Origin of the sequence: Gelidibacter algens, assembly GCF_001678675.1 — a bacterium.
GTDB classification, from domain to species: Bacteria; Bacteroidota; Bacteroidia; order Flavobacteriales; family Flavobacteriaceae; genus Gelidibacter; species Gelidibacter algens.
Genome location: NZ_LZRN01000009.1, coordinates 1 through 57,671 on the forward strand (window position 1 = coordinate 1; position 57,671 = coordinate 57,671).

At 38.0% G+C, this 57,671-nt stretch carries 53 protein-coding genes and 1 pseudogene (1 of these 54 running past the window's edge); 33 read left to right on the forward strand and 21 right to left on the reverse strand.

Features of this window, described 5'->3' with window-relative positions; translation table 11 throughout:
* Positions 1 to 8: 8 nt before the first annotated feature.
* Positions 9 to 1,796: a M61 family metallopeptidase gene (locus A9996_RS05950; RefSeq protein ID WP_066432457.1), complete on the reverse strand. Its 1,788-nt coding sequence runs from the start codon at positions 1,794 to 1,796 to the stop codon at positions 9 to 11.
* 34 nt (positions 1,797 to 1,830) lie between these two features.
* On the opposite strand from A9996_RS05950, the gene A9996_RS05955 reads away from it, so the two are divergent.
* The 4 genes from A9996_RS05955 (at position 1,831) to bioA (ending at position 5,514) form a co-directional block, all read left to right on the forward strand.
* Positions 1,831 to 3,039 (forward strand): aminotransferase class I/II-fold pyridoxal phosphate-dependent enzyme, encoded by a 1,209-nt coding sequence (locus A9996_RS05955; protein ID WP_346210589.1) that lies wholly within the window; start codon positions 1,831 to 1,833, stop codon positions 3,037 to 3,039.
* Entirely contained in the window at positions 3,036 to 3,452 is a 417-nt protein-coding gene (locus A9996_RS05960; RefSeq protein ID WP_066432229.1) for a putative signal transducing protein, read from the forward strand. The genes A9996_RS05955 and A9996_RS05960 overlap by 4 nt, the downstream gene beginning before the upstream one ends.
* Positions 3,449 to 4,084, forward strand: coding sequence for a dethiobiotin synthase (gene bioD, locus A9996_RS05965; RefSeq protein WP_066432231.1), 636 nt, complete (start codon positions 3,449 to 3,451; stop codon positions 4,082 to 4,084). The genes A9996_RS05960 and bioD overlap by 4 nt, the downstream gene beginning before the upstream one ends.
* A 164-nt stretch (positions 4,085 to 4,248) precedes the next feature.
* On the forward strand, positions 4,249 to 5,514 hold the full coding sequence (bioA, locus tag A9996_RS05970) for an adenosylmethionine--8-amino-7-oxononanoate transaminase (RefSeq protein WP_066432233.1): 1,266 nt from the start codon (positions 4,249 to 4,251) through the stop codon (positions 5,512 to 5,514).
* Here bioA and A9996_RS05975 read toward each other — a convergent pair.
* The gene (locus A9996_RS05975; protein WP_066432235.1) at positions 5,500 to 5,934 is read right to left on the reverse strand and encodes a cytochrome c oxidase assembly factor Coa1 family protein; all 435 of its coding nucleotides are present in this window, start codon (positions 5,932 to 5,934) and stop codon (positions 5,500 to 5,502) included. The genes bioA and A9996_RS05975 overlap by 15 nt on opposite strands.
* Before the next feature lie 118 nt (positions 5,935 to 6,052).
* On the opposite strand from A9996_RS05975, the gene A9996_RS05980 reads away from it, so the two are divergent.
* The 7 genes from A9996_RS05980 (at position 6,053) to A9996_RS06010 (ending at position 13,330) form a co-directional block, all read left to right on the forward strand.
* Entirely contained in the window at positions 6,053 to 7,240 is a 1,188-nt protein-coding gene (locus tag A9996_RS05980; protein WP_066432236.1) for a beta-ketoacyl synthase N-terminal-like domain-containing protein, read from the forward strand.
* 56 nt (positions 7,241 to 7,296) lie between these two features.
* The gene (locus A9996_RS05985; RefSeq protein WP_066432238.1) at positions 7,297 to 7,932 is read left to right on the forward strand and encodes a hypothetical protein; all 636 of its coding nucleotides are present in this window, start codon (positions 7,297 to 7,299) and stop codon (positions 7,930 to 7,932) included.
* Positions 7,901 to 9,328 carry a flotillin family protein gene (locus tag A9996_RS05990; RefSeq protein WP_066432240.1) on the forward strand — a complete coding sequence of 476 codons (1,428 nt, stop codon included), beginning with the start codon at positions 7,901 to 7,903 and terminating at the stop codon, positions 9,326 to 9,328. The genes A9996_RS05985 and A9996_RS05990 overlap by 32 nt, the downstream gene beginning before the upstream one ends.
* Before the next feature lie 96 nt (positions 9,329 to 9,424).
* Positions 9,425 to 10,540: a serine hydrolase gene (locus A9996_RS05995; protein WP_066432242.1), complete on the forward strand. Its 1,116-nt coding sequence runs from the start codon at positions 9,425 to 9,427 to the stop codon at positions 10,538 to 10,540.
* A gap of 106 nt (positions 10,541 to 10,646) precedes the next feature.
* Positions 10,647 to 11,741, forward strand: a complete 1,095-nt coding sequence (gene bioB / locus A9996_RS06000; protein WP_066432244.1) for a biotin synthase BioB — start codon at positions 10,647 to 10,649, stop codon at positions 11,739 to 11,741.
* A 175-nt stretch (positions 11,742 to 11,916) separates the two neighbouring features.
* Complete coding sequence (locus A9996_RS06005; RefSeq protein ID WP_394337364.1) at positions 11,917 to 12,774, forward strand: cupin-like domain-containing protein; 858 nt, start codon at positions 11,917 to 11,919, stop codon at positions 12,772 to 12,774.
* A 64-nt stretch (positions 12,775 to 12,838) separates the two neighbouring features.
* Positions 12,839 to 13,330 (forward strand): DUF6646 family protein, encoded by a 492-nt coding sequence (locus A9996_RS06010; protein ID WP_066432247.1) that lies wholly within the window; start codon positions 12,839 to 12,841, stop codon positions 13,328 to 13,330.
* 209 nt (positions 13,331 to 13,539) lie between these two features.
* Here A9996_RS06010 and A9996_RS06015 read toward each other — a convergent pair whose 3' ends face one another.
* Positions 13,540 to 14,010 carry a regulatory protein RecX gene (locus A9996_RS06015; RefSeq protein WP_066432249.1) on the reverse strand — a complete coding sequence of 157 codons (471 nt, stop codon included), beginning with the start codon at positions 14,008 to 14,010 and terminating at the stop codon, positions 13,540 to 13,542.
* A gap of 115 nt (positions 14,011 to 14,125) precedes the next feature.
* On the opposite strand from A9996_RS06015, the gene A9996_RS06020 reads away from it, so the two are divergent.
* The gene (locus A9996_RS06020; RefSeq protein ID WP_066432251.1) at positions 14,126 to 18,679 is read left to right on the forward strand and encodes a choice-of-anchor D domain-containing protein; all 4,554 of its coding nucleotides are present in this window, start codon (positions 14,126 to 14,128) and stop codon (positions 18,677 to 18,679) included.
* Between the two features lie 24 nt (positions 18,680 to 18,703).
* On the opposite strand, the gene A9996_RS06025 is transcribed toward A9996_RS06020, so the two are convergent.
* The 4 genes from A9996_RS06025 to gdhA form a co-directional block, all read right to left on the reverse strand.
* Positions 18,704 to 21,115: a TonB-dependent receptor plug domain-containing protein gene (locus tag A9996_RS06025; RefSeq protein WP_066432254.1), complete on the reverse strand. Its 2,412-nt coding sequence runs from the start codon at positions 21,113 to 21,115 to the stop codon at positions 18,704 to 18,706.
* Positions 21,116 to 21,130: 15 nt separating this feature from the next.
* A complete protein-coding gene (recO, locus tag A9996_RS06030; protein ID WP_066432258.1) occupies positions 21,131 to 21,850 on the reverse strand; it encodes a DNA repair protein RecO in 720 nt (239 codons plus the stop codon).
* A gap of 19 nt (positions 21,851 to 21,869) precedes the next feature.
* Positions 21,870 to 24,245: a type IX secretion system anionic LPS delivery protein PorZ gene (gene porZ, locus A9996_RS06035; protein ID WP_066432260.1), complete on the reverse strand. Its 2,376-nt coding sequence runs from the start codon at positions 24,243 to 24,245 to the stop codon at positions 21,870 to 21,872.
* A 127-nt stretch (positions 24,246 to 24,372) separates the two neighbouring features.
* Positions 24,373 to 25,713 (reverse strand): NADP-specific glutamate dehydrogenase, encoded by a 1,341-nt coding sequence (gene gdhA / locus A9996_RS06040; RefSeq protein WP_066432262.1) that lies wholly within the window; start codon positions 25,711 to 25,713, stop codon positions 24,373 to 24,375.
* 298 nt (positions 25,714 to 26,011) lie between these two features.
* On the opposite strand from gdhA, the gene A9996_RS06045 reads away from it, so the two are divergent.
* Entirely contained in the window at positions 26,012 to 26,818 is an 807-nt protein-coding gene (locus A9996_RS06045) for a THC0290_0291 family protein (RefSeq protein ID WP_066432459.1), read from the forward strand.
* A 71-nt stretch (positions 26,819 to 26,889) separates the two neighbouring features.
* Here A9996_RS06045 and A9996_RS06050 read toward each other — a convergent pair whose 3' ends face one another.
* On the reverse strand, positions 26,890 to 28,029 hold the full coding sequence (locus tag A9996_RS06050; RefSeq protein ID WP_066432264.1) for a cystathionine gamma-synthase: 1,140 nt from the start codon (positions 28,027 to 28,029) through the stop codon (positions 26,890 to 26,892).
* Positions 28,030 to 28,126: 97 nt separating this feature from the next.
* Between A9996_RS06050 and A9996_RS06055 the strand changes: the two genes are divergently transcribed.
* Positions 28,127 to 28,852: a DUF3298 and DUF4163 domain-containing protein gene (locus A9996_RS06055; RefSeq protein WP_169817240.1), complete on the forward strand. Its 726-nt coding sequence runs from the start codon at positions 28,127 to 28,129 to the stop codon at positions 28,850 to 28,852.
* Here A9996_RS06055 and A9996_RS06060 read toward each other — a convergent pair.
* Complete coding sequence (locus A9996_RS06060) at positions 28,824 to 30,092, reverse strand: cation:proton antiporter (RefSeq protein WP_066432266.1); 1,269 nt, start codon at positions 30,090 to 30,092, stop codon at positions 28,824 to 28,826. The genes A9996_RS06055 and A9996_RS06060 overlap by 29 nt on opposite strands.
* 118 nt (positions 30,093 to 30,210) lie before the next feature.
* Here A9996_RS06060 and A9996_RS06065 point away from each other — a divergent pair, with 118 nt between their 5' ends.
* Together A9996_RS06065 and A9996_RS06070 are read left to right on the forward strand one after the other, a co-directional pair.
* A complete protein-coding gene (locus A9996_RS06065) occupies positions 30,211 to 30,567 on the forward strand; it encodes an arsenate reductase family protein (protein WP_066432463.1) in 357 nt (118 codons plus the stop codon).
* A complete protein-coding gene (locus A9996_RS06070) occupies positions 30,557 to 31,450 on the forward strand; it encodes a DMT family transporter (protein ID WP_066432272.1) in 894 nt (297 codons plus the stop codon). The genes A9996_RS06065 and A9996_RS06070 overlap by 11 nt, the downstream gene beginning before the upstream one ends.
* Here A9996_RS06070 and A9996_RS06075 read toward each other — a convergent pair.
* The gene (locus A9996_RS06075; protein WP_066432273.1) at positions 31,442 to 31,918 is read right to left on the reverse strand and encodes an acyl-CoA thioesterase; all 477 of its coding nucleotides are present in this window, start codon (positions 31,916 to 31,918) and stop codon (positions 31,442 to 31,444) included. The genes A9996_RS06070 and A9996_RS06075 overlap by 9 nt on opposite strands.
* Positions 31,919 to 32,126: 208 nt before the next feature.
* Between A9996_RS06075 and A9996_RS06080 the strand changes: the two genes are divergently transcribed.
* The 3 genes from A9996_RS06080 to nadD are packed head-to-tail and all read left to right on the forward strand — an operon-like array spanning position 32,127 to position 34,213.
* A complete protein-coding gene (locus tag A9996_RS06080; protein ID WP_066432276.1) occupies positions 32,127 to 32,984 on the forward strand; it encodes a YicC/YloC family endoribonuclease in 858 nt (285 codons plus the stop codon).
* Positions 32,985 to 33,032: 48 nt separating this feature from the next.
* Positions 33,033 to 33,635: a guanylate kinase gene (gene gmk / locus A9996_RS06085; RefSeq protein ID WP_211272633.1), complete on the forward strand. Its 603-nt coding sequence runs from the start codon at positions 33,033 to 33,035 to the stop codon at positions 33,633 to 33,635.
* Positions 33,632 to 34,213 (forward strand): nicotinate (nicotinamide) nucleotide adenylyltransferase, encoded by a 582-nt coding sequence (gene nadD, locus A9996_RS06090; RefSeq protein WP_066432277.1) that lies wholly within the window; start codon positions 33,632 to 33,634, stop codon positions 34,211 to 34,213. The genes gmk and nadD overlap by 4 nt, the downstream gene beginning before the upstream one ends.
* A gap of 364 nt (positions 34,214 to 34,577) precedes the next feature.
* Here the strand turns inward: nadD and A9996_RS06095 are convergent, their stop codons facing one another.
* The 3 genes from A9996_RS06095 to A9996_RS06105 all read right to left on the reverse strand — a co-directional run bounded on the left by A9996_RS06095 (position 34,578) and on the right by A9996_RS06105 (position 38,207).
* Positions 34,578 to 36,380 (reverse strand): hypothetical protein, encoded by a 1,803-nt coding sequence (locus A9996_RS06095; protein WP_245905304.1) that lies wholly within the window; start codon positions 36,378 to 36,380, stop codon positions 34,578 to 34,580.
* 463 nt (positions 36,381 to 36,843) lie between these two features.
* Positions 36,844 to 37,203 carry a YraN family protein gene (locus tag A9996_RS06100; RefSeq protein WP_066432278.1) on the reverse strand — a complete coding sequence of 120 codons (360 nt, stop codon included), beginning with the start codon at positions 37,201 to 37,203 and terminating at the stop codon, positions 36,844 to 36,846.
* 74 nt (positions 37,204 to 37,277) lie between these two features.
* Positions 37,278 to 38,207 (reverse strand): S66 peptidase family protein, encoded by a 930-nt coding sequence (locus A9996_RS06105; protein ID WP_066432279.1) that lies wholly within the window; start codon positions 38,205 to 38,207, stop codon positions 37,278 to 37,280.
* 200 nt (positions 38,208 to 38,407) lie between these two features.
* Between A9996_RS06105 and A9996_RS06110 the strand changes: the two genes are divergently transcribed.
* The 5 genes from A9996_RS06110 (at position 38,408) to A9996_RS06130 (ending at position 44,387) form a co-directional block, all read left to right on the forward strand.
* Positions 38,408 to 38,566, forward strand: a complete 159-nt coding sequence (locus A9996_RS06110) for a hypothetical protein (protein WP_157487185.1) — start codon at positions 38,408 to 38,410, stop codon at positions 38,564 to 38,566.
* Positions 38,567 to 38,676: 110 nt separating this feature from the next.
* On the forward strand, positions 38,677 to 40,752 hold the full coding sequence (metG, locus tag A9996_RS06115) for a methionine--tRNA ligase (protein WP_066432284.1): 2,076 nt from the start codon (positions 38,677 to 38,679) through the stop codon (positions 40,750 to 40,752).
* A gap of 92 nt (positions 40,753 to 40,844) precedes the next feature.
* A complete protein-coding gene (locus tag A9996_RS06120; RefSeq protein WP_083993867.1) occupies positions 40,845 to 41,288 on the forward strand; it encodes an META domain-containing protein in 444 nt (147 codons plus the stop codon).
* Between the two features lie 96 nt (positions 41,289 to 41,384).
* Entirely contained in the window at positions 41,385 to 42,167 is a 783-nt protein-coding gene (locus tag A9996_RS06125) for a copper resistance protein NlpE N-terminal domain-containing protein (RefSeq protein WP_066432290.1), read from the forward strand.
* A 96-nt stretch (positions 42,168 to 42,263) separates the two neighbouring features.
* On the forward strand, positions 42,264 to 44,387 hold the full coding sequence (locus A9996_RS06130) for a Tex family protein (RefSeq protein ID WP_066432292.1): 2,124 nt from the start codon (positions 42,264 to 42,266) through the stop codon (positions 44,385 to 44,387).
* Positions 44,388 to 44,391: 4 nt separating this feature from the next.
* On the opposite strand, the gene A9996_RS06135 is transcribed toward A9996_RS06130, so the two are convergent.
* From A9996_RS06135 to A9996_RS06145, 3 genes are all read right to left on the reverse strand, one after another.
* Entirely contained in the window at positions 44,392 to 45,348 is a 957-nt protein-coding gene (locus tag A9996_RS06135) for a calcium/sodium antiporter (RefSeq protein ID WP_066432294.1), read from the reverse strand.
* A gap of 150 nt (positions 45,349 to 45,498) precedes the next feature.
* On the reverse strand, positions 45,499 to 46,002 hold the full coding sequence (locus A9996_RS06140) for a hypothetical protein (RefSeq protein ID WP_146608938.1): 504 nt from the start codon (positions 46,000 to 46,002) through the stop codon (positions 45,499 to 45,501).
* 82 nt (positions 46,003 to 46,084) lie between these two features.
* Positions 46,085 to 46,432, reverse strand: a complete 348-nt coding sequence (locus A9996_RS06145; protein ID WP_146608937.1) for a hypothetical protein — start codon at positions 46,430 to 46,432, stop codon at positions 46,085 to 46,087.
* Between the two features lie 146 nt (positions 46,433 to 46,578).
* Here A9996_RS06145 and A9996_RS06150 point away from each other — a divergent pair, with 146 nt between their 5' ends.
* Together A9996_RS06150 and A9996_RS06155 are read left to right on the forward strand one after the other, a co-directional pair.
* The gene (locus A9996_RS06150) at positions 46,579 to 47,529 is read left to right on the forward strand and encodes a hypothetical protein (protein WP_083993870.1); all 951 of its coding nucleotides are present in this window, start codon (positions 46,579 to 46,581) and stop codon (positions 47,527 to 47,529) included.
* 73 nt (positions 47,530 to 47,602) lie between these two features.
* On the forward strand, positions 47,603 to 48,505 hold the full coding sequence (locus A9996_RS06155) for a histone deacetylase family protein (protein ID WP_066432300.1): 903 nt from the start codon (positions 47,603 to 47,605) through the stop codon (positions 48,503 to 48,505).
* 83 nt (positions 48,506 to 48,588) lie between these two features.
* On the opposite strand, the gene A9996_RS06160 is transcribed toward A9996_RS06155, so the two are convergent.
* Positions 48,589 to 48,924 (reverse strand): single-stranded DNA-binding protein, encoded by a 336-nt coding sequence (locus tag A9996_RS06160; protein WP_066432302.1) that lies wholly within the window; start codon positions 48,922 to 48,924, stop codon positions 48,589 to 48,591.
* Between the two features lie 183 nt (positions 48,925 to 49,107).
* Between A9996_RS06160 and A9996_RS06165 the strand changes: the two genes are divergently transcribed.
* From A9996_RS06165 to A9996_RS19830, 3 genes and pseudogenes are all read left to right on the forward strand, one after another.
* The gene (locus A9996_RS06165; RefSeq protein ID WP_066432305.1) at positions 49,108 to 49,923 is read left to right on the forward strand and encodes a CPBP family intramembrane glutamic endopeptidase; all 816 of its coding nucleotides are present in this window, start codon (positions 49,108 to 49,110) and stop codon (positions 49,921 to 49,923) included.
* A 159-nt stretch (positions 49,924 to 50,082) separates the two neighbouring features.
* The gene (locus A9996_RS06170) at positions 50,083 to 50,511 is read left to right on the forward strand and encodes a hypothetical protein (RefSeq protein WP_066432307.1); all 429 of its coding nucleotides are present in this window, start codon (positions 50,083 to 50,085) and stop codon (positions 50,509 to 50,511) included.
* Positions 50,512 to 50,587: 76 nt separating this feature from the next.
* Positions 50,588 to 50,722 (forward strand): annotated as a pseudogene (locus A9996_RS19830) (histone deacetylase); the annotation flags it as partial.
* A gap of 89 nt (positions 50,723 to 50,811) precedes the next feature.
* On the opposite strand, the gene A9996_RS06175 reads toward A9996_RS19830, so the two are convergent.
* Positions 50,812 to 51,147, reverse strand: coding sequence for a single-stranded DNA-binding protein (locus tag A9996_RS06175; protein WP_066432309.1), 336 nt, complete (start codon positions 51,145 to 51,147; stop codon positions 50,812 to 50,814).
* Positions 51,148 to 51,592: 445 nt separating this feature from the next.
* Between A9996_RS06175 and A9996_RS20450 the strand changes: the two genes are divergently transcribed.
* The 3 genes from A9996_RS20450 (at position 51,593) to A9996_RS06200 (ending at position 54,643) form a co-directional block, all read left to right on the forward strand.
* The gene (locus A9996_RS20450) at positions 51,593 to 51,766 is read left to right on the forward strand and encodes a hypothetical protein (RefSeq protein ID WP_248912322.1); all 174 of its coding nucleotides are present in this window, start codon (positions 51,593 to 51,595) and stop codon (positions 51,764 to 51,766) included.
* A gap of 137 nt (positions 51,767 to 51,903) precedes the next feature.
* Complete coding sequence (locus tag A9996_RS06185) at positions 51,904 to 53,067, forward strand: ATP-grasp domain-containing protein (RefSeq protein ID WP_066432316.1); 1,164 nt, start codon at positions 51,904 to 51,906, stop codon at positions 53,065 to 53,067.
* A 1,225-nt stretch (positions 53,068 to 54,292) separates the two neighbouring features.
* On the forward strand, positions 54,293 to 54,643 hold the full coding sequence (locus A9996_RS06200) for a hypothetical protein (protein WP_066432322.1): 351 nt from the start codon (positions 54,293 to 54,295) through the stop codon (positions 54,641 to 54,643).
* A 23-nt stretch (positions 54,644 to 54,666) separates the two neighbouring features.
* Here the strand turns inward: A9996_RS06200 and A9996_RS06205 are convergent, their stop codons facing one another.
* From A9996_RS06205 to A9996_RS06215, 3 genes are read right to left on the reverse strand one after another with little or no spacing between them, the layout of a single operon-like run.
* The gene (locus A9996_RS06205) at positions 54,667 to 54,948 is read right to left on the reverse strand and encodes a hypothetical protein (RefSeq protein WP_066432324.1); all 282 of its coding nucleotides are present in this window, start codon (positions 54,946 to 54,948) and stop codon (positions 54,667 to 54,669) included.
* 5 nt (positions 54,949 to 54,953) lie between these two features.
* Entirely contained in the window at positions 54,954 to 55,226 is a 273-nt protein-coding gene (locus tag A9996_RS06210) for an addiction module protein (protein ID WP_146608935.1), read from the reverse strand.
* 9 nt (positions 55,227 to 55,235) lie between these two features.
* Positions 55,236 to 55,727 carry a CBS domain-containing protein gene (locus A9996_RS06215; RefSeq protein WP_066432331.1) on the reverse strand — a complete coding sequence of 164 codons (492 nt, stop codon included), beginning with the start codon at positions 55,725 to 55,727 and terminating at the stop codon, positions 55,236 to 55,238.
* A 112-nt stretch (positions 55,728 to 55,839) separates the two neighbouring features.
* Between A9996_RS06215 and A9996_RS06220 the strand changes: the two genes are divergently transcribed.
* Positions 55,840 to 57,671, forward strand: partial view of a M28 family peptidase gene (locus A9996_RS06220; protein WP_066432333.1) — the 5' portion only. 469 nt of this gene lie beyond the right edge of the window; the window shows 1,832 of its 2,301 coding nt (coding positions 1–1,832); it begins with the start codon at positions 55,840 to 55,842; its stop codon lies off the right edge, out of view.

The following is a 57,671-nucleotide window of genomic DNA, read 5'->3' on the forward strand; positions in this document are numbered from 1 at the left end:
TTTTTGTGTTATACTTTAGAGGCCAACCAACTCGACTGCTTCTGTTTCATCTTTTTAGACATCTCCTTAGAATTAAGATCCATTAATTTTAAGCCATAAGATACATCTGTCCCAATGTTGAGTACCAATTCTTTTTGAATTCCGAATCGCTCAATTACGACAACAATCTTTTCCCCTACTTTAAAAGTGTTTAAAACCGCATTGATCCCAACATTGCCCTCAAGCGCTATTCCTCCTACTTGAAGGATCTTATCGCCTTTTTGAAAACCTGCCTCATAAGCTGAAGTACCCTTCTTAGGATTATTGGCGATGCTCTGATTTCTGACCGTCGCTCCAAATTCAATGTCATTCTTGGTTTCCAAAATTACACCAACATTTTTAAAAAGTCGCTCATAAGCTGGCATTCCACTTTTATAAATGTAAGTGTCGAAAAAGTCATTACCAAATTCTTTTCCGGCAAAAATATTTAAGGTGTTATGCAAATCTTCAACCGTATACGGAATTTCGTTTTTTCCATAGGTATTCCAAACCAAGCTCATGTAATCATCAAGATTCATATCGCGTTCTCGCAACGATAAATCTAAGGCCAGCCCCAACATACTTCCATAAGAATAATAGGAAATAAAAGTGTTTTCCCTGTTGGTTTCATCTACAGATTTTGCAGCATCTACAAATGGCGCTTGGTAGCTCATTTCTATCGGATTGAAAAACTGTCTTCCCGGCGAGGTCCACACATAATTAAACGTTCCTATTAAGCCTTGCACATAATTTTCATGAGTTAGGATGCCTGATCTTACCAACGACAAATCGTCATAATAACTTGTAAACCCTTCGGCAAACCACAACTCACCACTCATATTTGCTCGTGAAAAATCAAAGGGCTCCAAAGCTTTTGGACGAATACGCTCCACATTCCAACAGTGGAAAAACTCATGGGCAACGGTACCAATGTTCCCTGTCATTCCCCCTTGTGCCAAACTTCTAGAACTTGGAATGGCGGTTGAGTTTCTATGCTCCATTCCGTCACCAGTAGCATTGGGCATGTAGCAGGCCAAAAATCTATACTCTCCATAATCATAATTTGGTAACTCTCCAAAGACCATCATTTGCTCCAACACAACCTTCTTTACCTTTTCAAAATAGGCCTCCAACTGTTCTTCTGAAGCGGCATCATCGTGCAGTACCAAAATAACGGTTTGGTCTTTTACTTTGAAAGAGCGCTCCCTAAAATTGGCAATCTCCACCGGACTGTCCATAAAATATTGAAGATCTTTAGCGTAATAGGTGTTATTTTGTTGGTGCTTTAATTGGGTTGCTATCTTCCAATTCAAATCCTCTCGAACATTAAACGTGACTTCCATTTCTTGATCCTTTAGTTCAGGAACATAGATAAAGGTTGCTGGTAAATTCAAATGCGCGTGGGTTTCATCTACTTGTGCATACGTTCCGTCGCCGTGGTTGGCAAACAAGGTGTAACTTACTTTTATAGTGCCGTCATGCCCCTTAACGCTCCAAGAATAAGGGTCTGGCCTTGTAGCTTCAAGCACCTTCCCTTTGCCATCAGTAACTTTAATGTTGTATACGTTTTTAGCAAACTCGTGCAAGGCATAGCGACCAGGCGACGAACGGCTCATGCTAAAGGTGGCAATATCAGATTTTAAATTGGTGAACGTAGCGTGAACTGTGGCTTCATGATGTACCGCATCCTCAAAGGAAATAACATATTTTGAAGAAATTTGAGCTTGAAATACGATTGAAGACAGAAAAAACGTCAGACAGAAGATAATACGAATCATAGTTTGAATTTTGATTCTCAAATATACAATGTTTTTGAGAGCTACAAGTCCAGAGGTTTTCAGAGCAAAAAAATGCAACTCTTCGTATCTTTACACCATGATTCCCAAAAAACTGCAAGACAAATTAGAGGCGCGCAAAGTTGAAAACACATTTCGCCAATTAAGCAAACCACATCAGCTGGTCGATTTTGCTTCCAATGATTATTTGGGATTCTCATTGTCCAAAGAAATATTCGATCTCACGCACCATTATCTTGAAGAAGCATTTATCTTTCAAAACGGCTCCAGTGGTTCACGATTATTAACAGGCAACCACCAGCTCTACACAAATGTTGAAGACTTGATCTGCGACACGCACCATTGTCAAAGCACCCTAATATTCAACTCGGGATATGATGCCAATCTCGGATTCTTTTCTTGTGTACCCCAACGTGGCGATGTGATCTTGTATGATGAATTGATTCATGCCTCCATAAGGGACGGAGTTACCATGAGTCATGCAAAAGCTTATAAGTTCAAGCATAATGATCTTGATGATTTAAAACATAAATACCACTTTCAACAGGAAAAACGCGCTGAAAATTCAGAAGTTTATATCGTTACAGAATCTGTATTTTCTATGGATGGTGATACGCCAGATCTAAAAGCTATCGCCAATTTTTGTACAGAAAATAAACTTTACTTGGTTGTCGACGAAGCTCACGCGGTTGGCGTTTTTGGAGAAAAAGGTGTTGGATTGGTGGATAGTCTGGGGATTAATGCGGCTGTTTTTGCGCGACTCATCACCTTTGGAAAAGCAATGGGCTGCCACGGCGCCGCAATTTTGGGCAATCCGCAACTTACAGAGTATCTCATCAATTTTTCGAGGCCATTCATTTACACCACAGCCCTTCCGCCCCACTCTCTAATGACCATAAAAGCGGCGTATAAAACCTTACAGCATACCCACAACATTGAAAATTTATTTGAAAATATTGATTTTTTTAAAGAGCAAGTAGAAGAACATCAGCTCAAGGACCATTTTATTGAGAGTGCGTCTGCCATTCAATGCTGTATTATTTCGGGCAATGAGCGTGTCAAAAAAATTGCAAAACGTTTAGAAGAACATGGTTTCAATGTTAAACCTATCGTGTCGCCCACAGTCCCTAAGGGACAAGAACGCTTACGGTTTTGTATCCACGCTTATAATTCAGAAGACGACATTTTAAAAGTAGTATCTCTCTTAGCTACCTTTATAGAATGAAAAATGGAAAATTTACGACGGTTGCAGTATTTCAATATTCTGCGGAAGCACAGATTATCAAAGGCAGATTGGAGTCTGACGGCATCGATGTTTTTCTATCAGATAATCTGACCATTGATACTGATCCGTTAGTGAGCAATGCCATTGGTGGCGTTAAGCTAAAAGTCCTTTCGCACCAAGTTATTGAAGCCAAACAGATTCTGAATTCCATTCAGGACTATGCTATAGATGATGATGGCAATTCCATCCAGTGTCCCAATTGCAAGAGTACACATGTGGAACTTTTCTCGACAATTAAAGACCTAAAGTCATTTTTCTGGTTTATTTTTGGTTTCTTATTTTCTACACTTCCATTTTACACCAAGCATAAGTATAGATGTGAAGTGTGTGCTACTGAATTTGATTTAAAATGAACACATATTTCGTTACCGGAATTTCAACAGATGTTGGAAAAACCATCGCTTCAGCAATCTTAGTGGAAGCGCTCAACGCCGATTATTGGAAACCCATTCAAGCGGGAGATTTAGATAATTCTGATACCCATAAAGTCCAGCGTTTAGTGTCCAATAAAAAAACAAAGTTCCATAAGAGCAGTTTTTTGCTGAATACGCCCATGAGTCCGCATGCAGCGGCTGAAATTGACGGCATATCTATATCAGCAAAAACCATTAAAGTTCCCAAAACCAAAAACAACCTCGTTATTGAAGGTGCCGGAGGTTTGTTGGTGCCTATTAATGATTCCGAAACTATTTTGGATCTTATCAAACCCGATTATAAAGTGATTGTCGTATCAAGACATTATTTGGGAAGCATCAACCATACGCTTTTAACGGTAAATCTTTTAAAGTCTAAAGGATTGGAAGTCGCACTCATTTTTAGCGGAGCAGCAAACCAATCAACGGAAACTATTATCGAAAAAATGACACAAGTTCCCGTCATTGGAAGGATAGACGAAGAACCTTATTTTGATAAAAATGTGGTATTGGACTATGCGGACCAATTCCTGCGAAGGCAGGAATCTCATAAATATTTCGATCAAATTTGAAACAGAATGCTGATGCCCGAGAATTTTCATGATCTTAAAGAAAACAAATCCGCCTACTCAGAATCAGAAGTGCTTGCATAAAGACCTAACAGGTTTTAAAAACCTGTTAGGTCTGTGAAAAAATTAGTATAATTTATAAAACTCCCCCTTCGTGGGAACCACAAATGACCCTTAAAGAAAGAGATAAAAAGCACTTGTGGCATCCACTGACGCAACATAAATTGCATCCGGATACCATCGCCATTGTAAGCGCTAAAAAGTGCACCCTTACAGATGAAGATGGCAACACCTATATAGATGCCATTGCCTCTTGGTATACCTGCATGTACGGACATTGCAATCCATACATTACGGAGCGTGTTGCCGCCCAGATGCAGCAATTGGATCAGGTTGTTTTTAGTGGCTTTACCCATGAACCTGCAGTAGAACTTTCTGAGGCATTGATCAACATCCTTCCTGAAAATCAAAACAAACTGTTTTTTAGCGATAATGGTTCTACCAGCGTTGAAATCGGGATTAAAATGGCATTACAATACCATTTCAATCGTGGCGAAAAACGCAACATCCTGCTTGCTTTTGAAGATGGTTTTCATGGGGATACTTTTGGTGCTATGAGTGTTTCTGGACTATCGGTTTATAATGGACCTTTTGAAGACTATTTCTTGGACGTGAAACGGATCCCGACCCCAAATGGAGAAAATCACGAGGCTATTCTAAACCAGTTAGAAAAATTGGTTTTGGAAAATGACATCGCGGGTTTCGTTTACGAACCTTTGGTACAGGGAGCAGCAGCAATGAAAATGCACAATGCAGAAGGTTTAAATCAGATTCTAAAATTTTGTAAAGACCATCACATCATCACGGTTGCTGATGAAGTGATGACCGGATTTGGAAAAACCGGAAAACACTTTGCCTCTGACCATCAAGACACCAAACCAGATATCATGTGTTTGAGCAAAGCGCTGACAGCAGGATTATTGCCTATGGCCATCACGTCGTGTTCTCAAGCTGTATACGATGCATTTTATAGTGATGAGATGGGCAAGGGACTTTTTCACGGCCATACGTATTCTGCCAATCCGTTAGCGTGTAGAGCTGCCTTGGCCGGAATTGAATTGTTGCAATCTGATGCTATTCAACAAAACATAAAGCAAATTATAGCATCACATCAAGCGTTTAATACGCGTATCAAAACCCATCCAAAAGTAAAATCAACGCGACAAACAGGCGTTATTTTTGCGCTAGACCTCAATATTGAAATGGAACGTTATGGTAATTTGCGGGACCGACTCTTTAAATTTTTTATGGATCACGGCGTGTTTTTGAGACCTTTGGGAGGTACGATTTATATTCTAGCCCCTTATGTTATTACAGCAGATGAATTAGAAAAAGTATATCAAACTATTGAGGACGCTTTAGAAATCCTCTAAAGTTTTATTGAGCAAATGGATTTGTTCTTGGCTTTCTTTTATCAGCACATAGAGTTCTTCATAGGTCCATTGATCGGCTTCTTTACGGGCTTTCACAACAATAGTAGCTCGGCCTTTGGAGCCTTCAATAGGTATTTGAAGATCGGCTTTTGTTAGGCCATTATTATAAGACACAGATCCACCAGTCATGCCGTCTTTCTGAATATCATCGCCAATAGCGATAACAACCTCAGTACTGTTTTGTGTCATTTCCATGGCATATTCATAAGGTTCAGAATTGGTCATGACCTTGGTAACGCCATAAAAGAGAGAACCAATGCCTAAAACTGCCAAAACAATGAGCGTGAGACACCCACTTACGGGCACCACCCAAATCCAGTTTCTTTTAAACCAACTTTTCTGCTTTATTTCTTCATTCATATTGTTGCGATGTATTTAATAAAATTTTTGACTTCGGATATTTAAGACCTTCAAAAAAACGACTCCAATTGTTATTGAAGCGTCCAAGATAGTTTTATTTTTACTGAAATTTAAAATTTTGCAACACCCTATTTCCATTACTTCCATCTGTTCCATTTCACCTTTGGGTGGATCTTTGGAAGACATTTGGCAGCGTTACCAAAACAATGCCCATTGCCTTTCTGAAAAATCATTTGATCAAGGCAAAGCTTGGGTTGGCCAATTACCTTCATCTGTCAAATTAGAGATCAAAGCCTTAAAAAACTCAGATCCACTTTTCAAAAATTTGGACCCCTCAGTGCTTTATGCCATTTATACCGCCCGAAAGGCTGTGGCACAATCAGGTTGGATAGCAACAGATAATTTTGGTATCAACATTGGATCATCTCGCGGCGCTACGGAATTGTTTGAAAAATACCACGCCGAATTCTTAAAACAAGGTCGCGCCAAAACCTTGAGCTCGCCCACCACTACTTTAGGAAATATTTCATCTTGGGTGGCGCATGATTTACAAACTCAAGGCCCAGAAATAAGCCATTCCATTACCTGTTCTACAGCATTGCATGCGTTATTGAACGGAGTGGCTTGGATCAATTCTGGGATGTGCGACAAGTTTTTGGTAGGTGGCAGTGAAGCGCCCTTAACCGCATTTACAGTAGCACAAATGCAAGCGCTAAAAATTTACGCACCGCTTTCTTCACAAATAAATGAATCAGAAAGCGGGACAGCTGATGTATATTACCCATGCCGTTCCCTTGATCTCAATAAAACAGGAAATTCCATGGTGCTTGGAGAAGCAGCAGCCATGGCATGTTTAGAAAAAGGAAACTCTCAGAAGGCATTAGCAACCATTATTGGGGTTGGTTATGCCACAGAACTATTGGAACATAATGTCTCCGTATCTTCAGATGCCAAATGCTTTCAACGTTCCATGAAAATGGCATTGGGCACTCTAAACCCTGATGCTGTTGATATTATTATCACCCATACCCCCGGAACGCTTAAGGGCGATTCTTCAGAAATTAACGCTATCAAAACTCTTTTTTGTAACAAAATACCAGCTTTAACTACCAATAAATGGAAGATTGGTCATAGCCTTGGTGCCTCTGGTCTTTTAAATGTTGAAATGGCAGTATTGATGCTGCAACATCAAACGTTTATTCCGGTGCCATTTATAGAAGAGAAAAAACCAGAACGCAATAAAACTATTATGGTGAATGCGGTCGGTTTTGGAGGGAATGCGGTATCCATTTTAATATCAAAATGAGGATCGTATAAGTTAAAGGTGTTATCTTTCATATTTTAAATTAAATATATCCAACTATGATAGAATGGTTTTCAGACTTAGAGGTATTTGCAAAATTCTACTGGGTTATTGCCCTTATTGGTTCCCTTGTTTTTTTATTTATTGTCATTATGACATTTATAGGTGTTGATGGTGGTGAAGATTTTGATGATGTTGACACAGCCATAGATGCTGATACAGGAATAGAATTTCAATTTATTAGTCTTAAAAATCTCATTGGCTTTTTCACCATTTTTGGATGGGCAGGAATTGCATGTATTGGGGAAGGCTTTTCTAAACCAATGACGGTATTGATTTCTGTCATTGCAGGATTGATCATGATGTCCATCATGGCAGCGATGTTCCATTATATGAAAAAATTAGCGGATAGTGGCACCCTTAATTTCAAGAATGCTATTGGCGCCGTTGGAGAAGTCTACCTCACCATAGGCGAAAATCGTTCAAGAATGGGCAAGGTCAGTGTCCGGGTACAAGGTACTCTTAGAGAGCTGGAAGCGCTGACGGATTCTTTTACAGAATTAAAATCTGGCACCATTATTAAAGTTGTGGACGTGACTAGCAACGGCATCCTAATTGTCGATCAAACTATAAAACCAATTGAACCCTTAAAACCAATTACCTATGAGATTCCTGCTGACACAAGAGACCTTTAATTTAGGGCTGCCCATTGCAGTCATTGTGGCGATACTTTTTGTATTCGCATTTTTAATTATTCTTATTAGACGTTACAAACGTTGCCCGTCCGATAGGATTTTAGTAGTGTACGGTAAAGTTGGCGGTGGCCAATCTGCCAAATGTATCCATGGTGGTGCAGCCTTTATTTTTCCAGTGATTCAAGATTATCAGTTTTTGAACTTGACGCCGATGTCTATTGAGGTCAACCTAGTGAATGCACTATCAAAACAAAATATTAGAGTCAACGTCCCTTCAAGATTTACCATTGGAATTTCAACAGAACCAGGCGTGATGCAAAATGCTGCTGAGCGCTTGCTAGGTTTAGCCATGGGCGATATCCAAGAATTGGCTAAAGAAATTATTTTCGGACAGTTGCGTTTGGTGGTAGCCTCTATGGATATTGAAGAAATCAACAACGACCGCGATAAATTCTTGACCAACATTTCACAAAGTGTAGAATCAGAGTTGAAAAAAGTGGGTTTAAAACTTATCAACGTCAACATTACGGATATTGTTGATGAGTCTGGCTATATTGAAGCTTTAGGAAAAGAAGCTGCAGCACATGCTATCAATGCCGCCCGTAAATCGGTTGCAGAGAAAGTTAGGGATGGCTCCATCGGGGAAGCCAATGCGGTACAAGACCAACGCACACAAGTGGCTGCTGCAAATGCAAAAGCCGTAGAAGGGGAAAACACCGCAAAAATTGCAGTTGCCAATTCAGATTCCTTACGTCGACAACGTGAAGCAGAAGCAGACCGTGTGGCCACTGCATCTGAAAAAGTACAAACAGCAAAAGGATTGGAGGAATCCTATGCAGCTGAACAAAATGCAGAAATGGCACGGGCTGAGCGCGAGCGTTCCTCACAAATGGCTGATATTATTATTCCTGCAGAAATTGACAAACAAAAGGTAGAGATTGATGCAGAGGCAGAAGCAGAACGTACCAGAAGAAGAGCAAAAGGAGAAGCAGATGCTATTTTATTTAAAGCACAGGCAGAAGCACAAGGACTTTACGAAGTATTGACCAAACAAGCCGCTGGTTTAGATCAGATTGTGAAAGCTGCGGGCAACAATTCTAAAGATGCAGTATTGCTATTGATTGCTGATAAATTACCTGAATTGGTAAGAATGCAGTCTGAAGCCATTAAAAATATAAAAATTGATAAAGTGACCGTTTGGGAAAATGGCGGCAATGGTGATGGCAAATCATCTACCGCAAATTTCCTTTCAGGAATGTACAAATCTGTACCACCTTTGCAAGAAATGTTTAATATGGCGGGTATGGAATTGCCTGAATATTTAAAAGGGAAGGATGTGGCCGCTGCAAAAACAGAAACGCCCACTTCTAAAACTGAAACTAAAGTGGAGGAATAACAGTTTCTAAAAATAGAAGAAAGTGAGTTACTGAGTATCCATTTTAATTTTTCAGATAACCCAATAACTTCCTAAGTTTTTATCTATTTTTAAAGAATGAAAGTTTTTTCCACCATCGGATTTTTATTGATTTTTGGATGCGCCTCGGTGAGCCCAATTAAAAAAGCTGTTTCTTCAGACGACGAAAAAATTATGAACGTCATGAAAGACTTGCCCTCTCACGAGGTGCAAGTCTTTTTTTCTGAAGTTATTCGCGATAAAAATGGCAAGATCAGTTTTAAGGAAGATGAATTTCAAGTGGATGATAGCGCTTATTTCTACCCAGCGAGTGCCGTCAAATTGCCCATCGCCATTTTGGCATTGGAGAAGTTGAACGAAAACAAACTACTGGACAGAGACACCCCGTTTAGAGTCGATAACGATAGCATCACCTCAACCTTTGGAAAAGACATCATCGATATTTTTGCAGTGAGCAGTAACGACACTTATAACCGCCTTTTTGAGTTTCTAGGACAAGATGAGATCAATAATCGTCTCAATAAAAAAGGGATTGCCGCCAGAATTTCACACCGCTTGTCCGTACCAAATTCTGATGATTTAACCACCAAGCCTCTCGTATTTTATAAAAACGATCAGGTGCTTTACAAGACAGGAGCCACTACCAACCAACCTATCATTCCATTAAATCTGAACAGCGTCACAAAAGGTATTGGCTATACTGTTGGCGACAGTTTGTTCAACCAACCTATGGACTTTTCAAAAAAGAACTATCTACCCATCACGTCCTTGCATGGCATTTTAAAACGATTGCTGTTTCCTGAACTGTTTACCAAAGAACAGCAATTTCATTTATCAGCATCCGATCGTAAATTTTTAATCGATGCGATGCGCGTTTTACCAAAAGAAGCCGGCTATACTTCAAAAGATTATTATGATGGCTATGTGAAATTTTTCGTCATTGGCGATTCTAAAAACCCTATCCCCGAGTATTTAAAAATTCACAATAAGGTAGGTTACGCTTATGGTTATCTCACCGACTGCGCCTATATTATAAATACAAAAACCAAAAAAGAATATCTCATTACGGCAACCATTCATGTCAATAAAAACCAAATTTATAATGACGGTGTGTATGAGTATGACACCATTGGGATTCCTTTCTTGGCGGCTTTGGGGAGGAAGTTGGTTCTAGAACAAGGTTCAGAAAAATAGCGCTCATAATCCATATTTAAAAGCTCCATATAAATTTTATGCCCTATTTGAAGAATTCTTTAAAATTAAATAAGTTATTTTTGAACTCCATTAGAAATACATTACAATGACTACTATAAGACATAACTGGACCAAAGAAGAAATCCTCAACATTTATAACAAACCTTTTATGGAGTTGCTTTATGAAGCAGCAACCGTACATAGGGAGCACCATGATCCTAATACGGTTCAGGTGTCTACCTTGCTCTCCATAAAAACTGGTGGTTGCCCTGAAGATTGTGGCTATTGCCCGCAAGCCGCGCGTTACCACACCAATGTTGAAGGGAATGATTTGATGAGCGTTCAGCAAGTGAAGGCACAGGCATTACGCGCAAAATCTACCGGAAGCTCGCGTGTGTGTATGGGTGCTGCATGGCGAAATGTAAAGGATGGCGCAGAGTTTGATCAAGTTTTGGAGATGGTGCGTACCATCAATAAACTGGAGATGGAAGTATGCTGTACTTTGGGTATGATTACTGAAAACCAGGCCCATCGTTTAGCAGAAGCTGGATTGTATGCCTATAACCACAATTTAGATTCCTCAGAAGAATATTATAAAGAAGTGATTTCCACCAGAGGTTATGAAGACCGTTTGCAAACGATAGACAACGTTCGTAAAACCAATGTCACCGTGTGTAGTGGCGGAATTATAGGAATGGGAGAAAAAATTGAGGACAGAGCAGGGATGCTCGTCGCCTTATCCACTTTAAATCCGCAGCCAGAATCTGTACCAATCAACGCTTTGGTAGCGGTTGAAGGCACGCCTTTAGCAGAAGAAAAACCGGTTGAAATTTGGGATATGATCCGGATGGTGGCTACTGCCCGAATAGTGATGCCAGAAACTCAAGTGCGGTTGAGTGCAGGACGCACACAAATGAGCAGAGAAGGTCAGGCCATGTGTTTCTTTGCAGGGGCCAATTCTATTTTTGCGGGTGATAAGTTATTGACTACGCCCAACCCTGATGTGAATGAAGATCTAAAAATGTTTGAAGCTTTGGGTCTTAATCCACAAAAGCCATTTACCAAAAAAGTGCAACCGCAGTCGGTTGAGGCTTCAGAATCTAAATTTCAAGCCTTGGGTGAAAAGCCGAAATGGACCCGTCCAGAACATAAAATTGAACGTAACGAAGTGGCAAAACAACAGGCAAAAGTTTTAAAATAATTAGGAGTTGTGTTAGGGATGGCAGCGGCATCCTTTTTGCTTTTTTCAAGCAAAAAGATATAGCGTACAGCCCGACCGCGCCCTAGCGTGGTAACACCCAAACATTTAACATTCCTTTTAAAACATTTCCTAACCATTTCTTTACTTTGCGGGTTAAATTTTTAGAACATTGGCATTGGACCTAAAAGACATTCCTCGTGTAAAGACCATCACTAAGGACGATTTCATAACGCTCTATTTTAAGCCTCAAAAACCCGTTGTTATTGAGCGCTTTATTGAGGATTGGCCTGCATTTACCAAATGGAATTTAGATTACATTAAGGCTGTTGCCGGAGACAAGATCGTTCCACTCTACGACGACCGTCCCGTCAACCATGAAGATGGCTTTAACGAGCCACATGCCACAATGAAAATGGCCGATTACATAGACCTTTTAAAACGTGAACCCACCAAATTTCGGATTTTTTTATGGAATGCGCTAAAGGAAATTCCGCAGTTACAAAAAGATTATGTCTATCCTGAATTTGGACTCAAACTGATGAAAGGTTTACCCATGCTATTTTTTGGTGGTAAAAATTCGCATACCTTTATGCATTACGATATTGATCTCGCCAATATTTTCCATTTTCACTTTGAAGGCAAAAAAACATGCATTCTATTCGATCAAAAGCAGAATAAATACCTTTATAAAATTCCACACTCCCTGATTACACGTGAGGATATTGACTTTTCAAATCCAGATTTTGAAAAATGGCCGGCACTTCAAAAGGCCTCAGGTTATAAAACAGAATTAAACCACGGTGAAGTCTTGTATATGCCGGAGGGCTATTGGCATTATATGAAATATCTGACGCCGGGGTTTTCAATGAGCTTACGTGCGATTGCCAGAAATCCGAAAAATTTTGGAAAAGCAGTCTATAATATTGTGATCATGCGCCATTTTGATACCCTGATGCGCAAGATCAAAGGACAAAAATGGATTGATTGGAAAAACGAAAAAGCCATCATCAGAACCCGAAAGAGTTTGGGCTAAAAATCCAAGGCATTTTAAAAAACATAGCTATCTTTGCCCAACAAAAAATTCAAAAATTTTTAAAATGAAAAAACTGATTGTACTCCTAAGCGTTTTAAGTGTTTCTTTTGCAAACGCACAGGCTTTTAAAGGCAATACCGATAACAAATTACAAATTGGTGCCAATTTACAAGATGCAGCAACGGGCATTAATGTAAGCTTTGATTATGGTTTAGGCGAAAACATCTCTGTAGGTGTTTCTGGAGCTTATGCCTTAGGTGTCAAAGAAGAATTGGATGCTGATTTTGGCGATCGTTTTGATTTGAAAGGCCGTTTTAATGCCCATTTGGGAAGTGTGCTGAATATTGATGAAAACTTTGATTTTTATCCAGGATTAAACTTGAGCTTAAAGAATTTTGGCGGACATGTTGGCGCACGTTATTTTTTCTCTGAAGGTTTTGGACTTTTCGCAGAAACGGTTTTCCCACTGGCAAAATATGATAAAAATATTACAAACCCAGCCCACTATATTCACAACCAGTTTACAGTAAATATTGGTGCGACGTTTAGTTTATAAACTGTATTTAGATTACTATTAAAACTGTATTATTCTGAAGAATGATACAGTTTTTCTGTTTTAAGAAAGATTCGCATTTGTTATTGATGGTTAGTTATATGCTACCAAAACCACCATCAGTCTTCAGTCTTCAGTCATCTGTCCTCTGTCATCTGTCAACTGTCATCCGTCAACTGTCATCCGTCATCCGTCATCCATCATTTTCCCTCCTAAAACAATTCATTCACCTTATCATACACTAAGTGACTTTCCCATCCTCTGTAGAACAAATAATCTGCTAACTTTTTCTTTTTCTTTAGCGGATTGGTTTCTGTAATACTTTCCGCTTTTTTTTCAGCAAGCGCATGGAAGGTGTTTAAATACTCATGGTCGCTGATGGTTTGAAGCGCCATAGTAATTAAGGTTTTGCCAATATCTTTTTGTTTCAGTTCTCGCGTCAAGCGCTGTTTGCCCCATTTTTTGATCCTGAATTTCCCACTGACAAAAGCTTTCGCGTAGCGCTCTTCATTTAAAAAATTGTCCTGCATAAGTTTCACCATGATATGGTCAATAGCGTCAGGAATCATACGCATAGTGTACAATTTTTGAGCGACTTCTTTATGGCAGCGCTCTTGATAACTACAAAAGTGCTCCATTTTCTTCAACGCCTCATCAACTGTATAGGTTTTTTGTGATTGCATATGCAAAAATAGGAACAATTTATCAATAAAAATAAAGCTGTAACATGTTGACTGTTAGGCTTTATGAATTATATTTACTTACTTGTGTTGGTAGCAAGGATTTATTTATTTTAATATGGATAACAAACTTACCCTCGTAGTCTTAGCCTCACTAAGCTTTGTGTTCTATTCATCTGGACAAGGTTCAGAAAGTTTTACCAATTGCAATGCATCAGGAACCACCTACACTGATGGCAGCTATATTGGAGACAATGGAGCAGTTTGGACTTATGGGGAAGCGCGGTTAGTGAATACAACCTACAATATCACAGGATCTTCTATTGGTTTTAGCACCACTTCGGCACGATTTGTATCGGCCTTATCAGGGCCAAATGGTGTTGGTTACCTCTACTACAATGTCCGTTCCTATTTCACCAGTGGGGCTGCTTCAGATAGACGAATTGATGTTTATGTAAACGGAATACTTTATGACAGTTATACGTTAGAAGCAATGAATACCATTTATAATAGATCTATTCTCGTCAACGAAACGGGAAACGTTACCATAGAATTTCGGTCCATTGGAACATTGCAAATTGTCTTGGATGATATTTCGTGGACAAAAGCCTCTACCGCCACGGTAGATTATGGTAACCTTCAATTTCCACAAAATGGGAATACTAACATCGGAAATTCATTCGACATCTATGCTCAGGTTTATGAGCTTGGTGTCACTGAGAGTTCAGGACCGGGGACTGGAATTTTAGCTTGGATTGGTTATCATACCATTAATAACAATCCTAAAACCATAGGCTGGACTTGGGTACCAGCAACTTTTAATTCCCAAGTAAATAATAATGACGAATTTGTGGCAAATATTGGTGCTGCGCTACCATCTGGGACCTATTATTATGCGAGCCGATTTCAAATTGATGACGGACCTTATTCTTATGGTGGTTATAGTACAACTGGTGGCGGATTTTGGAATGGAACTACCAATGTCAGCGGGATCTTGAGTGTAGACACCGTTGACTTTTGCAACCTTCAATTTCCGGGTGCTGGTAGCATCAACTTGGGTGATCCTTTTGCAGTTTATGGACAAGTCTTTGAACAACTGGTCACGCCTGGCACTGGACAGGGTGCAGGCATTGTGGCAGAAATAGGCTATAGTACTTCCAACTCCAATCCGAATACATGGAGTAATTGGATTCCAGGCACTTACAATGCGGCCTGTTCAAATTGCAATTCTGAACAGAACGATGAGTATTCTGCTAACTTGGGCGGTTCGATTACTGCTCCTGGAATCTATTATTTTGCCACACGTTTCAAACTAAATGGCGGAATCTGGCTGTATGGTGGCATTCTGCCTGACGGGACGGCTGGTGGCTTTTGGAATGGAACTACTTATATTTCAGGAATACTCCAGGTTCTTGCTCCTGAAATAAGAGTTGAAAGCAACTCAGGCACTTTTCCTGAGATTATTAGTGGAGACACGACTCCGCAAGGAACGGACAATACCCTATTTCTCGCACAACTTATTGGAGCGACACAGTCAAAATCTTATCGCATTCGTAATCAGGGCAACCTAGATTTGACCCTTTCTGGTGTCACCATAACAGGTGCAAATCCCACGGATTTTACAATTACCATAACTCCGGCATCTTCCATCAGTCCATCTACATTTTCGATTTTAGAAATTCAGTTCTCTCCTTTGGCAGCCGGTGCAAGAAATGCGACAGTTTCAATACCAAACAACGACAGTAATGAAAACCCCTACACCTTTGCTATACGGGGGACGGGAATTTGTGTAGCTTCCGCTCTTATGATTAATCCAACAAGTGGTCCATCTGGAACAGTTGCAACCATTATCGGCGAAAATTTTGGGGCATTAACAACAGCAAAGATCAATGGTGTGTCTATGCCAATTGCCCTTATTGATCCTTCCACTATAGAAGTTAGCATACCCTTTGGCGCCGTAACAGGAACTATTGTGATTGTAAATAATATCTCGTGCACCAGCACTGTTCCGTTTAAAGTAGTAGATCAAAAAATTGGCGGATGTGAAGGAAGCGCATTTCTATCTGACCTATTCATAAGTGAAGTCACAGATGCTACTATCGGTGGGTTGAGCTATATAGAAATTTACAACGGAACAGGTTCCTCAAAGCCCATGGGCGATTACTCCATAGGGATTTACAATAATGGCGCAGCCACACCAACCAATACCGTCCCTTTAATTGAATTTGCATTGCCAAATAATAGCACTTATGTTTTGGCACTTGGCATTGCTGGAACGCCCTCTATTGGCAACACCTGTCCTCAATCAGGAGGAGATGGACAATCTGCCAATCAAAAAAGCACTATAGTAGGCGTCAACAAAAAAGATAATGAACACGACGTCATTAGACTATTAAAATCAAGCGGCTCCGTTGTAGTTGACGAATTTGGAATATACATGAGCAAAAACTGGATGGATGCCACCATAATCACTGGAGATCGTGGCTTTAATTTCAGGCGTTTAAATACCGCCTCACTTCTTCCAAATCCCAATTTCAACCTTGCTGATTGGAATGTGATCGATTGGGTAGGTGCTGGTGCTGGTTCCTGTCACACAAATGATTATTCAGATATTGGAAGCTACGATTTTTCAAGTGGTACGCCTCCAATTGTACATCTTCAACCACTACCCCCACTCACAAGTTGTAAGCTGGCACAAACGTTAAATGTGCTGGCCGTTGAAGGCCTTGACAATGGGTTGCCCTTGGCCCATCAATGGTATTATAATGCACCTGGAACTTCTGATTGGGTAGAAATAGTAGCTACAAATCCGCTTTATACTGGGCAACAAACCGAAAATTTGAGCATCCTTAATACATTAGATCTTAATGGGTATCAGTTTTACGTTCAGATACGCGAGAATCTTGAAACCTGCTACACCGCCAGCCAGGCAATTCGTCTAAAAATTGAAAAGACGATTTGGAATGGCTCCAGTTGGAGTCCGACACTTCCAAACTCTAACACCATTGCCGTTTTAGGTGAAAATTATACCACCAGTTCTATCACCGGCAGTTTCAGCGCCTGCAGTCTCATTGTAAATTCTGGATACAATCTAAATATTACGGATCATCATTATGTGGAAATTATCAATGATGTTCTGGTTAATGGGACTTCACCTTCAAACTTTGGCGAGATCATGGTAGAAACAAAAGGTGCCTTTATACAACGAGGTGATGCCGCCGCTGCAGGAACTTTCAAATTAGCGAGCACCGGGACTTCACGTGTTAAAAAGCAAACAGCGCTGAAGCAAAAATGGTATGATTACACCTATTTTAGTTCGCCAGTGCTCAACGAAACCGTTGAATCAGCGCTTAGTATGGCATCTTCTAGCAGACGTTTTTATTATGAAGCCGCTAACTATTTTGACGGAAATTCAGATGGCATTGATGACAATGGCGACGATTGGCAGTTGGCCACAGGCATCATGATTCCAGGAAGGGGCTATGCGGCAACCTCTGGAATAACAGGACTTCCATTTCCGAGGATTGATGCCACAGTTTTCAATGGTGAATTTAATACTGGCGACATTCCTGTAACGATTCACACCAATGCCATCACCACCGATATTGATTGGAATTTTATCGGCAATCCTTATCCGTCTGGCATAGATTTCAAATTAGTGCATAGCGCCAATATGACCGTCATTGACGGCGCCGCTTATCTATGGTCTCACTACTCCCCTCCTTTAGCCAGCAATCCGGGGAATCAAGTTCTTAATTTTAATGGCGCCGATTATGCTATTATTACTACCGGAAGTGGAAACACTGCTGGCGCAAGCGGAATTCTGCCTTCTGATTTTATTCCATCAGCCCAAGGTTTTTTTGTTATAGGGATTAACAGCGGAGGCGAATTCAACTTCAAAAACTCCATGAGAATGGTCGATGCCTCAAGTAATTCACAATTCTTCAGAAGCGAAACACAAGATGTGCCCAATAAATTTTGGATCAATCTTACATCAGACAATGGAGTGTTCAATCAAATATTAGTAGCTTATGTTGAAGGTGCCACCGATGGCTTTGATGGGTTTGCTTTTGATGCAGAACGTAACTTATCCTCCGGATTGAGTTCTATTATCTATACACAGATTCCTGAACGTACTAAAAAATATGCTATTCAGGGCAAAGCACCCCAAAGTTTGTCGTTAGATGAAGAAGTAGCGCTAGGCTTCTATACCACAATTACCCAACCTACGCTTTACAATCTTTCAGTTGCCAAAATACAAGGTGCTTTCTTTGATGAACAGAAGGTGTATCTCAAGGACAACTTATTAAACATTGATCACGATCTCTCTTCTGCTGATTACAGGTTCACTTCATCAACGGGCGATTTTGAAGATCGATTTGTTATTGTTTTCAGAAATCAAACTCTAACTGTTGACGAGTCCGTTATAGGCACTAATGATTTGACTATATTGGAGCTCAGTAACGGACAGGTCCAATTTTCTATTGGACAGCAATGCGCTATCAAATCTGTAGAAATTATGGACGTGTTGGGCAGAACCTTATACCATTTAAAAGGAAGCCTCAGCACTGAAATTTATGACTTAAGCAACTTAAGTAAGGCGGCATATATAGCGAAAGTAAAACTTACAAATGGGCAAACCATTATCAAACGTGCTATAAAGAGATTCTAAACAATGAGGCAATCAACTATTGCGTTATAAGGTATACTTTAATGCAATAATCAAGTTTCGTCCTGCGGCTGAGATACCTGAAGAATATGGTCTGTAACGTTGGTCAGTAATGTTTTCCAAGCTCGCCGTTAATGAAACAGCAGCATTAAATTGATATTGCGTCCTTAAATTGAGGGTGTACCACGATGGTGAATAAGGTTTTCCGTTAGCATCTAAAGCATACATGTAACCCTTTTCCTGTTCTGAGGGTGCTAATTGATTGTTTGATAATTCACTATTATAGTTTGCGAAAGCGTCCAATTGGAGCTTATCTTTTTGCCAAACCAAATGCGTAGCGCCAAATTGTGGCGCGGCATGACGCAACGGAGTAGTTTCACCAGCATCATCTTGTTCTTTACCTCCAATAATATTATAATGCGATTTTAATTTAAGAGCGTCAGTTACCTTGACCAACATCCTAACTTCAAAACCATAAATTCTAGACTCTGCAGCGTTTTGGATGGCCTGCACATTACTCAACTGACCATCATACACGATCTCAGAATCGCCATTTAGTGTAAAATCACGCCTTACCAAAGTATGATCCAAAAAAGTGTAGTAGGTGGCCATATCCAAAATAACACTATTTTCAAAATTCAGCTTTACCCCAAATTCGAGTCCGTAAGCATATTCTGGTTTTAAGTTGTCATTGGGCACCACTACTGAGCCCGGTTCTGAATCAAATACTTTACCTATATCGTCGATATTAGGCGCTCTAAAAGCTGAGGAGGCGTTTAACTTTAGCCCGAGCATTTCATTAGGATTCCAATTTACACCGGCAGTTCCTGTAAAAGCACCTGTGTTAATCTTGGTTGTAGAATAAGGCAGATTTAGATAGACATTATTTTCTGTAAAATCAGCATTGACAATGACCTGATTATACCGGATGCCAGTTTGCAATACAAACTTTGGGTTGGGTTTAAATTTCAAACTTGAATAAGCGGCTACGGATTGCCAATCAGACCCATTGGGATAGCGAGATATTGTAGGCACAAGGATTCCTGTCACTACATCTTCTTCAATTCCTGTGGACGTCACCTTATTATAAATATACTCCAGACCGTAAAATAGTTCTGTTCTTGCACCCAGTTGCTTTTCCAAATCTAAATTTGCAGACAAAGCATCAACCGCTTCCTCCCTAATATTTTTATCTGGTTTATTAAAGTCTCTATCCATGCGGCTTTCCTGAAAATTCTGATAAGCCACTGTAGCTTGGATTTTATCATATAAATTAGAGTTGCTGCTCAATTTGGTCACTTGCAAATTCCCCATAAACCACCGTTGTGGACCGTAGTTCCATACAGCGGAACGCAAATTGTCACCTTTATAGCGAATTAATCGGTCATAACGGGCATAATCAGACGTCGTGGTATAATATAATCCCAAATCAAAGGTCCAATTTTCTCTAGGCTCATAATGCACTTTCTGTAAAAAGTTGATTTGGTCATAACCTGTTGGCACTTGAACCAACGGATTCTCGTTTGGCACAACAACATCACTACCGTTAACCGTCTGCACATATTCTGGCCGTATGTAATCTATTGGGCCATAACTGCCCATGCGCAAATTATCAAAATCAGTGAAACTTACACTAGTCAAAAAGGCCCATTTTTTCAATCCGAAGTTTACATCAATATGCCCTGTTTTTTCTTTGTTGGCAGAGGCATATCTTGCTACAGCATTTCCTTTAAAGTACAACGAATCAGAAGACGACAATTGTGGCTTTTGGGTGTAAAAACTCATCACACCACCAAGGGCATCACTTCCATAAACTACAGAGCCCGCACCTAATGTAACCTCTGTATTATGAATTATAAAAGGATCTATAGAAATCACATTTTGCAAATTGCCGCCTCTAAAAATAGCGTTGTTCATGCGCACGCCATCAACCGTAATCAAAAGACGATTGGTAGATAATCCTCTAATCATAGGACTTCCACCACCCATTTGACTTTTTTGGATGAAAACATTTCCGGTTCCTTCCAACACATCGGCACTGGTTTGAGGATTTGAAAACGCTATTGATTTTGCACTGATACTTATAATCTTTTGCGGAATATCGCGTTTGTTTTGTTGAAATTTTGAGGCGGAAATCACTATTTCATCCAAGCCTTCTATTTTAGATGTTAGAAAAATGGTTTTGTTTACAATTTCAGAGACTTTCAAACTTGAGGTTTGGTATAGCAAATGTTCTACATAAATCACTTCTTCAAAAGAAAACATATCTAAACTGACAACCCCATCAATATCAGAGGTTGTAGAGGTAACCTTTGAATCATTAAAAATTACAGCGCCAGCAACAGGCAGATTAGTGAGTTTTTCTAAAATTTTAATGTTTTGGGATTGCGAAGAAGCAATCGTTATTAGAAGCGTACATAGTGACAACAAAAATTTCATTCAGCTTGTTTGGTTTTAATTAAATACTTGATTTAGCACCTGCAGAGATTTCGGTTTTTTGAAGTCAGACAGATGTAGTTCAAAATAAAATAGTAGGGAGTTCAACAATGACTGCCTTTGCTGAGAGCCCATTTTTATGGTATTTAACTCATCAAATTTGATGCCCAACAACTGTTTCAAGAGCATTAAGTTTTCTCCTGAAATGGTATATTGTGTTTGTGGCTTTAATTCAAAACTTCCGGTGCTTAAATTGAAATATGGGTAATTTAACTGAGAAATGTCTGGATAAAAACCTAAGTGCTTGCTGAGCTCCAATAAAAACAACAAGTGAAAATTAGCAAAATCCGTTTCATGGTCCAGCCATTGCAAGGTAGTTTCTAAAAATTCATACAGTGATAAATTGCTTTCTTCCTCTTTTAAGGTGGATGCCAAAACTTCAGACAAAAACATCACAATGGCACCTTTCAAGATATTGGTATGCATGCTGTGATAGGGCACGCTCAATTTGACGTCTGTTATGAAATGTAAGGAATGGTTGGCTTTGTAGTTTTCTTCAATTTCCAATTGTGAAAGTGGCTGGTAATAGGCAATTTTGGAATTGCTGCGCTTGCTTTTCAAAATCCCCCGTAATAAGTAACTCACCACACCCCTATTTTTGGTGTAGCATTTTACAATCACATCATGGTCTCCATATTTTATTTTGGAAAGTACAATAGCATTGGTTTTAACTAACATCGTTTTATGGGTAAAACTATTATCTGATGATCAACAATTTTAAAACCTTGGTTTCAAAAGATTCCAGATCAGAAATTAAAATAAGATAGACACCGGAAGCGACAATATTATTGGCGAGATTTTTACCGTTCCAGATGGCCGTGCCGCCATCAATGGCAAAATTGTTATTGGAACGAGACGCTCTTAAATTGACTCTTGACTGTGCTTCAGCAACAAGATTCCCTTCAATATCTGTGATTTTGATATTGACATTTTCAGTAATACCCTTAATTTTAACGCCTTTATTGATGTCGTTTAAATTGTTGGCGCCAAGAACATCGTATTCTGGCCTTACCGGGTTAGGATACACATAGGCACTTGCCAATTCTTCTTTGGGGTCTGAACCGCCAGAATTAAACGAAACAAGGCCTTTCTCTGTTGCAATGTAGACTTTGCCGTTTTGGGCATCTATAGAAATGTCTTTTATAAAATTGGACGGTAAGGGCGAATTAGTTGTAGTAAAGTGATAGATGGTCTCTTGACCGTCTGGAGAAAAATAAAAAACCCCGGCATCAAGCGTGCCTATCCATTTATTATTGGAACCGTCTATCTTAATATCTGTAATGAATTGGTTAGACAGCAATTCTTGAGGGATCCCATCATCAAGCACCACAATTTCCCTAACAGTTGGGTTGGGCTCTTCAAAAAAGCTACTCGTATTGTAAAGCACTCTCAATCCTTTGATAGTACCAAGCCAAAGTTGATTATTATTATCAACAGCCACTGCCGTTACGACACTTGAAGGCATGTTCTGGTCTTCAGAATTTAAGTTTCTAATGCTATTGCCGTTCTCATTGTACCCTATAATGCCTTTGAAAAATGAACCTATCCACTTGGTGCCATTTCTATCAATGGCAATATCCCCAAATCCTAGCTCATCAACAAAAGCATCTGGTATAATTTCACTAAAACTATAACCTTTCCACTCACCAGTACTAGGATTATAAGATTTTAAACCTTTATCAACACGACATGTTAAGGTCCATAACAAACCATTTCTATCAAATATAGAACCTGTTTGTCTTACTGAAATTTCATTGGGAGCAGATGGAACAACCAACGATTCCAGCGCACTATTGGTATGATCCAAAAGAAGGGTTGGAACCTCATCGTTAAGTTCAAGAACACCTTGATGACAGGCGCTAATAAAAACTTGAGAAGGCTTGAACGGATTAACCGCAACATAATTTAAATTTTTGGCAGTTAATAGACTGTCATAAGGGGTGTTTTTCCAATTTTCCTCAACTAAATGACTAAGGCCAAAACTGCGCAAAGGAAAAGGATTATAGGAAACTGTATAATCGCCATAAGTCACCCACAAATCACCATTTCCTGCTTCAATTTTAAAAGCATCATTCATCAGTGGGCCTTCTGGCCTTACCACTTCAAAATTACTGGGGTTTGAGAAGGTCGTTTTCATAACGCCAAAACTGCTAGTCCCTAAAAACATGGTGTTTTCAGCAACTGTGGCACTAGTAAATTGTGTGTCAAACTCAGAGGTTAGTACTGCTGTGGCCAGAGTTGTAAAACTGCTGTTGTACACATAAACATTAGTTTCGGTAGTCACAACCAAATTCCCATTTGCCGTTTTCGTATCTAAAGGTAAGCCAGAATAGGTAAATAACGCGGTGAAGGTTCCATTTGAAATTTCATAAATAACCTGATTGGTTTTTATAGCATACAGGCGATTTTCAACACTTTCGACTGCCACAAAATTACCATCCCCCAAGGTTTGCCATTGCTGATAATCAATCAGATTTGGATTGGAAAGATCTGCTACTTTTATGGCATTATTATCTCCGCAGGCCGCATAAATTGAATTATTTAAAATAGTTGTTTGTTCAACCCTTATTTGACTTCCACCGCTTCCAATAAAATAGGAATCGCCAAATTCCAATCGCTCCAAATTGTAAACGGAAACGCCATAATCAGTAGAAATATAGACGCGACCATTATCAACGTTAAAATGGTTAATGCGTTTGAGGTTTGGAGGAATCGTTTGTTTATCAACAATATCAACTACTGATAAGATTTTATTTTCAGATCCAGAAACAATTTCAATAAGGCCGTTCGCATATCCTATCAACAGGGCTTGGTAAGTTTCATTGTACGCAATTGTGGTGATGGTTTGTCCTGACAAACCTTCTATGGTAGTGATTGTTTCTAATTCTTTAGTTGTTAGATCATAGGTAAAAACGGCATTTTCTGAAGCGCCATATACTTTGGTAGTGCTTACAACAACATCCTTAATATTATAATATGAAAAATAACCCTGCCATAAAGCTGAAAAATCCTGCGCATGGGATGACAGTACAAAAAAAACTAGAAATATAAGGGTCGTAATCTGTTTTATCATAGCTTAATAGTAGCGATTAAAGATATTTATTACTAACGACATTTTTACCTTATTCATATATTAAGAACAGCAAAAAGGCTTCTGTAAATTGATAGAGAAGCCTTTTTTATTTAATTTTTAGAATTTATTATACAACACCCTGCGCCAACATTGCATCGGCTATTTTAACAAAGCCCGCTATGTTTGCTCCTTTTACGTAATCAATATATCCATTGTCCTGTTTGCCATAAGTAACGCAAGAATGGTGGATGTTATTCATAATTTCATATAATCTGCTATCCACTTTTTCTCTTTCCCAATTGAGACGTAAAGAGTTTTGACTCATTTCCAATCCGGAAGTTGACACGCCACCAGCATTTGAAGCTTTTCCTGGAGCAAATAATACCATTGCTTTCTGGAACGCCATTATGGCCTCCGGAGTACATGGCATGTTAGCACCTTCTGCAACAGCCATCACATTATTTTTGATAAGAATATTTGCTTCGTCCTCATTCAATTCATTTTGTGTGGCACATGGTAGGGCAATGTCACACTTTGTGTTCCAAGGACGTCCTTCATGAAACGATGCTGATTGGTAATGGTCAGCAAATTCACTTATTCTTCCTCGTTTTACATTTTTAAGATCCATAATAAATGCCAATTTTTCAGCATCAATACCTTCAGGATCATAAATATACCCAGACGAATCAGACATGGTTACAACTTTCGCTCCTAACTCAGTAGCCTTCTCACACGCATATTGTGCCACATTTCCTGATCCTGAAATTGTTATTGTCTTACCTTCTAAAGTGTCGTTTTGCGTCTCCAACATATGTTTAACAAAATACACACAACCGTAACCTGTAGATTCTGTCCTAATTAAAGAGCCGCCATATGACAGTCCTTTACCCGTCAAGATTCCGGTAAACTCATTGCGTATTTTTTTGTATTGGCCAAACATATACCCAATTTCACGAGCCCCAACGCCTATATCTCCAGCGGGAACATCAGTATTTGCACCTATGTGGCGGTATAATTCATTCATGAATGATTGGCAAAAATGCATCACTTCATTATCACTCTTACCCTTTGGGTCAAAATCAGAACCTCCTTTGCCACCACCCATGGGTAATGTGGTAAGTGAGTTCTTAAACATTTGTTCAAAACCCAAAAACTTAAGAATACTCAAATTTACGGAGGGGTGAAAGCGCAGTCCACCTTTATAAGGGCCTATGGCCGAATTGAACTCAACCCTTATGCCTCTATTTACTTGAATTTTACCATGATCATCTACCCAAGGCACTCTAAAGATAATGGTGCGCTCTGGCTCCACCATACGCTCAAGCAACATTTTTCCCTGATATCTAGGATTGGCTTCGATAAAAGGAATTACGGTTTCTGCAACTTCGTGCACTGCTTGTAAAAATTCTGGTTCGTGAGCATTATTTTTTTTCACAAACTCTAAAAAAGAATCAATCTTGTCTTTCATGTATTAGCTTATTAAGAATCAATATAATATTTGGTGATTCAAAGATACAATATCTTGAGGTTTTTATGACAATTTTCAATTATCTCTAATGGTGTCTCAAAAATTTAGGTGATGGTATTGAATTCTAAATACATATAACATTATAACTAGAGGATATTTAAGATGACGTATTTTTTTTCCAAATTCATAACAGAATAAATGGAATTTTACAACTTTCACGATATGAATCTTTTGTTTGGTAGTTAAGTCAGTTTTCATATATTTGTTGACACCAACAACATAAATGAGACACAAGCACATGACGCTTATTTTAAAACAGCTACTATTTATATCTGTCTTGTTTTTAGGTATTTCAACCAGTTTTGCACAGTTTAATTTCTCAAATGAATTAGGGGTCATTTTTGGTCCTGTAGCACTTCAATCTGATTTTGGTGAACGCAGAGATTTTGAAACCAATGCAGGTAATACGGGAATTGGAATTGGATTTGTACATTTTATGAATTTCGAATATACAAGGGGATATAGTCAATATTCTTATTTCAAAGATCATTTTAGGGTACGCAGCGAACTTTCTTGGAACAAGACCAAACTCAATCACTTTGGTGAATGGGTAGATCCTTCCAAAACAAGCGCAAATGCCGATAAATTAAGAGCCCATTCCGGTGAAAGCAACAATCTTGATATTGGTATGCAGTTAGAGTATTTTCCTTTTAGCATGAGGGAGTTTTCATATGAGATCAATACTTTGGCTCCCTTTGTGAGTTTGGGGGCGCATTTGACCTCATATAATCCTAAGGTGTCTACAACCTATGATGATGGAAACCCAACAAACTTGAATAATTATTTTGATCCTTGGCACTTAAATTCCAATGGATCTGTGAAGGACACTGACTTTATAAAATTTCAAAGTGGCGCCGTATTTTCAATTGTGGGAAGTATTGGTACTCGCTACAAACTAACAGCTTTGTCAGATTTAATGTTGGATTTAAGACTACAATACTATTTCAACGATTCTATTGATGGACTAGACCATAAATTAGCCTCAAACCAATCTAATGACTATTTGATATGGCTGAATTTCGGTTATATCTTTTACTTCGAGTAAGAACGCACTTCAATATAATAAAAAGATTGAGGTTGAAATTTGTCTATTTTGCTGATTCCATAGCCTATTTTTTACCCTATCGCCTGTTTCAAATCGGCAATTAAATCTTCCTCATCCTCAATCCCAACGCTCAATCTTATCAAAGAATCTACAACTCCAATTTTTTCACGTTCCTCTTTAGGGATGCTCGCATGTGTCATACTCGCTGGATGTCCCGCAAGAGACTCTACCCCACCTAAGGATTCTGCTAAAGTGAAGACTTTCAGTTTTTCAACAATTTTGATTGCTAATTCATAGTCATTCCCTTTAGTGGTAAAAGATACCATTCCTCCAAAATCCTTCATTTGCGCTTTTGCAATCCCGTGGTTGGGATGGTCTTCAAAACCGGGCCAATATACCTTTTCTATTTTTGGGTGATTCTTCAAATATTCAGCAACTACTTTTCCATTTTCACAATGGCGCTGCATACGGATGTGCAACGTTTTAATACCTCGTAAAACCAAGAAACTATCTTGAGGCCCGCAAATTGCCCCACTCGCATTTTGGATAAAATACAATTTCTCTGCGAGGTCTTTATCTTTTACAACAAGTGCGCCCATAACCACATCACTGTGGCCGCCTAAGTATTTAGTGGCAGAGTGCATCACAATATCAGCACCCAAATCTAATGGCTGTTGTAAATAAGGAGTAGCGAACGTATTATCAACCGCTAAAAGAATGCGGTGTTTTTTCGCAACTTCGGCGCATGCTTTAATATCAATAATAGTCATCATGGGATTGGTGGGCGTTTCCACCCAAATCAGCTTGGTGTTCTTAGTGACATAAGATTCTATTTCTGAAGCATTCTCCATACCAACAAAATGGAATTTGATTCCGAAACCTTCAAATATTTTTGTGAATAATCTATACGTTCCACCATAAAGATCACTTGTAGAGATCACCTCATCTCCAGGCTTTAAAAGTTTCATCACCGCATCAATAGCGGCCAATCCGGACCCAAAAGCCAAACCGTGCGTTCCATTTTCAATGCTCGCAAATGAATTTTCTAAAGCAGTACGCGTCGGATTCCCACTTCTTGAATATCCATAACCTTTATGCCCGCCAGGAGTGGATTGTGCATAAGTTGATGTTTGATATATAGGAGGCATTACAGCCCCATAAGCTTTGTCATGTTCTTGGTTACCGTGAATGGTCTTGGTGTTGAATTTCATAACCTATCATTTTATTGATAACAAATTTAACCTTTAACTCGTTGGTTACAAAAGGATGTAATACCTTTATTGAATGTTTAACAAATCCCCGAAAACCTTGAAAAAAATAAGTTCTTTCCTGATGATGGCCTTACTTATAGTGTCCTGTAATGAAGACGTCAAATTAACTTTCGAAACCCAGCATATTGAAAAATCTTCAGATGCCTTCATTGCCATCAACTATCCAAAAGCGATGGGTACAAAGGCTGTTACAGAAAAGATCAATCAGCAGATTGAGCACGTGATTGCGAATGAAATGAACATGGCCGATACTCCTGAAAATGACATCTCAATTTCTCAAGCTGTTTCACAATTTGACAATGAATACAAAACCTTTAAACAAGATTTTCAGGATACCAACCAGCAATGGGAAGTAGACGTTGAGGGGAAGGTTCTTTATGAATCTCCAGAAGTGATCTCCATCAGCCTTCAATCTTATATCGATACTGGAGGCGCACACGGCAATACTAGAATTACTTATTTAAATTTTAATCCGGAAACGGGGGCTCTTTTGGAGCAAAATGACATCATCAGCAATCTAACCGAATTTAAAAAAATTGCTCAAAAGGCTTTCAAGGAACAAACAAAGCCTAAAGATAACGACGAGACCATTGAAGATTTTTTCTTCGGTGAGGAATTTCAATTGCCTGAGAATATCGGATTCACAAAAGATGGTTTGTTGTTGCTCTATAACAATTATGAGATTGCGTCATATGCCCAAGGGGTAACAAAAGTCGTTATGGCTTATGATGATATCAGAGGTTTTCTGAAGGTGAATCCTTAATATTGGCTGTCAATTTTTTGATAATCGGTCCCACAGTTAACCCTTGTCCGACTACTGAAAAAATGACCAAAATATAGGTAACCACAAGAAATAATTCTCGATACATTGCCTGTGAAAGCGACAAGGCCAAAGCAATTGAAATGCCTCCTCGCAATCCACCCCAAGTCATAATCAGATTTGTTTTTGGTACAAAATCCAATCGTTTTGCAAAGAATTTTATGGGTAGCCATAATGAGGCGTATCGACATACCAGCACAATAGGTATGGCAATCACACCTGCTAAAATATAATTGGTTTCAAATTTTAAAATCAGCATTTCCATACCTATTAACACAAATAGAACAGTGTTGAGCAAAACATCTACAAGTTCCCAAAACCGATCTACATAACTCTCTGTCTTTTCTGACATGGCAGCATTTCTGACAATATCATTCCCTACAAACAACCCCGCAGTTACCATGGCCAATGGTGCGGAAAGATGTAATTTTTGGGCCACCAAGGTTCCACCCATTACCGCAGCTATGGTAATAATGACCTCTACTTCATAATCGTCAATGGCCTTCAACAATTTGTACGTGACGTAGCCCAAAATCAATCCTAATGTGATCCCTCCCAAGACCTCCTGAGCGAACAGTTTTAAAATTGGCAACGGTTCTAAACCTGCTCCTGGAGAGGACGCAATTGAGAAGATGGTCAGGAATACAACCACTCCTACGCCATCATTAAAGAGAGATTCACCTACAATTTTTGTCTCCAATCTTTTGGGTGCATTTGCTTTTTTCAAAATACCAAGCACAGCAATAGGGTCTGTTGGCGAAATTAAAGATCCAAATAACAGACAATATATAAAATCTACTTGAACTCCTAAAAAAGGCAGGAGCGCATACATCAATATCCCCACCAAAAATGTAGAAGTCAACACTCCTAAGGTCGCAAAAACTATCACAGGTGCACGCTGTGCCCGCAACTCTTCAAAATTAGTATGTAGGGCGCCAGCAAAGAGCAAAAAACTCAGCATAATATCAAGCAACACCGTTTTAAAATCAATTTGCTCAATAAGTTGCCGCTCTTCCATTAATAAGGTGTCATTGAATTGCCCGACCATAACCAGGACCAACGTAAAAATGATGGTAATAACCATTAAGCCTATGGTTGTAGGCAACTTCAAAAAACGAACGTTAATAAATCCGAAAATAGCAGACAGTACCATTAAAATTGAAATAATAGCGTAGTAATCCATGAACTATATTTTAGGCATTAAGATCAATTTTAAGGTCCGATCCAGACTATGCAATTTTCCTTAAAAATACCTATTTTTCATGTGAAATCCTTTTAACTTGCATCGCAAACCGATTGTTTTGAAAAAAATATACTATTTAAAAACCTGTAGCACCTGTGTCAGGATTGTCAAAACCCTAGATCTGCCTTCCGATTTTATCTTTCAAGATATTAAGAATGAAGAAATTACGCCAGCTCAACTTAAAGACCTCCACAAATTATCTGGCAGTTATGAGGCCTTATTCAGCAAACGTGCACAACGCTACAAAGCATTGAAACTTAAAGACCAAAATTTGACAGAGCAGGATTTTGAAAATTATATTCTTGAACATTATACCTTTTTGAGCAGACCTGTTGTGGTTTACAACGATCAAATTTTTATTGGCAACAGTTCCAAAACCGTAGAAGCTGCCAAAAAAGCCATTCATGAAAATTAGAACACTTGCGCTACTTGCTGTACTTGTTGTGCAATTACTTTATGGTTTAAATTACACCCTGGCCAAAGACGTCATGGTAGGCGGCCATGTCAAGCCTTTCGGGTTTATTGTGCTAAGGGTGGCGGGAGCTACCATATTATTTTGGCTTTTGAGTTTTTTAGGTCCAAAAGAGAAAATAGATAAACGAGATTATATCCGTTTTTTTATAGCCGCTATTTTTGGAATTGCTATTAACATGCTCCTATTTTTCAAAGGTTTGCAGCTTACCACGCCAATACACGCCTCGGTCATTGCCACCATATCACCTATTTTAGTCTTGATCATGTCTGCTTTTTTTTTAAAGGAAAAAGTAACCTCATTAAAAATTTTAGGAGTGATTTTTGGATTTACAGGGGCCATCATTCTGACCGTTTATGGCAAATCATTGCGTGCGGCCGATAATGTCCCACTTGGCAATGCGCTGGTGATGGTCAATGCCATTTCCTACAGTATTTATATTGTTCTCATCAAAAGGCTTACAGATAAATACCATCCCCTTACCTTTATCAAATGGTTATTCCTTTTTGGACTAATCATGGTGCTGCCTTTTGGCTATTCTGAAGTCATGGAAATTGACTTACAAACATTCACACCATTTGTCACCTTTGAAGTGCTATTTGTAATCATTGGGGCTACGTTTGGAACTTACCTTCTAAACCCTTTGGCTTTGAGACATTTAAAGGCCTCAACCGTTACCATTTTTATTTATATACAGCCGGTAGTTGCAGGCGTAGTGTCCATTATGATGGGAAGTGACTACTTGGGAACTGTAAAAATCATCGCCACCTGCCTAATCTTTCTGGGCGTCTATTTAGTCACCAAGAGGCCGAAAATTTCAGCTTAAATCAATCGGTTTTTTACCAAATTTTCGGGTGTCGTCTTTAGTCAAAATTTTAAAATCTTTAGATTTCGGGAAGGTCTTCATTTCCTCCAAAAATTCTGCTGGCAGAGGTGTCAATCCGCGCGACTTTAAATTGATCCAAGCCCCCATAAGCTCACAGGTCGCTAAATTTTCTCCTTTCTGATTGTATATATTATGTTCAATCCCAAAGAACATGCCGTCAGCGCTCAGGCCTGTAACTTCGAGACTCACTCGAATAGGAGTTCCTAAAAATGCTTCTTTAAAATAGTAGATGTGCTCATAAAAAATAACGGGACTAATCTGAAATTTAGCAAGATTGGACAACGAAAACTTATGGTCTTCAAAAAATGCCACACGGGTATGGCTCATAAAGTTAACATAAGCGGAATTGGCCAAATGTCTGTTGGCATCAACATCACTCCAGCGTATTTCAAAATCTTTTAGATACATATTTTTTTAAATTATAGATGATAGAATTTAGATTATAGACGGGTTTTACCACATTGAAAAATCTCTAGGGTTCAAAACCTCGTTTTTTCTACTGTTTGAAAGAATGCAAATCTAAGAATTTTAATCTCTTTGTTACAATTCCAACAGCTTATAAACCTGTTAAAACTGATGATTTTTAGTACCTTTGTGCAACTTTTAAAATAAGTCTATGATACAATCCATGACAGGGTATGGAAAATCTGTAATACAGCTTCCTACTAAAAAAATATCCATAGAGGTGAAGTCGCTTAACAGCAAAAACCTTGACCTGAATACCAGAATGCCTTCTTTGTACAGAGAAAAAGAACTGGACATCCGTAAACTGATTGCCTCAAAATTGGAACGCGGCAAGGTGGATTTTTCATTATACATGGAGATTACTGGCGAAGAAACCTCAACTCAAATCAATAAAACGGTTGTGAAACAATACATCAAACAATTGAAAGAGGTGGTTGACGGTGATGAAACTGAATTGCTCAAAATGGCCATCCGATTACCAGATGCCATAACTACGGAGCGTGATGAGATGGATGAAGATGAATGGGAAGAAATTGCTGCAGAAATCAATACGGCTTTGGAGAGAATACTTCAATACCGCTTGGATGAAGGCCAAAGCTTGGAGTCTGAATTTCTTGATCGGGTTAAAAACATTGCAGATCTTTTAGAAGATGTCATTGCTATGGATCCTGAGCGTATAGAAGGTGTTAGAGAACGTTTACAAAAAGGTGTTTCTGAATTGAAGGAAAAAGTAGATGAAAACCGCTTTGAACAAGAGTTGGTATTTTACATCGAAAAATTTGACATTACTGAAGAAAAAGTACGCCTAAAAAATCATTTGGATTATTTTATTTCAGCGCTAAATAGCGACGATTCCAACGGAAAGAAATTAGGATTTATCAGTCAGGAAATGGGCCGTGAAATCAACACTATTGGTTCAAAAAGCAATTATGCGCCAATGCAAAAATTGGTCGTCCAAATGAAGGACGAACTAGAAAAAATTAAAGAACAGTTGTTAAATGTGCTTTAAAAGATAAAAGAATATAGATAATAGACTGACTACAATAAAAGCATATTCGTGACAAAAATTAACGACATCACCAACCAAGGCAAACTCATTGTATTCTCAGCCCCTTCTGGCTCAGGTAAAACGACACTTGTAAGACATTTACTCAAGCAACAAGAGCTCAATTTGGAGTTCTCCATCTCGGCAACTTCCAGAGAAAAACGAGACAATGAAACAGACGGCAAAGATTATTACTTTTTAGACACCCAAGCTTTTAAAAACCGCATTAAAAATGACGAGTTTTTAGAATGGGAAGAAGTTTATCGTGACAATTTTTATGGCACCTTAAAAACCGAAGTCAAACGCATTTGGGCAAAAGGCAAAAATGTTATATTTGATATTGATGTCTCGGGAGGCTTACGTATCAAACGCAAATTTCCTGAGCAAACTATTGCCATTTTTGTAAAACCGCCTAGTATCGACGAATTAAAGATCCGGTTAAAAAAGCGTCAAACCGAAAGTAACGATAAAATTAATATGCGTATTGCGAAAGCTTCCGCAGAATTGGCTACAGCTCCCTTATTTGATGTCATCGTTGTAAATGATGATCTCGACAAGGCCATTGCTGAGTCTTACAAATTGGTGTCTGATTTTGTAAATACCCCTGAGAAATGAAAATCGGTCTGTATTTTGGCACTTTCAATCCCATTCACATTGGCCATTTGATCATTGCCAACCATATGGCAGAATATAGTAATCTTGACCAAATATGGTTTGTGGTCACTCCTCAAAGTCCGTTCAAGGTAAAAGCGACAATGCTTGCTAATCACGACCGGCTAGAACTGGTGTACCGCGCCACAGAAGATTACGATAAATTGCGACCAAGTGATATTGAATTTGGGTTGCCACAACCTAATTACACCATCAATACCCTCACCCATTTACAAGAAAAATATCCTAAATATGAGTTTTCCTTGATTATGGGCGAAGACAATCTTAAAAGTCTTCATAAATGGAAAAATTATGAATTGATCTTGGCCAACCATCATCTTTATGTGTATCCAAGAATATCAGAAGGTGTGATTGAAACCCAATTTGACGAGCATCCTAAAATCCATCGTGTGTCGGCTCCCATTATGGAATTGTCTTCCACGTTTATAAGAAAATCTATCAAGAAAGGCAAAAACGTCAGACCCATGTTACCTGAACACGTTTGGGAATATGTGGATGAGATGAATTTTTACAGGTCATAAATAAATCCCTGCGAAAGCAGGGATCTCATGAAAAGATTATCGATTTTGAATTATAGCCAAATGCTTCATATCCGATAGAGGTTAAAACCCTCTCAGCTATTGAAAACCTGAGAGGGTTAAATTCATCCTCAGAAAACATCCAAATTCAATAGATTAACATTTCAGAGAAAAAACCACCTTCCCTTTTTTCGAGGCAAAGTGTTCTTAAACTCATAAAAAGACTCAAAGGCGGAAAAGCTCTAGATCATAATACAAAGATCTTAGTCACTGAATTTCAAAAAATATCCAAATCAAAAATTCCTTCCCATTTTTCAAGGGAAGGTGGATTTAAGCTCAGCAAAGAGCTTAACGGAAGGGTTTTAAATTACAAAACAGGAATCATAATCGTATTCAACTCGTCTTTACAAATCGTAATATCAGATTGGATTCCACAAGTGTTAGAGTTCTCCGTTCCCATAAACAGATGCTGGTAGTAAACAATGCCATCTAATAAATTGCTTTTAAAGGCTGTCCATTTCTTTACGTTTTTAGTCGATAATTCGTCTGTAAAAGTCGCAATATCATTTTTCAAATACTCCACATACATTTTTAATTCCTTTACAAACATATTGGGCCTGTATGCTTCTGAAAGCACCGACGCTTTTCCGTAAATATGTCCCACCATTTGAGGTAACGAGACTTCTTTATCAAAATAAGCTAAATTGGGCCCTGGACAAATGACCACACCTTGCTGCTGCCCTTTAATAGGAATTTCATTTTCAAGATAAGAGGCGTTGGCCAAACCAACACAAAGACAGGCTTTTTCAGTGATCTTGTTTTTAGCCATTTCATAATAGGAAGAGGTCATTGTTCCTTTTTTTGTGTCGAGCGCTTCCAACTTTACATCCTGATATTTTTTTGAAGCCGTACAGATCCCTTCAGGTCCAAACTCCTTGCTCAAGGCCAGAAACTTCTTAGGACAGGAACTTCCAGCTTTATGGTTATCAATCCGGTTTTGTTTATAAAATTCATTTGAGGTTCCTTTTAAGGTATTGAAAGGCACACCTAAAGGCGAAATATTACTCAAATATAAATCAGATTCTTTAGCCTCTGCCAAAAGCTTTCGCGTTTCATTATCAACAGATGTTGCTTCTGGAACCAGCAAGAACGGACTGCCCCAACCTACAGAGTCTACATGATAATTATGGATTAAAAATTCGTGCTCGGCCGCTGTTCCAACACCGCCTTGGACCGTAATTTTTATTTCCAAAGGTTTTTCAGGAACAGGGATCTCTTTATCAGCGAGCGCCTTAAGAAAAACGGCATGGGTATCTTCTATTAATTCTGATTTTTTCGTTTTAAACTCTTCCAAAATTGGACCCAATAAATAGCCTTCAGTAGCAAATGCATGTCCGCCGCAATTCAAGCCAGATTCTACCCGGTACTCTGAAACCCACAGCCCTTTTTTAGCCAAAAATTTTCCTTGGATAATTGCTGAACGGAAATCGCTCACCTTTAATATAATTTTCTTTTTTAATCGGTTATGGGTGTCAGGATAAAAATCTTTGAAGTTCTCAAAATAGCTATATAATCTTGGATTCATTCCTGCGGAAAGCACAACGGACGACTCCAGGTTGCTATTGGCAAAACCCCGAAGAGACGCATGTGCATCGTTAAATTCAATAGGTAACTGTTCAGATCCCTTAAAATTATCCTTGTCAATTTTGGTCATGATGTTGACATCAATTTCACCAGCAGACAAATGCTCATCAATATAATTTTTAATAGATTCCTTTATGAGCATCCCTTCTTCCACCATTTTTGATAGCCCCTCTTTTATGCTGGACTTATTTGGGAGCATGCTTATAAAGTTTTCAAGAGCAGACTTACTTTCTGATAGTTCTTCTTTAAATCTCCCAAACTTATCTTTAACGATGGTATCCACCAAATTCAAATAGGCCGTGATACGTTTGGCACGATAATCCTCAACTTTTTTGGAAATTTCTTGATAGGGTAAACTGAATTTCTCGCTATAAAAAGCATTCATTTTCTCTAAGAGATCATCGTCAATAATGGAAATGACGGAGGAAATACCGTATTGTGCAACACGAATGGGACTATCTATAGTATAAGCTAAACCCATCACCGGAATATGAAAACTATGGGCTGGTTTGGTGGCTATATTCATTGACTTTTTTTAAAATAATTAAGCCCCAAATATAAAAAACCAGACAAACCCAAAAGATGACAATTGTCATGCCTTCTTACGTTTTATTGGAATAACTTAGGAGATTTAGTTCGGTTTAAATTGTGAGTGTATTCGTGAAAATGCTTTCAGATTTGAAAAGAGCTTGGAGCTAGTTAAAACCTCTCAGGTTTTGAAAACCTGAGAGGTTTGGCGAACTACTAAATATATTCAACACGACCTCATCTTCTGCTTCTCTCTAGAAGCAGAATCCACTCCTCCTTCAAAGTAGCAAAATTTAAGTTTAAGCTAAATTTTTAAAGACATCCGAAGCAAAAACATTCCTTCCCTTTTTTCAAGTGAAGGTAGAATTGAGCTCATAAAAGAGCTTAGAGACGGAAGGGTTATTGTATCTGACTATAAAAAAATAAACCAACTTCTCATGAGACACCTGCCTTCGCAGGTGCTAGAAATGATAAAACGCATTCTCATAATGGGTCAATTCTTCTTTGGTTTTATTCTTCAGCACCGCAATAATATCAAATCGAGATTCCTGCTCAATATCATTTTCAACTATAAAAGCATCCATCGCTTTAACCAATAATTTGATTTTACTCGGCGTGACGAAATCCTGTGGATCCCCAAAAAAGTCAGAATTTCGGGTTTTGACTTCCACACAAATCATCATATTGTTATGCTTCGCAATGATATCAATTTCAGCTTTTTGATAAAAATAGTTTTTGCACACAATCTCATACCCTTTTGAGAGCAGGTATTCAGCGGCAAGTTTTTCGCCTACTTTACCAAGTTCGTTGTGGTGTGCCATGGTAAATGAGTTTTCAGTGTTCAGCCTTCAGTTGGCAGTCGGCAGTCGGCTGTGTTCAGTTGGCAGAAAAAGAACTACATTTTGAATTTTATAGTTGAGGACTCTTTACTTACTGAAAGTTCAATAGGGCGTCCAAGGATCAAAGCCCTATTATCATCTTCATGCCCCGCAGGCATCTCAAATGCAATTGGAAAATTGTATTCAGACAAGGCGTCCAGAATCAATTGCTCCATAGAACTTCCCCAAGGCGTTGTGTTTGTTCTAACTTTAGAAAAATCGCCCACAATCACCCCTTTACAATTGTCAAAAAATCCAGCACGTTTTAAACTTTGCAGCATGCGGTCCACACTATAGGCGTATTCTCCAACTTCTTCTATAAACAGAATTTTTCCGGAGACATCAATATTGGTTTTAGAACCCAACATACTATACAATAAACTCAAATTACCGCCAACCAAAGGTCCCGAGGCTGTTCCTACTTTATTGTATCCTGAACCTTCCAAGGTGTAGGCCAGAGGTTTCCCAAAAAGAGCATCCTTAAAGGTGGCAACCGTTTCTTTGATCTCGTCCAAATCTTCTACAACACTTACCGCCATCATGGCGTGCATGGACTCAAAACCCTCCACATTCAACTGGTTATGCAAGGCGGTGATATCAGAATAGCCAATCACCCATTTCGGTTTCTTTCTAAATTTAGTGTAGTCCAACTTGTCCAAAATTCTCACCGTTCCGTAACCACCTCGTCCCGTCCAAATAGCACTAATGCTTGGGTCATCCATCGCATTCTGAAAATCAGCACAACGCTGAGCATCAGTTCCTGCAAAATGATTGCCGTCAGCAAATAAATGATCGCCTAACACCGTGTGCAAACCCCAGCTGCTCATCAAATCTTGAGCACGTTGGATATCTGCTTGTCGGTTTTTTAAAATTCCAGAAGGTGCCACAATGGCAACCGTGTCTCCCGCTTTTAAATATGCAGGACGCACCAATGTATGTGGTTTCATAGATGACGAGGTTTCTTGCGAATAGAACTTCTGAGATCCAAGAACCAAAACTAAGCAAGTTAATACGAGTGTAAATGTGATTTTCGACATAATGTAAAAGTACATTTTTTTTCTAAATCGAGGTCAAAATGTGTACTTTTGTGGGGTCTTTAAGAAGATATTTGTCTTCATTTCAGAATACTTTCAAAACTTTAAAACCCATGAATAAAATAAGATATATTGGCTTAGCAGTTTTAATTATCGGACTTGTCTTTCAATTTACTATGGACAACGACGCCATCGATTTTATTCCTGGACTTCTAATTGGTTTGGGTATTGGATTACTACTTACGGGTAAAATAAGAACATCTGCATCTTAACAAAGCTATGGATTTTAACAATTTTTCATAGTCTAGAATCCTTTCGATTCTGAAACATTGAACAACTAAACAGCGCTCTCGACAGTATTTGAGACGATATATTAAAACACATGAATCAACCAAAAAGATATACCATTACCGCCGCATTACCTTATACCAACGGACCTATCCATATTGGCCATTTGGCTGGTGTGTATGTGCCTGCCGATATTTATGCACGCTATTTAAGATTGATTGGAAAGGACGTGGCATTTATCTGCGGAAGCGATGAACACGGTGTACCCATTACCATAAAAGCAAAAAAAGAAGGCGTCACTCCGCAAGATATTGTGGATAAATATCACGCCATCATCAAGACCTCCTTCGAAGATTTTGGGATTAGTTTTGATAATTATTCGCGCACCTCAGCGAAGATCCATCATGAAACCGCTCAGGAATTTTTCAAAACCCTGTATGATAAAGGCGAGTTTATTGAGGAAGTCACCGAGCAACTTTATGATGAAGAAGCCGATCAGTTTTTAGCCGATCGTTTTGTTACGGGAACCTGTCCAAAATGTGGCAATGAGGAAGCTTACGGCGACCAGTGTGAAAAATGTGGCAGCAGCTTGAATGCTACAGATTTGATCAACCCTAAATCGGCCATCACCGGCAACGTACCTACTTTAAAACGGACCAAGCACTGGTTTTTACCTTTAGATAAGCATGAAGCGTTCTTGAAAGAATGGATCCTGGAAGGTCATAAAAAAGACTGGAAACCTAATGTTTACGGACAAGTTAAATCGTGGATTGACGATGGCTTACGCCCAAGAGCAGTGACCAGAGATTTAGATTGGGGAATTCCGGTACCTGTTGCCGATGCTGAAGGCAAAGTGTTGTATGTGTGGTTTGATGCGCCAATTGGTTATATTTCTTCTACCAAGGAATGGGCAGATCGGGTTGGAAAAGATTGGGAACCGTATTGGAAGGATCAAGACACGAAATTGGTCCATTTTATCGGGAAAGACAATATTGTATTTCATTGCATCATTTTCCCCGCGATGTTAAAAGCGGAAGGCTCTTATATTCTACCAGATAACGTTCCAGCAAATGAATTCTTGAATTTAGAAGGCAATAAACTTTCCACTTCAAAAAATTGGGCGGTTTGGCTGCCAGAATATTTAGAAGATTTTCCAAACCAGCAAGATGTGCTGCGCTATGCATTGACCGCTAACGCTCCTGAAACGAAAGATAACGATTTTACATGGAAAGATTTTCAGGCCAGAAACAATAATGAATTGGTGGCCATTTTTGGAAATTTCATCAATCGTGTGGTTGTGTTAACTGATAAATATTACGACGGCGTCGTCCCTGAAGCCTCAGAATTTAGCGCTGTTGATGAGGAAACTTTGGCCGCATTAAAAGCATATCCAGAGGTGATTGCAAGTTCTATTGAGCGCTACCGTTTTAGAGAAGCGAGTCAGGAACTGCTGAATTTAGCCAGATTGGGCAATAAGTATTTGGCTGATGAAGAACCATGGAAATTGGTTAAGACAGATGAAACGCGCACCAAAACTGTCATGTTTGTGGCGCTTCAAATCGCAGCTGCCTTGGCAACCTTGAGTGCCCCATTTTTGCCATTTACTTCTGATAAATTGAAAACCATTTTAAATAGCAATTCCAACGGTGATGACAATTCATGGCATGATGTTTCCTCCAAAAAAGTATTACTTCCTGCAGGGCACGCTATTGGAAAAGCAGAGCTGCTATTTTCAAAAATTGAAGATGACGCCATCCAAAAACAATTGGATAAACTGGTGGCTAGCAAAAAAGCAAATGAGGCCGCTAACAAAAAGTTAGAACCTCAAAAGGAAACCATCACTTTTGAAGATTTTTCAAAGTTAGATATGCGCGTGGGCACTATAATAGAAGCCGAAAAAATGCCAAAAGCCAATAAATTATTGGTCTTAAAAGTAGATACAGGTATTGATGTACGCACTATAGTTTCAGGCATTGCTGAGAGTTTCACTGCAGAGGAAGTGATTGGAAAACGCGTTACGGTTTTGGTCAATTTGGCACCTAGAGCATTGAGAGGTGTTGAAAGCCAGGGGATGATTTTGATGACAGAATCTGAAGATGGGAAATTGGTTTTTGTAAATCCTGATACGTCAACTGCTGCTAACGTGCCTAACGGATTGCATATTAGCTAAATTAATGTCATTAAGCAATACCCCGTATGCTTTTGAAATTAACTTGAAACAGTTTACTATCTTTAAAAACATAATCCTTAATTACATACGCCATGAAATACGTTCTAAGTTTATCATTAGTGATTTGTCTCGTTCTTTTTAATTGCAAATCTCAAGACGCCAAGCAAATGTCTGCAAACAAATTTGAGACACAATTGATTGGTACAAAATGGGTATTGACCAAACTTAATAAAGACCTAGTCAATCTCACCAGTCCTGAGCTCGAGCAACCTTTTATTAAGCTCACCGCTAAAGATTATGGTGTGGGCGGCAACGGTGGCTGCAATGCATTTGGAGGCACATTTACTTTAAAAGAAAACCAACACATTGAGTTCTCTCAACTATTGGCGACTATGAGATACTGCGATGATAATGGCATTGAACGCGTCTTTATGGGTAATTTGCAAAAAGCAAGTAGCTACACCATTACCAATAATATCTTGACTTTTAAAGACGAAAACGGCTATATTTTAGCGACGTTTAAGGCTACGAAATAAAAAAAGCAATAGCGAGAACACCTTGTTAAGATTCATCTAAAACCTTTCTAGTGTCGTCAAACTTCAATAGATTTCCTAGATCAAAACCCCAAAAACATGAAGACTACACTTATAAATAGCCTCTGCATAACTCTTGTACTATTGTTTACAAGTTGCAATTCTGAAAAGAAAAAAGAGACTCAAATAGAGGGTTCCCAAATGGAAGCCATGTCAGATAATAGCATGACCTCCTTAGATTGGGGAGGCACTTATGAAGGCCAATTGCCCTGTGCAGATTGTGAGGGCATTAAAACTATTGTGACCATCAATCAAGACAACACCTATGTGATGAAGGAAACCTATTTGGGAAAAAATGCTACACCAAATGAATCTAAAGGCACCTTCAAATGGGATGATCAAGGCCAACGCATTATTTTTTCGGACAGCAAGAGAAACCCTTATTTTGTTGGCGAAAACACATTAACGCATTTGGACAAAGATGGCAACAAAATTTCTGGAGATATGAAAGCCCAATATGTTTTGAAGAAAGTCAACGACAAATTGGTAGGTGAAAAATGGCATTTGGTATCTTTTAAAGGGGAAGAAATACAACTTAAAGAAGCAAAGTCTGAACATGCCTACATTGAGTTCAATGAGAATTTTACAATTTTAGGCTACACAGGTTGCAACAATTTACAGGGCGCCTACAAATTAGAAGATGCACAAAAAATAAAATTCTCACAATTGATTAACACCCTAAAAGCCTGTCCGGAAATCGAAACGGAAAACGAATTTTTAAAAACTATAAACTCAACAGCTTCTTATGCTTTTGAAGATCATGCTTTGGTGATGTATGACAAGGAACATCAAAAATTAGCAACATTTAAGGCAGCCAATTAAACCAAAACATCATAAAAATAGACTTAAGAACTGTTTGAAACCTCAAACAGTTTTTTTTATCTTCCTATCTTTACAACCAATATTTAAAGCGTGCCCATGCCATTGATTTCTTATATTATTTCGCAAACAAAACTGCCGGAAACCTCAGTCAAAAACACGGTTCAATTATTGAATGAAGATGCGACCATCCCGTTTATTTCGCGCTATCGGAAAGAACGCACAGGCAATCTGGATGAAGTTCAAATTGGCGATATTGTAAAATATAAGGAACAGTTTGAAGCGCTTGAAAAGCGAAAAACAGCCATCCTAAAAGCGATTGAAGAACAGGGTGCGTTAACACCAGAATTAAAACAAAAAATAGAAGCACTTCAAGATTTAACAGCCCTTGAAGATCTGTACTTACCCTTCAAAAAAAGCAGAAAAACCAAAGCAGACACGGCACGACAAAACGGCTTGGAGCCTTTGGCCAAAATCATTATGTCGCAAAATGCTACGGATGTAGAATCGCTTGCTTATAAATATATAAAAGGTGATATCGCTTCCGCAGAAGATGCTCTGGAAGGCGCACGCCATATCATTGCAGAATGGATCAATGAGCGTACCGATGTTAGAAACAACATTCGTCAGCAATTGGAACGCTTTGCGATGATTGCCACCAAAGTTGTCAAGTCGAAATCAGAGGATGACAACGCCCAGAAATTCCGAGATTATTTTGATTGGGAAGAATCTTTAAGTCGAATTCCCTCCCACAGACTTTTGGCCATCTTGCGTGCCGAAAGTGAAGGATTTATCAAATTCAAAATTGCGATTGATGATGACACGGCACTCTCTAAAATTGAAGATCGCATCCTTCGCTCTAACAATGAATGTTCTCAACACATTCAAATGGCCATTCAAGACGCCTACAAACGGTTATTGTTGCCTTCCCTTTCAAACGAAGCACTTCAAAATGCAAAAACAAAAGCAGATGAAGCCGCAATTTCAGTTTTCGCAAAAAATTTGAAACAATTGCTTTTAGGTTCACCTTTGGGAGAAAAACGCATTCTCGCCATTGATCCTGGTTTTAGATCGGGGTGTAAAGTGGTGTGTCTCGATGCACAGGGCGGCTTGCTCTATAATGAAACCATTTATCCGCATCCACCAAAAAATGATACCATTGGTGCCATAAAAAAAATAAGTTCTTTAACTGAGGCCTATCAGATTGAAGCCATTGCAATAGGCAACGGAACGGCATCTAGAGAAACTGAAGCTTTTATCCGGAAAATCAGGTTCAAAAATGACATACAAGTGTTTGTGGTCAGTGAAGCTGGCGCCAGTATTTATTCGGCATCCAAAATTGCGCGTGATGAATTTCCTAATTACGATGTCACAGTCCGTGGATCGGTTTCTATCGGAAGGCGACTCCAAGATCCCTTGGCCGAACTGGTAAAAATTGACGCCAAATCTATTGGTGTTGGGCAATACCAACATGATGTGGATCAAACCAAACTCCAAAAAGAATTGGATATTGTGGTCGAAAGTTGCGTCAATGCGGTTGGCGTCAACCTCAATACCGCAAGTGCCAGTCTGTTGAGCTATGTCTCCGGTATCGGCCCAAAATTGGCTGAGAATATCGTGAAGTACCGTGATGAACACGGCGCGTTTTCCTCAAGAAGCGCTATCAAAAAAGTGCCACGCTTAGGCGATAAAGCTTTTGAGCAAGGGGCCGGATTTTTAAGGGTCAAATCAATCAAAAATCCTTTGGACGATAGTGCAGTACATCCTGAAAGTTATGCGATAGTTGAAAAAATGGCGAAAGACTTGGGCCAGAATGTCTCCGATTTGATTGGAAACAAAACTGAACTCCAAAAATTAAATTTACAAAACTACTGTACAGACAGCGTTGGGTTGCCAACACTTCAAGACATTATTAGAGAATTGGAAAAACCAGGTTTGGATATTCGAGAGCAAGCCAAGGTATTTACCTTCAACCAAAATATCAAAACCATTAGTGATGTGCAGGAAGGACAGTTGCTTCCGGGTATTGTCAATAATGTCACCAATTTTGGCGCTTTTGTAGACATTGGCATCAAAGAAAGTGGCTTGATCCATGTCTCCAATCTCTCCGATACTTTTGTTAGTGATGTTAATGCACATGTGTCCTTACACCAACAAGTTATCGTAAAGGTTTTGGATGTTGATATTCCGCGGAAGCGCATCCAACTCAAGTTGCACAAGTAAACGTTTATTGGAGTTCTTTGCCTACGAGATAAGTGGTATATCCAATAAAAATCAATAACAATACCGCAGATTGCCAACGTTCCAACGTTTTCTTTTTGCCCGTGAACATTGCGAGAAATAAAAACAGGGTCCCTCCCAACAGAAGATAAATATCCATATTAAAAACAGGGCTAAATGCAATTGGCCGCACCAAAGAACTCACGGAGAGAATTAGAAAAATATTGAAAATGTTAGAGCCGATAATATTCCCAATAGCGATATCACTGTTCTTTTTCAGCGCCGCAACAACAGAGGTCATCAACTCTGGTAGGGAGGTTCCTGCGGCTATTATAGTCAGTCCGATTATTTTTTCACTCACGCCCAAATCACTGGCTATGGTGACCGCATTGTCAACAATCAATTTCCCGCCAATAACCAAACCTATTAGTCCTAAAACAATGTAACCCCATATTTTAGTATTGGATGCTGTAACGACCACTGCTTCAGCAACTGTCTCATCAGTTTTCATTTGCTTATAAACATAAAACAAGAACAGAAAAAACAACGACAGCAAAATAAGCCCATCAATTCTCGATAAGCCCATATCACCAATGAAATACCCATTGGCCAGCACCAAGAAGACAATAGCCGCCACAAAAGAAATGGGAATCTCTTTCCAAACTGTTGAAGATTGCACGGCAATTGGAAAAATAAGACCTACAATCCCCAGAATCATAAACAGGTTAAAATTATTGCTGCCAATGATATTGCCCAAAACAATATCAGAATGATTTTCATAGGACGCCACGGTATTCACCACCAATTCTGGAGCAGAAGTTCCAAAGGCCACAATGGTCAGACCGATGACCAAATCAGGAATTTTATTCTTTCTAGCCAACAGCGTAGAGCCATTGACCATCCAATCCGCACCTTTTATTAAGAATACAAAACCTAAAATGACAAGAAAAACAGAGAGCAACATAGTGTGTTTTTTTTGTCAAATGTAGAAGATTATATGATACCAAATATGGCTCTCAAAAAATTTCTATATAAAAAACCATCTCTATTTTTCATACTCTGGAAGCATCCAGAAGGTTGAAAGAGATGGTTTCTTTACCAATTTCAGTGCCGATTAGGCAGCGATGACGTTGTTCTTGTTGTGTTTGTGCTTATCAATTATGGACAACCATTTTTCAGCACGTGCAACTTCTCTATTCTGAGAAAAATTGTCTTCAGCGTTATATAAGGTAATCACAACAGGATTGGTATTGGAAACAAAGGTAAATTCCAAATCAAGACGTGACATCTCAGAATAATGCTTGTCTCCATTTTTATATTCTTTGCTTGTTTTATTAATGACACACTTTCTAACATCTTCCAATGCAACTTTCTGAACTTTGGTTTCAGCAGTGTTAATATTGATGTAAAATAAGGTGTTTTCCTGTTCATCAAAGCCCAGACAAGTATTGTTCCAGGCTTCCTTTAGCGTAAATTTGATATTGTGCCCTTTGGCAGCATCGTTAAAAGCTTTCTTCTTTTTAGACGCGCCACTTTTTTCTGCCAAGACAAACCAGATAAAAGGCACTGTGACAATTAGTGTGACGAAAACCATCACGAAATTCATTGAAATATGCATTGTTTTATATTTTAAATTAGAGATAGACTTATAGAGGTGCTGTTGGACACCTTCTAAATTTTAACCGAATAAAAAAATCAGTCTATGTAAAACAATGAAAGGGAAAAATAATAGCTTTTGTAGAAAGATTGACCACAATTTGCTGGCCAATAGTATAATATGAAAGTTGATAAAATAAAGGAGCAACCGGGTTTTTGGCCAATTTAAAGGGCTGTGGAAATATTTTTACCCCTGGCGTTTCATAGGTGTAGGAATAACTAACATCAAGAACCGCATCAAAGAATAAAGGGTTTTGATCTTGTTCTTGAGTCGCCACAATATTGTCCACTGGCGTGTACGCTGCACTTGGTACTACTGTAAGATCAGAAGATCCGAGCAACATCAACCATCCAAAGATGTGAAGAATGGCACCTTGTAATGTGAACATCATATACATATTAGGCCACGAAGGTAAGTGAATGTCGTGTTAAAAAAATCCACAACTCAGGGAATTAATTTGGACCAAAAAAATAATATAGCCGTAACATTGAGATGGCAGAAAGAAATTACATTTGCCGGATTTTTATTTTCTTTCCTATGGAATTAATGATTGGGGCTATCGGGTTTATTATTTGTGCCTATGCTGTAATTGCAAATGACGTGATCCAAACCTTGGGTACGTTCATGGCTTCAAATAATAAGTTACAATGGTGGTGGCTATGGCTGTTTGCCGTAAGCATTCTATCTGCCACGCTCATTTATGGTTGGTATACAAATTCTGGTGATGTGTCTTATGGGCGCTTGCTTAACATTCCGTTGCCTTCAAAATTGGAATGGTGGTATTTGTTGGTGCCCTTGACCCTCTTGGTCATTACGCGCATTGGAATTCCGGTGAGCACCACATTTATGATTCTGAGTGTCTTTTCAACCGGACAGATTATCGAAAAGATGATCTTAAAATCAGTGTATGGCTATGCCTTGTCCTTTGTTTTTGCGGTGTTGGTTTATATCATCATTTCTAAAAAATTTGAATCGAAGTTATCTTTAGAAAGGCTTGACAAACATTCCCGTAAACATTATTGGCTAGTAGCACAGTGGGTTTCTACCGGTTTTTTATGGTCGCAATGGCTCATTCAGGATTTTGCCAATATATTTGTTTTTTTACCAAGAAAACTGGCTATCACAGAACTGCTATTGGCACTCTGCGTCATCATGGTGATTATGGCCTATATTTTCCAAAAGCGCGGGGGTAAGATTCAGGAAATTGTCAATCAAAAATCGAACACCAAAAACATCAGATCCGCAACAATTATTGATCTTATATATGGTATTTTCCTGTTTGTTTTTGGGAACCTCAACACCATCCCGATGAGTACCACTTGGGTATTTATCGGTATTTTAGCTGGAAGGGAATTGGCCATGACCTATTTGCTGAACAAGAAAAAGATGACAAATACGTATATCATCATCGCCAAGGATTTTGGGAAGGTCAACATTGGTTTGGCGGTTAGCGTGGTTATTGCTTTTTTAATCCAATATTTAAAATAGATTTTATAATTTGCACACGCTGCAGTCTTTGAGACGCTGCTTTATTTAAAAGTCTTGTACAAGTTATGTCCTTATGCTCAAAATAGCGTTTCACCCTATTTACAAACATCCGCTGCCAGAAGGCCACCGGTTCCCGATGCTCAAATATGAACTGCTGCCAGAGCAGCTTGTATATGAAGGCACCTGCACCGCCGCTAATTTTTTTGAGCCTTCCGTTCCAGATGATCGCTATATTTTAAAGGTCCATACTACCGAGTATTACAATCACCTAAAAAATCTTACGCTAGACGCAAGAGCTGCAAGAAAAATCGGATTTCCATTAAGTGACATGCTCGTGAAACGCGAAACCATAATTGCGGATGGCACTATAAAAGCCAGCGAATTTGCACTAAAATATGGTATTGCGATGAACATTGCCGGTGGCACCCATCACGCGTATTCTGATCGGGGAGAAGGATTTTGCATGTTGAATGATCAAGCTATCGGTGCACGCTATTTACAGGATAAAAAATTAGCAGAAAAAATCCTGATAGTAGATCTGGACGTCCATCAAGGTAATGGCACTGCTGAAATTTTCCAAAATGACCCTTCAGTATTTACCTTTTCGATGCATGGGAAAAGCAATTATCCATTTAAAAAGGAACACAGTGATTTGGATATTGCACTCGAAAATGATTGTGATGATGCCACGTATCTTTCCATTTTAGAAGAAACATTGCCGCAGTTGATTCATGCTGAACAACCAGATTTCATTTATTATTTGTGTGGTGTGGATGTGATTGCTTCTGATAAATTGGGAAAGCTGGGGCTGACCGTTGCGGGTTGTAAAGAACGTGATCGTTTTGTATTGCAAACCTGTAAAAACCATAAGATTCCTGTGATGTGCAGCATGGGCGGTGGCTATTCAACAGATATCAAAATTATTATTGAGGCGCATTCCAATACGTTTCGGCTGGCTCAAGAACTGTTTGTCTAAAATTCCAATAAAAAAAATTCCAAATCCCAACAGATAATGATTGGGATTTGGAATTTGGAATTTAAGATTTGGGATTTTATTTTTTACTTCCCTCCCAACAGCAACAGTTCATTACAAACTATTTCTGTCATATACTGCTTCTTGCCATCTTTGTCGTCCCAAGAGCGGTTGGTCAATTTGCCTTCAATGGCAACTTCCTTCCCTTTAGCAACATATTTTTCAACGACGTCTACCAATCCTCCTCTCACAACAATATTGTGCCAGTAGGTGCGCTCTACTTTGGCGCCATCTTTATCTTTATAGCTGTCGTCTGTAGCCATAGAGAATTTCGCCATTTTGTTCCCATCAGGAAAACTAACGATTTCAGGATCTTGTCCTAATCTTCCAATCAACTGTACTGTGTTTCTTAATGCGTTCATGAGTTCTAAAATTTAAAGGTTAAACAGTTAATACTATTGAATATCGTTCGGTCAATTCAACAACACAAAGATGCGATGGCTTCCTAATGGTATTCGGTTGTTAACTATTTAAATTCGTTTGTAAATGCTTGTAGTCGTTTGTAAATGGATATTGTTATATTTACGTGTTAGCTGTTATTACCTATGAAAATTTATAAAGCCTTTTTACATACTATATTTTTGGTAGGTATTCAAATTTTGATTGGAATAGCTATCGTTCTTATTTTTCAACTGATAGATAAAAACAACAAAAACTATTACGAACACGCATTAGGATTATTTAGAACATTTGCTCAATTATCGGGATTTCTAATATTCTCCTATTATTTTTGGAAACCTTGGAATAATTGGATAAATAAATCTGATTTAAAAATAGACAACTTTAAAATTATATCATTACTTTTTATAATTGGAATTGGATTAGAATTTATCAAATCTCCTTTCGCTGATTTTAATAACATTTCAAAATACATAAACCAATCTGATTTAATATATAATTCACATAATTTTGAGGGATTTGACAAAAATTTAATTTATCGAGTTGTTGGGGTTATAATAATTGCACCGATAATTGAAGAATTATTTTTCAGAAAATATTTGATTAATAGATTACTCAAAGAAAATAGTAAAATTGTTACTTTGATAACCTCAAGTATTTGTTTCTCTTTAATCCATTTTGAAACACCGAATAATCTTATTCCTGCTTTTCTTTTTGGTTTAGCTAGTGGATTAATATTTATAAAAACAAATAAAATTGGGTATTCAATATTGCTGCACTTGATTGGTAATAGTTTATGGTTAATAGATGTACTTTCAGGAGATGAATTTTACAATTATTTATTCGAACTTGAGTTCAATTCTACTTATTGGATGATTTTCTCTTTGGGAATAATAATGACTTATTTTGGATTAAAAAGAATAACAACAGCTAACACTAAATATAGGTCATTGGGCAGATAGTGCTAAAGTTGAAAATAATTACATTTAAGAAAACATGTAGGGAATTGGTGGTTTGGAGCCTTGAAGTGCCCAACGCCACATATTCTTAACGTTGTAAGTAATTTGAGGCAACCTTTTAAAGAATTTAACATCTACATAGAAATAATAAATTCAGTTCTAATGAAAAAACTAAATATCCTTTTGGTAGTATTAATCACTTTTTTTTCTTGTTCTAAAGATGACCAAAATTCAATGAAAAATTATCAAGGGAAATGGAAACTTACTCAAATGACAGGGAGTATTCCAAATTCCGAAACTACTGGTTCTGAAATGGAATGGCAAGAATTCTATTTATTAAATACAGATGGAACATTTAAAAAATCTAGGGAAAGAAATGGAATCTTAACTGAAATTTCTGGGACTAATAAAGTAGTTAATTCTTCTAATGAAAATCTATTAGAGTTTATTTATGCAAGTGAAAACGAAATTATTGGAACTTGTTATTCTGACATCCTAAAAGAAGAAATGTATTTTCAATCTAAAAGTATCCTAATTAGCAATTGGGAACAATGTGATGGACCAGGTTTGAAATATGAAAAAGTGAATTAAGACTACTTAAGCCGAATGTAAGCTACGACTTGGTCTGTGCTCACTTGGAAAACCCTCGCAGATTTTCCAACGGAGTTTTGTATTGCAAACCTGTAAAGACCATAAGATTCCTGTGATGTGCAGCATGGGCGGTGGCTATTCAACAGATATCAAAATTATTATTGAGGCGCATGCCAATACGTTTCGGCTGGCTCAAGAACTGTTTGTCTAAAATTCCAATAAAAAAAATTCCAAATCCCAACAGATAATGATTGGAATTTGGAATTTGGAATTTGGATTTTGAAATTTGGAATTATAATCTTACTTCCCTCCCAACAGCAAGAGTTCATTACAAACTATTTCTGTCATATATTGCTTCTTGCCATCTTTGTCATCCCAAGAGCGGTTGGTCAATTTGCCTTCAATGGCAACCTCCTTCCCTTTAGCAACGTATTTTTCAACAACGTCTACCAATCCTCCTCTCACAACAATATTGTGCCAGTAGGTGCGCTCTACTTTGGCGCCATCTTTATCTTTATAGCTGTCGTCTGTAGCCATAGAGAATTTCGCCATTTTGTTCCCATCAGGAAAATTAACAATTTCAGGATCTTGTCCTAATCTTCCAATCAACTGTACTGTGTTTCTTAATGCGTTCATGAGTTCTAAAATTTAAAGGTTAAACAGTTAATACTATTGAATATCGTTCGGTCAATTCAACAACACAAAGATGCGATGGCTTCCAAATGGTATTCGGTTGTTAACTATTTAAAATCGTTTGTAAATGCTTGTAGTCGTTTGTAAATGGATATTGGTTATATTTACATGTTAGCAAAAAGCAAAAAAAAAAAAAAAAAAAAAATTGTAATGAAAAATAAAATTTAAGAAAAAAAGAATTTATATAAATTTAATACTCGGACTTGTTTGGATTGGACTTGGCATTTTTAGTCTATTAGAAAATGAAAGTTTAAGATGGACAGATTATGGATATTTGTTAGCAGGGGTCTTATATCTTGGACATTACTTATATGATTTAAACAATCAGTATCTAACAATTCAGAACGGAACTATTCGGAAAAATGCATTATATGGATTTAGAAAAAAAATGAACCTAAACGAAATAAATTGTATTGAAAAATACGAAGGAGATTATACTCTAAAAACAGAAACAAAAGAACTGAAAATCAATACGAAATTGATTGACGAAAAATCACTTGCGGAATTGAATAGAATATTAAATGAATTAGATATATCGCCTAAAAAAAATGCCATTTGCTAACACTGTGTAAAAATAATTGCTACTTCTCGCCTACTTGGAAATTCCTGCGGAATTTCCACAGGCTCGGTCAATTTTTGTTATTTTAGGTGTTTACCCCACGCAACTATTCTTACACCAAACGTTAGCCTTAATAAAAAATGATACTTATAGACAAACCATATATTTCAGATTTTCTAGTAAGAACTATTAAAGAAAATAATTTTGAAATTATTGCTACTAAAGAAGCAAAGTCATTGATTAATGATGATTCTATGAATTGGATTTCGGAAAAGGATGCGAAAAATAAAATTATAAACAGCCCAAACCCTCTTATTTATACAAATTCTGAGAATTCATTAACATGGATTTTCAACAATCTAAAAGCAACTAACCTACCTAACCAAATAAGATTATTTAAAGACAAACTTAAATTTAGAGAACTAACTAAAGATTTGTTTCCTAATTTCATGTTTAGAAAAATTAAAATAGATGAAATTCAAACCTTAGATATTGATGAATTAAAACTACCATTTGTTATTAAGCCTTCATTAGGTTTTTTTAGTATTGGAGTGCATATCGTGAATAACAAGTCTGATTGGTATGCTGCTCAAAAAGAATTAAACTATGATAATCTAAAAAGTATTTACCCTAAAGAAGTAATGGATGCTTCTACTTTTATTATAGAAGAATACATAGAAGGAGAAGAATTCGCCATAGATGCCTATTTTAATAATGATGGAGAAGTAGTTATTCTAAATATTCTACATCATAAATTTTCTTCACGTACTGATGTAAGTGATAGGGTTTACTCCACTTCTCAGAGCATAATTCGTAAGTACAAAGAAAGCGTTGAAGAGTTTTTAAAACCCATAGGGGAAAAAGCGGATTTGAAAAACTTTCCTTTACATGTAGAGGTTAGAATTGATAAAAAAGGAATACTAAAACCAATAGAAATAAACCCGCAGCGATTTGGAGGGTGGTGTACAACTGGCGATCTTTCGTGGTATGCATTTAAGTTTAATTCATACCAATATTTCATTCAAAATAAAAAACCGAATTGGGATGAAATTTTCAAAAACAAGAAAGATGAAATTTATAGCATTATTTTATTAAACAATAATTCAGGTTTTAAACCATCAGAAATTTCTCATTTTGATTTTGATGCGCTGAAACAAGATTTAGAAAATGTATTAGTTGTCAGAAAATTGGATTTTAACAAATACCCTGCATTTGGATTCTTATTTACTGAAACAAGTGAAGGAAATGAAAACGAACTGAAAGAAATACTAAATTCTGAGTTAAGTAAATATATTAGAAAATAGAAATTACTAAGGCTAACAAAAAATATAGTGCATTTGGCAGACAATGCTAAATATGAAGATGATAGCAATAAATAAACAAAGTAGTAAACTGAAAATTTGGAGCGTTGAAATGCCAAACGCACCATATTCAAATCGTTGGCAGTAATGCCAGAATGCATCCGTGAGATGACAAATAATTTAAAAAGTAGAAATGAAAAAATTCGGCTTGTTTTTAATCCGGACAGTATCAGCTCATTTTCAGCGCTACTTTTCATATATAAGCCGTTATAGCACTTAATGAAACTGACCGCAGAAAATATAAAACACAACTATCAGATTTAATAATCAAGTTATTAATAATAATCCTTTTTATTTTATCATTAATCAATGGTTTTAATAGTGTATCGGAATATTATTATGCCTTTTCTGATTATGGAAATAATAAATTATCAGAGTTTATATCTATTTCAATAAACAGGTCGTTTTTAAGACCAGCTTTAATTTTATTAATCCCATTAATTGGGATTTTTATTGGTAAGAAAATTGGATGGATTTTAATCCTATCCTATTTATATTTCTGATTTCTAATTTAGTCTTTCAAGTTAAATTTGTTGACCTAACTGAGAAAACTCTGATTTTAATATATATTTTCGGAATCTCAGCCTTGCTTCTGATTATTATACTAATGAATAAAAGTAAAATAAGTAATCTGACTTATGGAATTGCGAAAACGGAATTGATTAGCATGAATATTATTGCTTCTACTATTGGAATGTCAATAACAATAATTAGAGTGATTCTGTAAGACAATTGAATTTAATAAAAAAACGTGCCGTATAAAATTAAATGCTTGGTTTTAGTCTACTGGAAAGGTTCGTCCTAAAACACCCCACATCCCATATAAATAGACATTGCCTGCAATTAAAAACACACAATTAAAAGTTTAACAAATGGAAAAAAAATGGATATTATTAATAGCACTACTGATTTTCTTCACCTTCATTTTTCTTTTTTGGAGGTTAACTAGTGGTTATGCTAAAAAAGAATATGGTACAAAGATGTCGAAGCATTGGCCGACGAGATTATCATATTGGCAAGCTGCAATATTGTATAGTACGGGGTTTACAGCTGTAACATTGTTTCTTTTGAAATGGGGAAATATTTTGAATTTTTAGAAGTTAAAAAAACAAGTAGAATAGGGAACACGTTGAGGCGAATAGGGTAACCACTGCAAATACACTAAAAAATGAGCAAAGAATGTTTAGAGTGTGGCGAAAAGATTATCGGGAGAACCGATAAAAAATTCTGCAGTGATGCCTGTAGAAACTCTTATAACAACACCATTAATAAAGACAGTAAAAACCTGATCAGAAACACGAACAATAGGCTCCGTAAAAACTATAGGATCTTGGAAATCTTAAATCCGGAACAAAAAACCAAAGTCTCTCGTGGAAAACTCATTGAAAAAGGATTTGATTTTAATTACTTTACAAGCATCTACACCACCAAAGTAGGAACGGTGTACTACTTTGTGTATGATCAAGGCTATTTGCCCATTGAAGGTGATTATTATGCTTTGGTGAAACGCGAGAGTTGATGTTCGAAAATATTTCAAATCTCTTAGAATTGTTTAGTCCAATTTTGCGGATTTTTGCTTGTATGGAAAACGGCTATGACTTTTACAGTGTTATCTTGAATGGTAAAATGAATTCCAAAAGGAAAGGTTTTTAAAAAAAGAATACGAACACTTTTATATCTTTTTTGTATGTGGTAAGGCTCTATTGACGATTTAATTTCTGATAAAAATTGGGTCTTCAATTCTACTTGTTTTGTATGATACCAAAACATAGCATCAGAGATATCAAAATACGCCTCGTCTGAAATCAAGACTTTATAAGACATACAACCTATTTCAATTTTTGCTCAAGATCTTCCCAAGTGTAAAACTCCGTTTCATCATTTTCCATACGTCGAAGTCTCCGATCCAGTTCTGTTTTTTGCAATAACGTCAGTTCATGTTGATTCTCATTAACGTCATCGACAAGCACTTGTTTCAGCTTTTTTAGAACTGATTCCTTTTCTGTCTGCAACACCAATTTTATCAATTCAATTTTTTCTGCATGCAAATTCATACTGTCAAAGTTATTAATAGTATTCAAAATTTCGATTCTTGTTTTCAAAAATATAATTTAACAATTGCTGTTCTTCGTGGTGGAGTTCCAATTATGTCCCTTCATTTCTAAAGCGGCCACTAAAATGTCTTTCTGGCTAATTTGCCCCACTAATTTCCCATTTTCAAGAATTGGAAAACGGCGGTGTTTGGATTCCAAAAACACATTGGCAGCATCAAATACATTCATGTTACCATCTAAGGTATCTACGTTTTTTACCATCCGCTGTTCCACGGTATCATCTTCCATGGGCATGTTGTAATATCTGCTTTCACTAATCTGTTTTAAACAATCTCCTTCTGAAATAATCCCGACCAATTCGTTCTTTTCATTGAGCACTGGGCCTCCTGAAATTTTGTGCTTGATAAGAATCTCTACCACTTCAATGACCTTTTGATCTGTTCTAAACGTGATCAAATCTCTGCTCATATAATCACACACCCTACATGGCAACTGTTCAGTGACTTTTTGCTGCTGCCTTCGTGCCCCTTGAAAACTCTTTATCCCCATAACTTATTAATTTAGTGAACTTTAAATTTAAAAAAAATTAACCATTTAACCTAACATCCCTTATCACCAAATTAATTTTGTAATTTTAAGCTACCAACCAATATTTTCCTACATGCTTAAAAAAGCCATTGCCGTAGCACTCATTATTTTGGCCATATATTGGAGCTTTTTTGCTTTAATGCCTACCCACATTTCTGATCTCAATACTGAGCCCAACGCTTTCTCCTCTGAACGCGCTTTGGTGCACCTCAAAAACATAACAAAAGAACCGCATTACGTAGGTTCAGAAGAACATGAAGTGGTTAAAAATTACTTGGTTAAGGCGTTGAATGACTTCGGTCTGGAAACCCAACTACAAGAGGCCTACAGTCAAAACAAGAAATGGGGAAGCATTGTGAAACCCAAAAATATCTTGGCCCGGATTAAAGGCAGCGACAACTCTAAAGCCTTGCTCCTGTTGTCGCATTATGACAGTAAATCTCATGCTTCTTTTGGCGCCAGTGATGCCGGTTCAGGCGTGGTGACTATTTTGGAAGGGTTACGTGCTTTTTTGAGCGACGGGAAAACGCCTAAAAACGATATCATTATTCTGTTTTCTGATGCCGAAGAACTGGGATTGAATGGCGCTGATATTTTTGTCAACCAACATCCGTGGGCAAAAGATATCGGACTTGTTTTAAATTTTGAAGCACGCGGTAGCGGCGGGCCAAGTTATATGCTGATAGAAACCAATGGCGGCAATCAGAATTTGATCAAGGGTTTTAAAGAAGCAAATCCCGATTATCCGGTAGCCAATTCTTTGGCCTACAGCATCTATAAAATGTTACCTAATGATACAGATCTGACGTACTTTAGGGAAGACGGCGATATTGACGGCTTAAATTTTGCCTTTATCGACGACCATTTTGATTACCATACCGCCTTAGACACCTATGAACGTTTGGATAGAAACACTCTAGAACATCAAGGCAGTTATTTGATGCCTTTGCTCACATATTTCTCTCAGGCCAACCTGAATAATTTGAAGAGCACCGAAGACGCCGTCTATTTTAACCTGCCACTTTTTAAATTGGTCAGTTATCCAAATTCGTGGATTTTTCCCATGCTCATCCTTGCCATACTCATTTTTTGTGGGCTGGTTTTTTATGGGATTAAAAAAAGAAGCTTAAATTCCAAACACATGGCTTTGGCGTTCCTTCCTCTGTTAGGCGCTCTTTTTATTAATGGGATGGTAGGGTATTTTGGCTGGAAACTGCTTTTGGCCATGTATCCGCACTATGACGAGATTCTTCACGGTTTCCCATATAATGGACATCTTTATATTTGGACGTTCGCCTTATTTTCTACAGCGGTTTGCATGTGGCTGTATAGCAAAGTGTATAAACCAGAAAACACCGCAAGTTTATCAGTACCGCCATTACTATTATGGCTTATCATTTGTGGCATTGTAGCGTTTAAACTTGAAGGGGCCAGTTTCTTTATTATTCCGGTCTATTTTGGGTTGCTCAGTCTTTTTGTATTGATAAGACAAAAACATCCCAACATTATTTTATTGACCTTGTTGCTCTTTCCGTTATTGCTGATCATGTCGCCATTTATAAAAATGTTCCCCGTGGGGCTGGGACTTAAAACGATCATCGCAACTACAATTCTGGTAACTCTTATGTTTTCATTGTGCATTTCTGTTTTTGGATTTTCACGCTATAAAACCAGATGGGCCTTGCTCCTGTTCATCACAGCGTTCGGCTTTTTTGTAGCCGCACATTTTCAATCTGATTTTAATGAAGAACGTCCAAAACCCAACAGTCTCGTTTATGTATATGACGCTGACAAAGACACCGCACATTGGGCTACTTATGATCATATTTTAGATGATTGGACCAAAGCTTACCTCACCGATGACCCAGATGTGTTTGACGCTTCAGCAGTCAGCTTTGAAAGCAA

What these genes read in the sequence shown, in the direction of transcription:
- A9996_RS06025 (WP_066432254.1), bottom strand. Translation starts at nt 21,115, where the DNA reads ATGAAATTTTTGTTGTCACTATGTACGCTTCTAATAACGATTGCTTCT.
- A9996_RS06010 (WP_066432247.1), top strand. Translation starts at nt 12,839, where the DNA reads ATGAAAAAACTGATTGTACTCCTAAGCGTTTTAAGTGTTTCTTTTGCA.
- A9996_RS06015 (WP_066432249.1), bottom strand. Translation starts at nt 14,010, where the DNA reads ATGCAATCACAAAAAACCTATACAGTTGATGAGGCGTTGAAGAAAATG.
- gdhA (WP_066432262.1), bottom strand. Translation starts at nt 25,713, where the DNA reads ATGAAAGACAAGATTGATTCTTTTTTAGAGTTTGTGAAAAAAAATAAT.
- A9996_RS06130 (WP_066432292.1), top strand. Translation starts at nt 42,264, where the DNA reads ATGCCATTGATTTCTTATATTATTTCGCAAACAAAACTGCCGGAAACC.
- A9996_RS06215 (WP_066432331.1), bottom strand. Translation starts at nt 55,727, where the DNA reads ATGGGGATAAAGAGTTTTCAAGGGGCACGAAGGCAGCAGCAAAAAGTC.
- A9996_RS06135 (WP_066432294.1), bottom strand. Translation starts at nt 45,348, where the DNA reads ATGTTGCTCTCTGTTTTTCTTGTCATTTTAGGTTTTGTATTCTTAATA.
- A9996_RS06155 (WP_066432300.1), top strand. Translation starts at nt 47,603, where the DNA reads ATGCTCAAAATAGCGTTTCACCCTATTTACAAACATCCGCTGCCAGAA.
- A9996_RS06125 (WP_066432290.1), top strand. Translation starts at nt 41,385, where the DNA reads ATGAAGACTACACTTATAAATAGCCTCTGCATAACTCTTGTACTATTG.
- A9996_RS06140 (WP_146608938.1), bottom strand. Translation starts at nt 46,002, where the DNA reads ATGCATATTTCAATGAATTTCGTGATGGTTTTCGTCACACTAATTGTC.
- A9996_RS06070 (WP_066432272.1), top strand. Translation starts at nt 30,557, where the DNA reads ATGAAAATTAGAACACTTGCGCTACTTGCTGTACTTGTTGTGCAATTA.
- A9996_RS06105 (WP_066432279.1), bottom strand. Translation starts at nt 38,207, where the DNA reads ATGAAACCACATACATTGGTGCGTCCTGCATATTTAAAAGCGGGAGAC.
- metG (WP_066432284.1), top strand. Translation starts at nt 38,677, where the DNA reads ATGAATCAACCAAAAAGATATACCATTACCGCCGCATTACCTTATACC.
- A9996_RS06170 (WP_066432307.1), top strand. Translation starts at nt 50,083, where the DNA reads ATGAAAAAACTAAATATCCTTTTGGTAGTATTAATCACTTTTTTTTCT.
- A9996_RS05995 (WP_066432242.1), top strand. Translation starts at nt 9,425, where the DNA reads ATGAAAGTTTTTTCCACCATCGGATTTTTATTGATTTTTGGATGCGCC.
- A9996_RS06150 (WP_083993870.1), top strand. Translation starts at nt 46,579, where the DNA reads ATGGAATTAATGATTGGGGCTATCGGGTTTATTATTTGTGCCTATGCT.
- A9996_RS06185 (WP_066432316.1), top strand. Translation starts at nt 51,904, where the DNA reads ATGATACTTATAGACAAACCATATATTTCAGATTTTCTAGTAAGAACT.
- bioA (WP_066432233.1), top strand. Translation starts at nt 4,249, where the DNA reads ATGACCCTTAAAGAAAGAGATAAAAAGCACTTGTGGCATCCACTGACG.
- A9996_RS05990 (WP_066432240.1), top strand. Translation starts at nt 7,901, where the DNA reads ATGAGATTCCTGCTGACACAAGAGACCTTTAATTTAGGGCTGCCCATT.
- A9996_RS05975 (WP_066432235.1), bottom strand. Translation starts at nt 5,934, where the DNA reads ATGAATGAAGAAATAAAGCAGAAAAGTTGGTTTAAAAGAAACTGGATT.
- A9996_RS06120 (WP_083993867.1), top strand. Translation starts at nt 40,845, where the DNA reads ATGAAATACGTTCTAAGTTTATCATTAGTGATTTGTCTCGTTCTTTTT.
- porZ (WP_066432260.1), bottom strand. Translation starts at nt 24,245, where the DNA reads ATGATAAAACAGATTACGACCCTTATATTTCTAGTTTTTTTTGTACTG.
- A9996_RS06165 (WP_066432305.1), top strand. Translation starts at nt 49,108, where the DNA reads ATGAAAATTTATAAAGCCTTTTTACATACTATATTTTTGGTAGGTATT.
- A9996_RS06045 (WP_066432459.1), top strand. Translation starts at nt 26,012, where the DNA reads ATGACGCTTATTTTAAAACAGCTACTATTTATATCTGTCTTGTTTTTA.
- A9996_RS06080 (WP_066432276.1), top strand. Translation starts at nt 32,127, where the DNA reads ATGATACAATCCATGACAGGGTATGGAAAATCTGTAATACAGCTTCCT.
- A9996_RS06050 (WP_066432264.1), bottom strand. Translation starts at nt 28,029, where the DNA reads ATGAAATTCAACACCAAGACCATTCACGGTAACCAAGAACATGACAAA.
- A9996_RS06100 (WP_066432278.1), bottom strand. Translation starts at nt 37,203, where the DNA reads ATGGCACACCACAACGAACTTGGTAAAGTAGGCGAAAAACTTGCCGCT.
- A9996_RS06110 (WP_157487185.1), top strand. Translation starts at nt 38,408, where the DNA reads ATGAATAAAATAAGATATATTGGCTTAGCAGTTTTAATTATCGGACTT.
- bioD (WP_066432231.1), top strand. Translation starts at nt 3,449, where the DNA reads ATGAACACATATTTCGTTACCGGAATTTCAACAGATGTTGGAAAAACC.
- A9996_RS06175 (WP_066432309.1), bottom strand. Translation starts at nt 51,147, where the DNA reads ATGAACGCATTAAGAAACACAGTACAGTTGATTGGAAGATTAGGACAA.
- bioB (WP_066432244.1), top strand. Translation starts at nt 10,647, where the DNA reads ATGACTACTATAAGACATAACTGGACCAAAGAAGAAATCCTCAACATT.
- A9996_RS06205 (WP_066432324.1), bottom strand. Translation starts at nt 54,948, where the DNA reads ATGTCTTATAAAGTCTTGATTTCAGACGAGGCGTATTTTGATATCTCT.
- A9996_RS20450 (WP_248912322.1), top strand. Translation starts at nt 51,593, where the DNA reads ATGAACCTAAACGAAATAAATTGTATTGAAAAATACGAAGGAGATTAT.
- A9996_RS06095 (WP_245905304.1), bottom strand. Translation starts at nt 36,380, where the DNA reads ATGAATATAGCCACCAAACCAGCCCATAGTTTTCATATTCCGGTGATG.
- A9996_RS06020 (WP_066432251.1), top strand. Translation starts at nt 14,126, where the DNA reads ATGGATAACAAACTTACCCTCGTAGTCTTAGCCTCACTAAGCTTTGTG.
- A9996_RS05960 (WP_066432229.1), top strand. Translation starts at nt 3,036, where the DNA reads ATGAAAAATGGAAAATTTACGACGGTTGCAGTATTTCAATATTCTGCG.
- A9996_RS05950 (WP_066432457.1), bottom strand. Translation starts at nt 1,796, where the DNA reads ATGATTCGTATTATCTTCTGTCTGACGTTTTTTCTGTCTTCAATCGTA.
- recO (WP_066432258.1), bottom strand. Translation starts at nt 21,850, where the DNA reads ATGTTAGTTAAAACCAATGCTATTGTACTTTCCAAAATAAAATATGGA.
- A9996_RS06145 (WP_146608937.1), bottom strand. Translation starts at nt 46,432, where the DNA reads ATGATGTTCACATTACAAGGTGCCATTCTTCACATCTTTGGATGGTTG.
- A9996_RS06160 (WP_066432302.1), bottom strand. Translation starts at nt 48,924, where the DNA reads ATGAACGCATTAAGAAACACAGTACAGTTGATTGGAAGATTAGGACAA.
- A9996_RS05985 (WP_066432238.1), top strand. Translation starts at nt 7,297, where the DNA reads ATGATAGAATGGTTTTCAGACTTAGAGGTATTTGCAAAATTCTACTGG.
- A9996_RS06075 (WP_066432273.1), bottom strand. Translation starts at nt 31,918, where the DNA reads ATGTATCTAAAAGATTTTGAAATACGCTGGAGTGATGTTGATGCCAAC.
- A9996_RS06200 (WP_066432322.1), top strand. Translation starts at nt 54,293, where the DNA reads ATGAGCAAAGAATGTTTAGAGTGTGGCGAAAAGATTATCGGGAGAACC.
- A9996_RS06060 (WP_066432266.1), bottom strand. Translation starts at nt 30,092, where the DNA reads ATGGATTACTACGCTATTATTTCAATTTTAATGGTACTGTCTGCTATT.
- nadD (WP_066432277.1), top strand. Translation starts at nt 33,632, where the DNA reads ATGAAAATCGGTCTGTATTTTGGCACTTTCAATCCCATTCACATTGGC.